This is a genomic window from Georgenia halophila (genome assembly GCF_039541595.1).
In genome coordinates this window covers 283549-341219 of record NZ_BAABGN010000012.1, presented here as the reverse complement: position 1 = coordinate 341219, position 57671 = coordinate 283549, and the positions used below count along the sequence as shown (strand labels likewise).

At 70.3% G+C, this 57671-nt stretch carries 40 protein-coding genes, 1 pseudogene and 1 riboswitch (1 of these 42 running past the window's edge); of the genes and pseudogenes, 30 read left to right on the top strand and 11 right to left on the bottom strand.

The window, feature by feature from the left end:
* Window positions 1–1162: the 3' portion of a metal-dependent hydrolase family protein gene (locus ABD907_RS15460; RefSeq protein ID WP_345217163.1), read on the top strand. Its footprint begins 32 nt before the window's first position; only the last 1162 of its 1194 coding nucleotides appear in the window; its start codon lies beyond the left edge, outside the window; it ends in the stop codon at window positions 1160–1162.
* A gap of 16 nt (window positions 1163–1178) precedes the next feature.
* Here ABD907_RS15460 and ABD907_RS15455 read toward each other — a convergent pair whose 3' ends face one another.
* A complete protein-coding gene (locus ABD907_RS15455; RefSeq protein ID WP_345217162.1) occupies window positions 1179–1841 on the bottom strand; it encodes a catalase family protein in 663 nt (220 codons plus the stop codon).
* Window positions 1842–1990: 149 nt separating this feature from the next.
* Here ABD907_RS15455 and ABD907_RS15450 point away from each other — a divergent pair, with 149 nt between their 5' ends.
* Together ABD907_RS15450 and ABD907_RS15445 are read left to right on the top strand one after the other, a co-directional pair.
* Window positions 1991–3313 (top strand): ATP-grasp domain-containing protein, encoded by a 1323-nt coding sequence (locus ABD907_RS15450; RefSeq protein ID WP_345217161.1) that lies wholly within the window; start codon window positions 1991–1993, stop codon window positions 3311–3313.
* Window positions 3313–5337 (top strand): CocE/NonD family hydrolase, encoded by a 2025-nt coding sequence (locus ABD907_RS15445; RefSeq protein ID WP_345217160.1) that lies wholly within the window; start codon window positions 3313–3315, stop codon window positions 5335–5337. Before ABD907_RS15450 ends, ABD907_RS15445 begins: the two co-directional genes overlap by 1 nt.
* Before the next feature lies 1 nt (window position 5338).
* Here the strand turns inward: ABD907_RS15445 and ABD907_RS15440 are convergent, their stop codons facing one another.
* The gene (locus ABD907_RS15440; RefSeq protein WP_345217159.1) at window positions 5339–6343 is read right to left on the bottom strand and encodes a LacI family DNA-binding transcriptional regulator; all 1005 of its coding nucleotides are present in this window, start codon (window positions 6341–6343) and stop codon (window positions 5339–5341) included.
* Window positions 6344–6576: 233 nt separating this feature from the next.
* On the opposite strand from ABD907_RS15440, the gene ABD907_RS15435 reads away from it, so the two are divergent.
* The 7 genes from ABD907_RS15435 (at window position 6577) to ABD907_RS15405 (ending at window position 17155) form a co-directional block, all read left to right on the top strand.
* Window positions 6577–8907, top strand: a complete 2331-nt coding sequence (locus tag ABD907_RS15435) for a beta-xylosidase/alpha-l-arabinosidase (protein ID WP_345217158.1) — start codon at window positions 6577–6579, stop codon at window positions 8905–8907.
* 294 nt (window positions 8908–9201) lie between these two features.
* Window positions 9202–10236: an ABC transporter permease gene (locus ABD907_RS15430; RefSeq protein WP_345217157.1), complete on the top strand. Its 1035-nt coding sequence runs from the start codon at window positions 9202–9204 to the stop codon at window positions 10234–10236.
* A 59-nt stretch (window positions 10237–10295) separates the two neighbouring features.
* Window positions 10296–11180, top strand: a complete 885-nt coding sequence (locus ABD907_RS15425) for a carbohydrate ABC transporter permease (RefSeq protein WP_425555782.1) — start codon at window positions 10296–10298, stop codon at window positions 11178–11180.
* Window positions 11181–11228: 48 nt separating this feature from the next.
* Complete coding sequence (locus ABD907_RS15420) at window positions 11229–12890, top strand: ABC transporter substrate-binding protein (RefSeq protein ID WP_345217156.1); 1662 nt, start codon at window positions 11229–11231, stop codon at window positions 12888–12890.
* Window positions 12891–12988: 98 nt separating this feature from the next.
* The gene (locus tag ABD907_RS15415) at window positions 12989–14545 is read left to right on the top strand and encodes a GH39 family glycosyl hydrolase (RefSeq protein WP_345217155.1); all 1557 of its coding nucleotides are present in this window, start codon (window positions 12989–12991) and stop codon (window positions 14543–14545) included.
* Between the two features lie 25 nt (window positions 14546–14570).
* A complete protein-coding gene (locus ABD907_RS15410) occupies window positions 14571–15254 on the top strand; it encodes a glycosyltransferase (protein ID WP_345217154.1) in 684 nt (227 codons plus the stop codon).
* A 212-nt stretch (window positions 15255–15466) separates the two neighbouring features.
* Entirely contained in the window at window positions 15467–17155 is a 1689-nt protein-coding gene (locus ABD907_RS15405) for a metallophosphoesterase family protein (protein ID WP_345217153.1), read from the top strand.
* A gap of 91 nt (window positions 17156–17246) precedes the next feature.
* Here ABD907_RS15405 and ABD907_RS15400 read toward each other — a convergent pair whose 3' ends face one another.
* Window positions 17247–19250, bottom strand: a complete 2004-nt coding sequence (locus ABD907_RS15400) for an alpha-glucuronidase (protein ID WP_345217152.1) — start codon at window positions 19248–19250, stop codon at window positions 17247–17249.
* Between the two features lie 34 nt (window positions 19251–19284).
* Window positions 19285–20340 carry a LacI family DNA-binding transcriptional regulator gene (locus ABD907_RS15395; RefSeq protein ID WP_345217296.1) on the bottom strand — a complete coding sequence of 352 codons (1056 nt, stop codon included), beginning with the start codon at window positions 20338–20340 and terminating at the stop codon, window positions 19285–19287.
* A 404-nt stretch (window positions 20341–20744) separates the two neighbouring features.
* Between ABD907_RS15395 and ABD907_RS15390 the strand changes: the two genes are divergently transcribed.
* The 5 genes and pseudogenes from ABD907_RS15390 (at window position 20745) to ABD907_RS15370 (ending at window position 26157) form a co-directional block, all read left to right on the top strand.
* Window positions 20745–22934: an alpha/beta hydrolase-fold protein gene (locus ABD907_RS15390; RefSeq protein WP_345217151.1), complete on the top strand. Its 2190-nt coding sequence runs from the start codon at window positions 20745–20747 to the stop codon at window positions 22932–22934.
* Between the two features lie 73 nt (window positions 22935–23007).
* Window positions 23008–23901, top strand: a complete 894-nt coding sequence (locus ABD907_RS15385; RefSeq protein ID WP_345217150.1) for a carbohydrate ABC transporter permease — start codon at window positions 23008–23010, stop codon at window positions 23899–23901.
* Window positions 23898–24788, top strand: coding sequence for a carbohydrate ABC transporter permease (locus ABD907_RS15380; RefSeq protein ID WP_345217149.1), 891 nt, complete (start codon window positions 23898–23900; stop codon window positions 24786–24788). Before ABD907_RS15385 ends, ABD907_RS15380 begins: the two co-directional genes overlap by 4 nt.
* Before the next feature lie 49 nt (window positions 24789–24837).
* Window positions 24838–24972, top strand: coding sequence for a hypothetical protein (locus ABD907_RS15375; protein WP_345217148.1), 135 nt, complete (start codon window positions 24838–24840; stop codon window positions 24970–24972).
* Window positions 24973–24996: 24 nt separating this feature from the next.
* A pseudogene (locus ABD907_RS15370) lies at window positions 24997–26157 on the top strand (extracellular solute-binding protein).
* Window positions 26158–26295: 138 nt separating this feature from the next.
* On the opposite strand, the gene ABD907_RS15365 reads toward ABD907_RS15370, so the two are convergent.
* Both ABD907_RS15365 and ABD907_RS15360 read right to left on the bottom strand, forming a co-directional pair.
* Complete coding sequence (locus ABD907_RS15365) at window positions 26296–26652, bottom strand: DUF1330 domain-containing protein (protein WP_345217147.1); 357 nt, start codon at window positions 26650–26652, stop codon at window positions 26296–26298.
* The gene (locus ABD907_RS15360) at window positions 26649–27002 is read right to left on the bottom strand and encodes a nuclear transport factor 2 family protein (RefSeq protein ID WP_345217146.1); all 354 of its coding nucleotides are present in this window, start codon (window positions 27000–27002) and stop codon (window positions 26649–26651) included. Before ABD907_RS15360 ends, ABD907_RS15365 begins: the two co-directional genes overlap by 4 nt.
* 143 nt (window positions 27003–27145) lie before the next feature.
* Here ABD907_RS15360 and ABD907_RS15355 point away from each other — a divergent pair, with 143 nt between their 5' ends.
* The 8 genes from ABD907_RS15355 to ABD907_RS15320 all read left to right on the top strand — a co-directional run bounded on the left by ABD907_RS15355 (window position 27146) and on the right by ABD907_RS15320 (window position 42866).
* On the top strand, window positions 27146–27898 hold the full coding sequence (locus ABD907_RS15355) for a helix-turn-helix domain-containing protein (protein ID WP_486334113.1): 753 nt from the start codon (window positions 27146–27148) through the stop codon (window positions 27896–27898).
* An 81-nt stretch (window positions 27899–27979) separates the two neighbouring features.
* On the top strand, window positions 27980–31414 hold the full coding sequence (gene recC / locus ABD907_RS15350) for an exodeoxyribonuclease V subunit gamma (protein ID WP_345217144.1): 3435 nt from the start codon (window positions 27980–27982) through the stop codon (window positions 31412–31414).
* Window positions 31411–34809 (top strand): UvrD-helicase domain-containing protein, encoded by a 3399-nt coding sequence (locus ABD907_RS15345; protein ID WP_345217143.1) that lies wholly within the window; start codon window positions 31411–31413, stop codon window positions 34807–34809. The genes recC and ABD907_RS15345 overlap by 4 nt, the downstream gene beginning before the upstream one ends.
* Window positions 34810–34862: 53 nt before the next feature.
* Window positions 34863–36839 (top strand): exodeoxyribonuclease V subunit alpha, encoded by a 1977-nt coding sequence (gene recD, locus ABD907_RS15340; RefSeq protein WP_486334112.1) that lies wholly within the window; start codon window positions 34863–34865, stop codon window positions 36837–36839.
* A 199-nt stretch (window positions 36840–37038) separates the two neighbouring features.
* On the top strand, window positions 37039–38949 hold the full coding sequence (locus ABD907_RS15335; protein ID WP_345217141.1) for a metallophosphoesterase family protein: 1911 nt from the start codon (window positions 37039–37041) through the stop codon (window positions 38947–38949).
* 117 nt (window positions 38950–39066) lie between these two features.
* A complete protein-coding gene (locus tag ABD907_RS15330) occupies window positions 39067–39711 on the top strand; it encodes a DUF6226 family protein (RefSeq protein ID WP_345217140.1) in 645 nt (214 codons plus the stop codon).
* A gap of 503 nt (window positions 39712–40214) precedes the next feature.
* Window positions 40215–41078: an aldo/keto reductase gene (locus ABD907_RS15325; RefSeq protein WP_345217139.1), complete on the top strand. Its 864-nt coding sequence runs from the start codon at window positions 40215–40217 to the stop codon at window positions 41076–41078.
* 108 nt (window positions 41079–41186) lie between these two features.
* Window positions 41187–42866 (top strand): HNH endonuclease, encoded by a 1680-nt coding sequence (locus tag ABD907_RS15320; protein ID WP_345217138.1) that lies wholly within the window; start codon window positions 41187–41189, stop codon window positions 42864–42866.
* A 275-nt stretch (window positions 42867–43141) separates the two neighbouring features.
* Here the strand turns inward: ABD907_RS15320 and ABD907_RS15315 are convergent, their stop codons facing one another.
* A complete protein-coding gene (locus tag ABD907_RS15315) occupies window positions 43142–44296 on the bottom strand; it encodes an MFS transporter (protein ID WP_345217137.1) in 1155 nt (384 codons plus the stop codon).
* Between the two features lie 193 nt (window positions 44297–44489).
* Window positions 44490–44600, top strand: a riboswitch (TPP riboswitch).
* A gap of 50 nt (window positions 44601–44650) precedes the next feature.
* On the opposite strand from ABD907_RS15315, the gene ABD907_RS15310 reads away from it, so the two are divergent.
* Genes ABD907_RS15310 through ABD907_RS15290 form a run of 5 tightly spaced genes read left to right on the top strand, consistent with a single transcriptional unit; the run spans window position 44651 to window position 49985 of the window.
* Complete coding sequence (locus tag ABD907_RS15310; RefSeq protein WP_345217136.1) at window positions 44651–45367, top strand: YkoF family thiamine/hydroxymethylpyrimidine-binding protein; 717 nt, start codon at window positions 44651–44653, stop codon at window positions 45365–45367.
* A 5-nt stretch (window positions 45368–45372) separates the two neighbouring features.
* On the top strand, window positions 45373–45981 hold the full coding sequence (locus tag ABD907_RS15305; protein ID WP_345217135.1) for an ECF transporter S component: 609 nt from the start codon (window positions 45373–45375) through the stop codon (window positions 45979–45981).
* Window positions 45978–47867 (top strand): ABC transporter ATP-binding protein, encoded by a 1890-nt coding sequence (locus tag ABD907_RS15300; RefSeq protein ID WP_345217134.1) that lies wholly within the window; start codon window positions 45978–45980, stop codon window positions 47865–47867. Before ABD907_RS15305 ends, ABD907_RS15300 begins: the two co-directional genes overlap by 4 nt.
* Window positions 47864–48667 (top strand): energy-coupling factor transporter transmembrane component T family protein, encoded by an 804-nt coding sequence (locus tag ABD907_RS15295; RefSeq protein WP_345217133.1) that lies wholly within the window; start codon window positions 47864–47866, stop codon window positions 48665–48667. The genes ABD907_RS15300 and ABD907_RS15295 overlap by 4 nt, the downstream gene beginning before the upstream one ends.
* Window positions 48651–49985 (top strand): NtaA/DmoA family FMN-dependent monooxygenase, encoded by a 1335-nt coding sequence (locus ABD907_RS15290; protein ID WP_345217132.1) that lies wholly within the window; start codon window positions 48651–48653, stop codon window positions 49983–49985. The genes ABD907_RS15295 and ABD907_RS15290 overlap by 17 nt, the downstream gene beginning before the upstream one ends.
* A 52-nt stretch (window positions 49986–50037) precedes the next feature.
* Here the strand turns inward: ABD907_RS15290 and ABD907_RS15285 are convergent, their stop codons facing one another.
* From ABD907_RS15285 to ABD907_RS15275, 3 genes are all read right to left on the bottom strand, one after another.
* A complete protein-coding gene (locus ABD907_RS15285; RefSeq protein ID WP_345217131.1) occupies window positions 50038–52788 on the bottom strand; it encodes an RCC1 domain-containing protein in 2751 nt (916 codons plus the stop codon).
* A gap of 41 nt (window positions 52789–52829) precedes the next feature.
* Window positions 52830–53444 carry a TetR/AcrR family transcriptional regulator gene (locus tag ABD907_RS15280; RefSeq protein ID WP_345217130.1) on the bottom strand — a complete coding sequence of 205 codons (615 nt, stop codon included), beginning with the start codon at window positions 53442–53444 and terminating at the stop codon, window positions 52830–52832.
* A gap of 195 nt (window positions 53445–53639) precedes the next feature.
* Complete coding sequence (locus ABD907_RS15275) at window positions 53640–55028, bottom strand: hypothetical protein (RefSeq protein ID WP_345217129.1); 1389 nt, start codon at window positions 55026–55028, stop codon at window positions 53640–53642.
* 138 nt (window positions 55029–55166) lie between these two features.
* On the opposite strand from ABD907_RS15275, the gene ABD907_RS15270 reads away from it, so the two are divergent.
* Both ABD907_RS15270 and ABD907_RS15265 read left to right on the top strand, forming a co-directional pair.
* Entirely contained in the window at window positions 55167–56255 is a 1089-nt protein-coding gene (locus tag ABD907_RS15270) for a DNA polymerase IV (RefSeq protein ID WP_345217128.1), read from the top strand.
* A 67-nt stretch (window positions 56256–56322) separates the two neighbouring features.
* Window positions 56323–56763 carry a YdeI/OmpD-associated family protein gene (locus tag ABD907_RS15265; protein WP_345217127.1) on the top strand — a complete coding sequence of 147 codons (441 nt, stop codon included), beginning with the start codon at window positions 56323–56325 and terminating at the stop codon, window positions 56761–56763.
* A 175-nt stretch (window positions 56764–56938) separates the two neighbouring features.
* Here the strand turns inward: ABD907_RS15265 and ABD907_RS15260 are convergent, their stop codons facing one another.
* On the bottom strand, window positions 56939–57469 hold the full coding sequence (locus ABD907_RS15260) for a potassium channel family protein (protein ID WP_345217126.1): 531 nt from the start codon (window positions 57467–57469) through the stop codon (window positions 56939–56941).
* Window positions 57470–57671: the final 202 nt, after the last annotated feature.

Genomic DNA, 57671 nt, shown 5'->3' with positions numbered 1-57671 from the left:
GATCTTCGACGGCTGGTCCGCGGACCTCACCGAGGGGTCGGTCCTCGTCCGCGACGGCGAGATCGCCGCCGTCGGAGACGTCACCACCGAGGGCGAGGTGCTCGACGCCCGCGGCGGCGTGGTCACGCCCGGGCTCGTCGACGCCCACTTCCACGCGTACGCGCACAGCATCGATGGGCTCGAGGACGAGCGCGCACCGCTGAGCTACGCCGCCCTGGTCGGCGCCCGACGCGTCCGGGACGCGTTGCGCCGGGGATTCACCACCGTGCGTGACGTCGCGGGCGGCGACATCGGCTTCGCCAACGCCGCCGCGGAGGGGGTCATCACGGCGCCGCACTACCTCTACAGCGGACCGGCACTGAGCCAGACCGGCGGGCACGGGGACCCGCGCCGCGCCGAGGTCGACATCTGCTTCAGTCACGGCCACCTGAACGAGCTCGTCGACGGCGTCGACGAGGTCCGCCGGGCCGTGCGCGAACGGCTCCGCACCGGTGCGCACTGCATCAAGATCATGGCTTCCGGCGGCGTCTTCTCCCTCACGGACCCGCTCGCCGCGCCGCAGTACTCGCCCGAGGAGGTGCGGGCCGCCGTCGACGAGGCGACCCGCCGCGGCTCCTACGTGGCCGCGCACGCCTACTCCGCCGAGGCGGTCACCCACGCCGTGACCAACGGCGTGCGCTCCGTCGAGCACGGCAACCTCATCGACGCCGCCACGGCTCACCTGATGGCCGATCGGGACGCCTACCTCGTGCCGACCCTCGCCGCCTACGACGCCATGGACCGCCGCGGAGCTGGGCTCGGGCTCAACGCCGTGTCCCTGGCGAAGAATCTCGAGGTCCTCGACCACGGCAAGCACGCGATCGAGGTCGCCTACGAGGCCGGCGTCCCCGTCGGCTTCGGCAGCGACCTCATGGGCCACCTGGACGACGACCAGCTCGTCGGAGTACGCCTGCAGGTCGAGGCCTCGAGCGTGCTCGCGACCCTGCGCGCCATGACCCGCACCAACGCCGAGATCATCCAGGACCCGCGCCGCGGCCGCGTCGAGGAGGGCGCCGTCGGCGACGTCGTGATCTACCCGGGCAACCCGTTCGAGCATCCCGAGCTTCTCTGGGACGACCGGCCCGTGCGGACCGTCGTCCGGGGCGGGCGCCCGGTCGACTGAGCGGTCGCGACCTAGATCACCCGGGGGGCGCGGCGACGGCACGTACGTGCCGCCGCGACCAGGCGTAGCCGAACCGGCGAAGCTGCGCCGCCCACCGGTACGGCGGCAGGCCCACCGGGCCGTTGAGGACCGGATCGAACCGCAGCGGCCGGTCCGCTGCGGTCTCCGGGTCGGCGGCGCACCGCAGTACGCCGAACGGTCGCCACGGGCCGGCGCCGCGTGCCCACGCGAGCTCCCAGGTACGCCGGTCCCCCGTCGGGCGGGCGGCCAGGACCACCGGCCCGACGTCGGACCGGAACGGCACGAGGCTCGTCATGACGACCCATCGGCGGACCCGTGGGAGGGGCACGAAGCGGGTGACGCGGCCCGGTCCGCCGGAAGACAGGAGCAGGTCCACCGGCCCGGGCAGCCGCACCGCCAGCCCTCGGACGTCGAGCCATGTGCGGGGCAGGCCGGCGCCGTCCGAGAACCGTGCCACGGCGTCGTGGCGGCCCGGCCGCCCCAGCGTGCTGAGGGCGGGTACCTCGGCAGGTACGTCGAGGACGGCGTCGACGACCCGTCCGCGCGGGTGAAAACCCTTGGCGCCGCGTGCCAGCCCCATGCCGACGGCGAGAGCCCCGAGGGTCACGCCGGCAACCGCGGCGGGTATCGCGAGCGTTCGGTCGAGGGGTTGCCCCATCGCGGCCCCCTTCGGTATGCCCGCGCAACGGCTCGGCACCGATGTCGCAGGCGACGGTCACCAGGCTCCGTGCCCCTGGCAGGCCAGCGTGCGCCGCCGGGCGCCGGAGCGCAACCGCCCCGGGCTCGCGTGGCGAGGGGAGCGGGCCGATGCGACGATCGTGGCCACCCGACGAGAGGTCACGCATGGTGCTGAACATCTTTGTGGTCGGGCTGGACGAGCTCAACCACTCGACGTTGCGCAGCCTGCCCAACGCCGACCAGTACGAGTTCCATCAGCTCCTCACGCCGGAGGAGCTCCAGGAAGGCACGGTCGCCGTGCCGGAGCTGCTGGACAAGGCCCAGCGGCAGCTGGATGCCTTCGACGGCTCGATCGACGCCATCGTGGGCTACTGGGACTTCCCGGTGAGTTCCATGGTCCCGATTCTCTGCGACCGGTACGGGCTGCGTTCGGCGGACCTGGAGGCCGTGGTCAAGTGCGAGCACAAGTACTGGAGCCGGCTGGAGCAGCAGAAGGTGATTCAGGAGTACCCCGCCTTCGGCCTCATCGATCTCGGCGACGAGCACGCCACGCGGCCGGAGCACGTGTCCTACCCGGCGTGGATCAAGCCGATCAAAGGCACCGAGTCCGAGGGCGCACACCATCTGGAGGACGATCAGCAGCTGCAGGACGCCCTGGCGCTGGAGCGCGAGGAGGTCGACCGGCTCGGTGGGCCGTTCAACGACGTCCTGGCGATGCTCGATCTTCCCACCGAGATCGCCGAGGTCGGTGGCAGCGCCGCCATGATCGAGGAGGCGGCCGCCGGGGACCAGCTCACCGTCGAGGGGTTCAGCCGCGGCGACCGCGTGGAGATCTACGGGGTCGTGGACTCCTACAACTACCCCGACGTTCCCAGCTTTCTGCGCTATCAGTACCCGTCCCGGCTGCCGGCGCAGACCCAGGACTACATAGCCGACGTCACCCGCCGCGTGATCACCGGGCTCGGGTTGACCAACAGCACCTTCAACGTGGAGTACTTCTGGGACCCGCAGGCCGAGCGGCTCGTTCTGCTGGAGGTCAACCCACGTCATTCCCAGTCGCACGCCATGCTGTTCGAGGAGGTCGACGGCGTGTCCAACCACGCCGTCATGCTCGACCTCGCCCTTGATCGCGACCCGCATCTGCCTCGTCGCGAGGGCCAGTTCGCCGTGGCGGCCAAGTGGTACCTGCGGCGTTTCTCCGACGGCCTCGTGCGCCGGGTCCCGTCGGCGGCGCGGATCACCGAGATCGAGCAGCGGTATCCCGGCACGACGGTCGAGGTGAGTGTCGAGGAGGGCGATCGCCTGTCGGAGGGCTACGGCGGGGACAGCTACAGCTACGTCCTCGCGGAGATCTTCATGGGCGCGCGCGACGAGGAGGAGCTGGTCCGCAACTACGACCGGTGCGTCGAGGCGCTCGAGTTCGATATCGAGGACCGTCAGGAAGGAGACTGATGCGGACCGTCACCTCGCTGCCCAATGAGATTCGCGAGGTCGAGCACCTCTGGATCCCCATGTCCGACGGCGTCCGGCTTGCCGCGCGGCTGTGGCTCCCGGTGTGGGCCGAGGACGAGCCGGTGCCCGGCGTGCTGGAGATGATCCCGTACCGCAAACGCGATCTGACCGCGCAGCGCGACTCCATCCACCATCCCTACATGGCGGGCTACGGCTACGCCTGCCTGCGCGTGGATCTGCGCGGCAGTGGGGACTCCGAGGGGCTGCTCACCGACGAATACCTCGAGCAGGAGCTGTCCGACGCCGAGGAGGTGCTCGCCTGGATCGCTGAGCAGCCGTGGTGCAACGGGCGGACCGGGATGATGGGCATCTCCTGGGGTGGCTTCAACGCCTTGCAGGTGGCCGCACGCCGCCCGGCGAGCCTGAGCGCGATCGTCACGGTCTGCTCCAGCGATGACCGCTATGCGGATGATGTTCACTACATGGGCGGGTGCCTGCTCAGCGACAACTTGTCCTGGGCCTCGACGATGTTCGCCTACAACTCCTGCCCGCCGGACCCGGCGATCGTGGGCGAGCGGTGGCGGGATCTGTGGCTGGAGCGCCTCGAGCACAGCGGTCTGTGGCTCGAGGAGTGGCTACGGCACCAGCGTCGGGACGAGTACTGGCGGCACGGCTCGGTGATCGAGGACTACTCCGCCATCCAGTGCCCGGTCTTCGCGGTCAGTGGTTGGGCCGACGGGTACTCCAACTCGGTGTTCCGCCTGTTGCGCGGGCTCGACGCGCCCACGAGAGGACTCATCGGCCCGTGGAGCCACAAGTATCCGCACCTGGGACAGCCGGGCCCGGCGATCGGGTTCCTGCAGGAGATGGTGCGTTGGTGGGACCACTGGCTGAAGGACCAGCGGGACAACGGCGCCATGGACGGGCCGAATCTGAGCATCTGGATGCAGGACGCCGCCGATCCCGCCACCACCTACGAGGAGCGCCCGGGGCGCTGGGTCGGCGAGCGGAGCTGGCCCAGCCCACGTGTCGTCGAGACCCGTTACCCACTGGGCCGCAACCACATCGCCTGGCCGGACGACGGTGAGGAAAGCCCCGAGCTGACGGTGCAGTCACCTCTCTCCGTCGGTCAGTTCGCGGGAAAGTGGTGCTCCTACAACGCCCCGCCGGATATGCCCTACGACCAGCGCGAGGAGGATGGCGGCTCGATGACCTTCGACAGCTACCACCTGCCCGAACGCCTCGAAGTCCTGGGCGCACCGACGGTCGAGCTGACCTTCTCCGCCGACAGACCGGTGGCCATGGTCGCCGTCCGGCTGTCCGACGTCGCCCCCGGCGGTCAAGCGACCCGGGTCAGCTACGGGCTGTACAACCTCAACCACTACGCCGGATCCGACAACCCCCAACCGCTGGAACCAGGGGAGCGCCACACGGTCACCGTCCAGCTCAACGCCATGGCACAGTCCTTCCCGGCGGGTCACCGGCTGCGCCTGTCGATCTCGACCTCCTACTGGCCCGTGGTCTGGCCCTCACCGGAACCGGTCCGCCTCACCGTGCACCCCAACGAGAGCTGCTTGACGCTACCGGTGCGCCCGGACGTGGACGGCGACGAACGGGCACCCTCGTTCGAGGAACCGGAGGGCGCCCCACCCATCCAGGTGACCCAGGTGGAGCCCGGTGAGCAGGACTGGCGCGTCAGCCGGAACATGGTGAACCTGTCCGGAGCACTGGAAGTGGTCAAGGACCTCGGCGTGGTCCGGTTCGAGGACATCGACCTCGCGGTCACCCGCCGGGCCTACGAGCGGTACACCTTCGAGGGTGACGACCTCAACTCGGTGCGCGGGGAGACCGACTGGGCGATGAGCTTCGCCCGCGGCGATTGGGACGTGCACACGACGACGAAGACCGTCCTGACCTCGACGCCAACGGACTTCCATCTCCACGCGCAGCTCGACGCGTTCGAGGGCGAGGAACGCGTGGCCGCGAAGACCTGGACAAGAACCATTCCCCGCGACTTCGTCTAGCTCAGGCGGCGGGCGGCGCCGTCGACTCGCGGACGACCAACTCGGTCGCCAGATCGATCCGCGGCATGGTGAGTGGCTTCCCGGCGGCCAGACGCACCAGCATCGTCGTGGCGGTGTGCGCCATGTCGACCAGCGGCTGGCGCACCGTGGTCAGGCGCGGTGTCGTCCAGGCCGCCACCTGGAGGTCGTCGTAGCCGACGATCGAGAGGTCCTCCGGCACGCGGAGGCCCCGGTCTCGGGCCGCCCGCAGCAGCCCCATGGCCTCGAGGTCGTTCCCGGCGAAGATCGCCGTCGGCCGGTCGGGCCGGTCCAGCAGCCGAAGACCCTGCTCGTACCCGCTCCCCGCGGTGAACTTTCCGCTCAGGATCAGCGCCGGGTCGTAGGGAATGCCCGCCTCGTCCAGCGCGGCGCGATGGCCGTCCGTGCGTTGCCGGCTGCACATGACGTCGGCCGGCCCGGTGACGACCCCGATGCGGCGGTGCCCCAGCTCGAGCAGGTGCCGGGTGGCGACCAGGCCGCCGTTCCAGTTCGCGGACCCCACCGCGGGCACGCCGGCCGGCAGCTCGCCGGCGGTGTCGACGACGACGAAGGGGATGTTCCGGGTCACCAGCTGCCGTCGCTGACCGGGGTCGAGGTCGGACAGAACGAGGATCACGCCCATCGGCCGGCGGGCGATGACGCCGTCCAGCCACGCCTGCCGCGGCCGGTGCTCCCCGGCCAGGTCGGAGAGCACGACGTTGAGACCGTTCTCGTGCGCCGCCCGCTCGACCCCGCAGATGATCTCCACCGACCATGCGGACCCGAGCTCGTGGAAGACGAGGTCCACGAGGCGCGAGCCCGCGGACCGCGAGGTGTTGCGGCGACGGTACTGGTGCTTCTCGAGCACCTGCTCGACGTGCTGCCGGGTGGTCTGCGCGACGTCGGGGCGCCCGTTGAGCACTTTGGAGACGGTGGGCACGGAGACCCCCGCCTCCTTCGCGATCATCGCGATGGTGGTCGTGCTCATCCGGGGATCTACCTCACGTCGTCGGGTCGCCTCAAGCCGACAGTCTAGGCCGAAACACTTTCGGAATGTAAGGCCGTCAGAGTCCGGCCCGCGGGGCCGCCTTCGGGGCGGCACGCTGGGCCGCGTCGTAGTTGACGCGGCCTGTCGCCGTCTCTACTGTCCTGTGAGCAGGAGCGGTTTCGAGCCGCATACCGATAGTTTCGATCCACGGCACCGTGGCCGAAGGGAAGATCATGACGGAGGAGCACGCGTCCACCCTTGCCGTGGAGCCGTGGCAGGACCCCGAGAGAACCGTCGCCGAGCGGGTGGATCACCTCCTGAGCCACATGACGTTGCGCGAGAAGACGTCGCAGCTCGTCGGGCTGTGGGTCGGGGCGGACGCCACCAACGGGGGCGTCGCGCCCTACCAGGCGGACCTCACGCGTGCACCCCTCGGGTGGGACGCGGTCATCGCCGACGGCCTGGGCCAGCTCACCCGCCCCTTCGGGACCACCCCGGTCGAGCCGGCCACCGGCGCCCGCGGCCTGGCCAACTCACAGCAGGAGATCGTCCGCGCCAACCGGTGGCGCATCCCCGCACTGGTGCACGAGGAGTGCCTCGCCGGCTTCGCCGCCTGGAAGGCCACCGCCTACCCCGTCCCCCTGTCCTGGGGTGCTTCCTTCGACCCCGATCTCGTCGCCGAGATGGCCCGCCGCATCGGCGGCTCGATGCGTTCGGTGGGTATCCACCAGGGTCTCGCGCCGGTCCTCGACGTCACCCGCGACTACCGATGGGGACGCACCGAGGAGACCATCGGTGAGGACCCGTACCTCGTCGGCACTGTCGGCACCGCCTACGTCAGCGGTCTCCAGGACAGCGGCGTGATCGCCACCCTCAAGCACTTCGCCGGCTACTCCGCGTCCCGGGCGGGACGTAACCTCGCGCCCGTCTCGATGGGCCGCAACGAACTGGCCGACGTCGTCCTCCCGCCGTTCGAGATGGCGGTCATCGAGGGTGGGCCCGGCTCGGTGATGCACTCGTACACCGAGATCGACGGCGTCCCCTCCGCCGCCGACCGCGACCTCCTCACCGGCCTGCTGCGCGAGACCTGGGGCTTCGACGGCACCGTCGTCGCCGACTACTTCGGCGTGAAGTTCCTGATCATGCTGCACGGGGTGGCCGGCACCGAGGCCGCGGCCGCTCGTCTCGCGCTCAACGCCGGCGTCGACGTCGAGCTGCCGACCATCCACTGCTACGGCGAGCCCTTGGTCGAGGCGGTCGAACGCGGCGAGATCGACGAGGCGCTCGTCGACGTCGCCGTGCGTCGCGTCCTGATCCAGAAGGCCGAGATCGGCCTCCTCGACGCCGAGTTCGACCCCGAGGTCCCCGACGCGGAGGCCGTCGACCTGGACGACGACCTCAGCAAGGACGTCGCGCTGCGGCTCGCCCGCGAGGGCGTGGTGCTCGTCGCCAACGACGGCACGCTGCCCCTGGCCCGCCCGGGGAGGGTCGCCGTCGTCGGGCCCCGTGCCGACGACTCCCTCGCCATGCTCGGCTGCTACTCCTTCCCGGCCCACGTGGGCGTGCGGCATCCGGAGACGGACATCGGGATCGACATCCCCACGGTCCTGTCCGAGCTGCACCGGGAGCTCGGCGAGATCACCTTCGCCCCCGGCTGCACCGTCACCGGCGAGAGCACCGCCGGCTTCGCGGCGGCCGTGGAGGCGGCCCGCGAGGCCGACGTCGCCGTCGTCGCGGTCGGCGACCAGGCCGGCCTCTTCGGCCGCGGTACCTCGGGCGAGGGCTGCGACGTGACCGACCTCAAGCTGCCCGGCGTCCAGCACGAGCTCGTCGAGGCCATCCTCGACACCGGCACCCCGGTGGTGCTGCTGCTCGTGACCGGGCGGCCCTACGCCGTCGGCCCGCTCGCCGAGCGTGCCGCCGCGACCGTGCAGGCCTTCTTCCCGGGGCAGCTCGGCGGGCGGGCCATCGCCGAGATCCTCACCGGCCGGACGAACCCCTCCGGGCGGCTGCCGGTGAGCATCCCGCGGCACGCGGGCGGGCAGCCGGGCACCTACCTGACGCAGCGGCTCGGCACGAAGACGGACGTCTCCAACATCGACCCGACCCCGGTGTACTCGTTCGGGCACGGCCTGTCCTACACGACGTTCGAGTGGGACGCGGCGACGGCGGACGTCACCGACTGGGCCGTCGACGGCGAGGTGAGCGTCGAGGTCACCGTGCGCAACACGGGCGACCGCGCCGGCACCGAGGTCGTCCAGCTGTACCTGCACGACCCCGTCGCCTCCGTCACCCGACCCGCCGTGCGGCTCGTCGGCTACGCCCGCGTCCCGCTGGAGGCCGGTGAGGCCAAGCGGGTGCGGTTCACCGTGCCGGCCGACGCCACCTCCTTCACGCTCCGGGACGGCCGTCGCATCATCGAGCCCGGCGACGTCGAGCTGCGCCTGGGCCGCTCCGCCGCCGACATCGAGGCGGCCCTGCCGCTGCGGATCGTCGGCGGCGTGCGGGTCGTGGACCACACGCGCCGGTTGAGCGTGCCCGTGTCGGTCGGACCGGCGAGGTGACGGGGAACCGCACGCGGAAGTCGGTGGGCGCTACCGGGCGTGGAGGCGCGTGTCTACGCTCCAGGCGCGAAACTTTCTGCGGTCTTTCTGCTGTCCCAATGCGCGCGAATCGCGTACTTCCCCGGGTCGACTACAGGTCGATCACGACCGCGGAGGTGCGCTTGACGTCGCACATGTGCGCGCCTAGCCTTCGAAACGAAGCATCAGTAGGAACGATAGTTTCGAGCGACCGATCACAACGAGGTGAGACGAGGTGAAGCGTCGTATGGCCCCCGAGCACCCGACGTGCATCGCATGAGCCTCCCCGAGAGCAGCTCGGCCTTCACGGCCCCGGACGCCGCACCGAAGAACCTGGCCGACGGCGCGAAGACCGGCCGTGGGATCCCGCCGCGGCAGAAGGGCCCTGTCCCGTGGGCGAATCGCCACCGTACTGAGTGGCGCACCGGCCTCAAGAGGGACTGGCGGCTCTACACGCTCGTCGCCTTGCCGCTGCTGTACTTCTTGATCTTCCGTTACATCCCGATGGCAGGCAACGTCATCGCGTTCCGCCGGTACCGGCCGGGCGGCAGCATCTTCGGTGACGAGTGGGTCGGGTTCTACTACATCGAGCAGTTCATCAACGACGGCGCGTTCTGGAACGCCTTCGAGAACACGTTGATCCTCGGGGTGCTGAGCCTGGCCATCATCTTCCCGCTGCCGATCGTCCTGGCGCTCATGCTCAACGAGCTGCGCTCGCGACTGTTCAAGCGGGCGGTGCAGACGGTCTCCTACCTGCCCCACTTCATGTCGATCGTCATCGTCGCGGCGATGGTGCTGCAGATCGTGTCCATCCGCGGCACCGTGAACCAGGTCCTGGAGGCGTTCGGCGCCGAGGCGATCTCGTTCATGCAGCACGCCGAGTGGTTCCGGACCATCTACGTGACCTCGGAGATCTGGCAGACGGTCGGCTGGGGCACGATCCTGTACCTGGCGGCGCTGACCACCATCGACCCCCAGCTGTACGAGGCCGCTCGCGTGGACGGCGCCAACCGCTGGCGCCAGACCTGGCACGTGACGCTGCCGGGCATCCGGCCCACCATGATCGTCCTGCTGATCCTCAACATCGGCACGTTCATGTCCGTCGGGTTCGAGAAGGTCCTGCTGCTGTACAACCCGCTGCTGTACCCGACGGCCGACGTCATCGCGACGTATCTGTACCGGATCGGCCTCGAGCTCGGGAACTACTCGTACGCGGCGGCCATCGGATTCTTCGAGGCCATCATCGGCCTGATCCTGATCGTGTCCGCCAACCAGATCTCCCGTCGAGCAGTGGGGACGAGCCTGTGGTGAGCACCAAGACGACGACCGACGACCCGATCAGCCCTGGACCCTCGGAGGTCAGCAAGCGCATCGCGTCGGGGACGCCGACCCTGATCAAGGACAGCCGCAGCTACACGGTCTTCCGCTGGTTCAACGGCATCGCACTGATCATCATCTGCTGCGTCACGCTGTACCCGTTCGTCAATGTCGTCGCGCAGGCCTTCTCCGCGGAGGTCTACATCACCAGGGGTGAGGTCAACCTCGTCCCCCGCGGCTTCAACGTGACGACCTTCGAGGCCGTCATGGGTGACGACATGTTCTGGCGGAACTACCTCAACACCGTCATCTACACCGTCGTCGGGACCCTCATCTCGATGGCCCTGACGACGACGTTCGCCTACGCGATCAGCAAGCGGTACCTCAAGGGCCGGCAGTTCTTCATCGGTGTCGCCATCTTCACGATGATCTTCAACGGCGGCATCATCCCGAACTACCTGCTGGTCGACAGCCTCGGAATGCGGAACACGCTGTGGGCGATCGTCCTCCCGAACGCGATCAGCGCCTTCAACCTCCTCGTGATGAAGACGTTCTTCGAGAACTTCTCTCAGGACCTCGAGGAGGCCGCGCACATCGACGGGCTGACGACGTACGGGGTCTTCCTGCGCATCGTGCTGCCGCTCAGCAAGGCCGTGCTCGCCACGATGATCCTGTTCTACGCGGTCTTCTACTGGAACCAGTGGTTCCCGGCCTTCCTCTACATGGACCGGGCCGAGCTGTATCCGGTGACCATGTATCTGCGGAACCTCATGGCGGCCGCGACGTCGACCGAGGCATTGGGCAGCGACACCGCGCAGATCAACGCGAACGTGCAGGCCGTGACGATGGTGCTGACGATGCTGCCGATCGTCTGCCTCTACCCGTTCATCCAGAAGTACTTCGTCTCCGGCGTCATGCTCGGCGCCGTCAAGCAGTAGAACCCCTCGACCGTCAGAGAAGACGACGTTCACCACTGGAGGAGAACAATGAAGATCACCCACAGGAGGGCGCTCGGCGGGGTCACCGCGGCGAGTCTGGCTCTCACGATGGCCGCCTGCTCGACGAGCGGCGGCGACGACGGAGGCGGCGGTGGCGGCGAGCCGGCCGACCTCGAGGACAACCGGGTCGGAGCCATGGAGAACTTCGACGTCGGCACGACGTTCGAGGCGACGGAGCCGCTCGAGTTCTCGCTGCTGTACCGCAACCACCCGAACTACCCGCTCCAGGAGGACTGGCTCTTCTTCGAGGCGCTCGAGTCGAACCAGAACGTCACCTTCGACATCACGAGTGTGCCGCTGTCCGACTGGGCCCAGCGCCGGTCCGTCCTCATCGGTGCTGGTGACGCGCCGATGATCATGCCGATCACCTACCCCGGTGACGAGACGCAGTACGTCGCCTCCGGCACGATCCTGCCGATCTCCGACTACGTCCAGCACATGCCCAACTTCCAGGCCAAGGTCGAGGAGTGGGGCCTGCAGCCCGAGCTCGAGCAGAACCTGCAGGCCAACGGCAAGTACTACATGATCCCGGGTCTCCACGAGAACCCGAAGCCGCAGTACTCCATCGTCATCCGTAAGGACCTCTTCGAGGAGGCCGGCATCACGGAGGCCCCGGAGACGTTCGAGGACTTCCAGCAGCAGCTCGAGACCGTCATGGCAGAGCACCCGGAGCTCGACTACGGCCTCTCCGACCGCTGGAGCATCAACGGCCCGATGGAGGCCACGCTCCAGGCCGCCGCGCCGAACTTCGGCACGGAGGCCGGCTGGGGATACGGCGATGGCCTGACCTGGAAGCCGGAGAGCGAGGAGTTCGTCTACACCGGTGCCTCGGACGAGTATCGCTCGCTCCTGGAGTACTTCGCCGGCCTGGTCGAGTCCGGCGTCATGGACCCGGAGTCCGTCACGCAGGAGGACGACACCGCTATCGCCAAGTTCACCAACGGCCAGAGCGCCGCCATCGGCGGTAACGACCAGGAGATCCTGAACTACCGGCAGAGCTTCGAGGACGCCGGGGTCGACGCGGAGCTGAAGCTCATCACCGTGCCGGCAGGGCCGGCCGGCAGCATCAGCGGCACCACGCGCACGGAGTCGGGACTCATGTTCTCCGCGGAGGCCGTCGAGTCCCCGAACTTCGTCGCGATGCTGCAGTTCGTCGACTGGCTGTACTACTCGGACGAGGGCCTGGAGTTCGCCAAGTGGGGCGTCGAGGGCGAGACCTACAACGTCGAGAACGGCGACCGCGAGCTCATGGAGAACATCGACATCAACGGCCTGAACCCGGGCGCACCAAAGGCCCTCAACACCGACTTCGGCTTCCACAACGGTGTCTTCATGCCGGCGCACGGCTCCACCGCGGACCTCGTGCAGTCCATGCTGCGGCCCGAAGTCGTCGAGTTCATCAACTCGATGAACGAGAAAGAGCCGGCCGTCATCCCGCCGCCCGTCCCGATGGACGAGATGGACCGTGAGCAGGCGTCGCTGCACCGGCAGTCGCTGCAGGACCACGTCATGCAGAACACGGCCAAGTTCATCCTCGGCCAGCGCTCGTTCGACGAGTGGGACGCGTATGTCAGCGAGCTCGAAGGCATCAACATGCAGCAGTACGTCGACCTCGCCAACGAAGCCCAGGAGAGCTTCGAGCAGCAGTGACAGGTAGCTGAGCACCGGCCACGGGGCCGGCGACCGCTCTCTCCCCGAGCGGTCGCCGGCCCCGCGGTCATGCCGTCCGCCGACCGACAAGGAGCCCCGTGCCCACCCAGGTACCCGACCAGCCCATCGCGACCCTGTCCGACGCCTGGCGCAGCTGCGTCGGTACCGGCCGGTTCAACCTCGCCCTGCGCAAGGACTACCAGGACTCCCTGGCACTGACGCAGTCGGAGATCGGCTTCCGGTACATCCGCGGCCACGGGCTGCTCAGCGACGACGTCGGCGTCCACCGGCCGTACGAGGTAGGTGGCGAACGACGGGTGCTGCACTCCTTCACCTACGTCGACCAGGTGGTCGACGCCTACCTCGAGCTCGGCATCAAACCCCTCGTCGAGCTGGGGTTCATGCCCTCCGGGCTCGCCGCCGGCGGCCAGACGGTCTTCTGGTGGCAGGGCAACGTCACCCCGCCCCGTGACCACGGCGAGTGGGCGGACCTGGTGCGTGCCGTCGTCGGGCACCTGGTGGACCGGTACGGCCTCGAGGAGGTGCGGACCTGGCCGATCGAGGTGTGGAACGAACCCAACCTCACCAACTTCTGGGAGGGCGCCGACCAGTTCGCCTACCACCGTCTGTACGAGGCCAGTGCGTACGCGGTGAAGGACGTCGACGCCGAGCTCCAGGTGGGCGGGCCGTCCCTGTCACCCGGCGCGGACGACTGGTGGGCGCCGTTCGCCGAGTTCGTCACCTCCAGAGACGTGCCGGTCGACTTTGTGTCCCGGCACGCCTACACCTCCGGCCCGGCCGGGCACGTGCCGTTCGGGACGTACCAGACCCTGCGTGCGCCGTCGTCCCTGCTTGAGCAGTTCGACGCGCCGCGGCGTCATCTCGAGGGCACGGCGCTGGCCGGCCTGCCGGTGCACATCACGGAGTTCAACTCCTCCTACCGCCCCGACAACCCGGTCCACGACACGGCGTACAACGCGGCGTACCTGGCGCCGGTGCTCGCGGCCGGCGGGGACCTGGTGGACTCCTTCTCGTACTGGACGTTCTCCGACACCTTCGAGGAGGAGGGCGTGCCGACGGCGTTGTTCCACGGCGGCTTCGGGATGCTCGCCCACGGGCAGATCAAGAAGCCGACCTACCACCTGTACGCGTTCATGGCGCGGATGGGGTCGCAGGTGCTCGCCCGCGGAGAGGACCACCTCGTCACGCGCGACGACGCAGGTCGCGTCACCGTGCTGGCGTGGCAACCGGTCGGCGGCACCGACGACCCGGTCGAGCCGGAGAGTCACCGGATCCGGCTCAGCGTCCCGGTCGGTACGGGCGGCGGGAGCGACGGCGCCGCGTTCGTGCTCCGCTCGAGCGTCAACGAGACCGAGGGCAACTCCTGGGCCGCGTGGCGCGAGATGGGCCGGCCGCGGTTCCCCGGCCGGCGGCAGCTCGACGCGCTGAGTGAGGCCGCCGAGCCCGTGCGCCGACACTTCTCGATCCCGGTGGCCGGTGGTCGCGCGGATCTCGAGCTCACCCTCGGCCGCCACGAGGTCACCCTGCTGGAGATCGACGCGGTCCAGGACCAGACCCCCGAGTGGCTCGACGACGCCCGCATCCTCGGCCGCGGCCCGTACGGCTCTCGAGACGCCCGTACGGTTGTTCCGTGACGACGTGCCAGCACGGGCGGACGCGATGACGCAGCCGAAGCCGCACCACGAGCCGGGCCAAGGCGTGCTGAGCCGGTTCACCGGCACGGTGTACTGGCTGGCGATCGTCGGCGTGATGCTCGTGGTGACCACGCTGCCCGGGACCGTGCCGTTGATGCTGCTCGACCGCTCGGCCAGCAACATCCCACTCGTCGCCCTGTGCCTCGTACCGATGGGACCGGCTGTCTCGGCGGGCCTCTTCGCCCTCCGCGACAAGGATCGCGCGGAGGACATGACGCCGGGGCAGTCCTTCTGGCGTGGCTACCGGCTGAACGCCGTGGACGTGCTCAAGCTGTGGATCCCGGCGCTCGCCGTCGAGGTGATGGTCGGCATCAGCCTCGCCAACCTCGACATCGCGGGCGTCCCGAGCGGTTACGGGCTGGTGCTCGTCATCCTCGGTGTCCTGTTCGCGGTGTGGGCGGGGCAGGCGCTCGTGATCACCTCGTTCTTCGCGCTGCGGACGCGTGACGTGGCGCGGCTCGCCCTGTACTACCTGGCCCGCACACCGCTGGTCGGCCTCGGGGTGCTCGGCATGCTCGTGGTCACGGCCGGCATCGTCTACCTGACGTTCGACGCCGTCCTTGCGCTGGTCGGCCCCGTCCTCGTCTGGATGCTCATGCGTACCTGCGATCGCATGGTGCGTCACGTCGAGGAGAACTTCACGGCCTGAGCCCGGAGCTTTGCCGAGAGCAGCCTCCTGCACCAAGAGCGGTTGTTCGAACGGCTGCTTTCGGTGCAGGAGGCTGCTCTCGGCGAGCTGCGCCGCGGTGAAACGCTGACCGGACGGGACTGTTCACCTGCAGGTCCTGCCGGAGGTCGCCGGGACTTCACCTGTCCTCCCTAGCGTCAGCGCCGCACCCGCGAACCGACGAGAGGCCCACCGTGTCCGTCCTGCCCCGACGAGCCCGCCGCGCGATGGTCGCCGGCGCCGCCGGCTCCCTGCTCGCCACCTGCCTGCTCGCCACCACCGCGACCGCTGAGCCGAGCCACGCCGGCGGCAATGGCCGCCCCACCGACGGCGTGCTCTATCGCCAGAGCTTCGACGACCTCGCCGATCGCCTGCAGCCGCGTGCCGAGGAGCCCGGCATCGAGGCCGGCACCACCGGCTTCACCCACGAGGCGCCGGAGGACTGGTCGGTCGAGAACGGCACGCAGATGGCCGAGGGCGGCATCCAGGAGTGGGAGGGCTGGAGCTTCACCACCCGCGACTTCTGGACCGATGCCGAGGATCAGATGCGCGGCCGGTTCGCCCGGGCGCACGACGTCATCGCCGTCGCCGACTCGGACGAGTTCGCCGACGCGCCGGACGCGCCCGAGCGCTTCGACAGCACGCTGGTCTCCGCGCCGGTGGACGTGCGCGGCCGTCACGAGGTCGCCCTGACCTTCGACAGCCACTACCGCGGCTGGGAGGGCCAGAGCGCGACCGTCACCGTAGAGCTCGACGGCAGCGGCCAGGAGACCGAGCTGCTCCGCTACGACAGCGGCACCGTCACCGACAACTACGACGGCGCACACATCAACGCCTCCGAGAACCTCGCCGTCGAGATCCCGAACGGCACGCGCAGCGCGACGTTCCGCTGGCACTTCGAGTCCACCGCCAACAGCTGGTACTGGGCGATCGACTCCGTCGCCGTCCACGAGGCGCTCGACGAGCCGCGCGGCGGAGCCACCTCCGCCTGGGTCGTCAGCGACATCCAGGGCGACCCCGACGACCTCGGCCACGCGCTGCGGGACCTCGCCGCCGTGCGCCCGGACGCAGCCGGTCTGCTCACCGTCGGTGACCAGGTCGCCTCCGGCACACCGGCGCAGTGGCAGGAGATCGACGACGTCATGACGGCTGCGGCCGGGGTCCTGCCCGAGCAGCTCGTCACGGCGATCGGCAACCACGAGAGCTACACCGGCGAGCCCTGGCCGGTCCTGCGCGACCGCTTCCTCGACTTCGCCGGTCGCGACAAGGTCTGGGGCGAGTACGTCCTCGAGGGTGACGGCGTCGACGTGCCCGTCCTCGTGCTCGGCCAGGAGGAGGCCCGCCCGCCCGAGGTGCCCATGAGCCGCGAGCAGATCGAGTGGTTCGGCGACCGGTTGGACCATTGGACGCAGCAGCGCAAGCAGGTCCTCGTGATCTCGCACTTCCCGCTCGGCGACACGGTCTCGGCGTCCTGGATCCCCTGGTACAGCGACCACTACCAGTACAACGACGAGCTCACCCAGATCCTCGGCGACCACCCGAACGCCGTGATCCTCACCGGGCACACCCACTACCCGTTCGAGCTCGGCGACTGGGCCGTCCAGCGCCGCACCGACGGCGGGCACCCGGACGGCTTCTGGGCCGTGAACACCGGCGCCGTCCAGGTCGAGTGGGACGCCCGGGGCGAGCACACCGACGGCATCAGCGAGATCGTCACCCGCGACATCAACCGGGGCCTGACGGTTGACGTCTACCGCGACCGCATGGTGGTCACGGGCCGCGACTTCGGAGTCGTCACCGGCGACCAGCCCACCAACACGGTGAACGACGTCGTCCGCGAGGTGACGATCCCGAACCCGTACGTGCACAGCCCCCGCGGTTGACCGTCCCCGCCGAGAGCAGCCGAACGCACCAAGAGCAGCTGTTCGAACGGCTGTCTTCGGTGCAGAAGGCTGCTCTCGGCGGGCGGGTGGCTCAGTGGATCGTGCGGCCCTGCTCGTCCGGGATGCCGGACTTGCGGTAGAAGTACGTGTTGATCTGATCGCGCCACTCGACGGCGGACCGCAGCTGCTCCTCGAGCCGCCGCTGCACGCGCTCGACCACCGCCTGCGGCGCCCGGTCGCGGACCGACTCCCAGGTCGCCACCATCCGTTCCACCTGCTCGACGCCCTCGAAGTGGGTGTCGTAGATGTGCTGGATGACCGTCGTGCCGCTGTGCAGCCGGTGCGTGTACGGCACGTGGTGGAAGAACAGCAGCAGCTCGTCGGGGGTGGTCTCCGGACGCTCGAAACGGCACGCCCACGGCTCGGGGTACATGCCCGCATAACCGGTTCCGGTCGCGACGGTCCGATCCACGCCGATGCCGTCGCGGTCGGCGAAGTGGTACGTGCCCCACGGCGTGTACTCGTAGCCGTCGACGTCCGGGCCGTAGTGGCGCCCGGGCCGGACCATCCACCCCACGCCGAGCGGCGCGGTGTACCGCTCGTAGGTCTGCCAGGAACCGGTCATGATCGACCGCACCGCCTCGCGGACCGCCTCGTCGTCGTACGTCTCGGCCAGCCACTCATCGAGGATGGTGGCGGCGTCGAGCGTCGGGTCCCACGCGAGTCGGCCCAGGGCGTAGAGGTTCGCCTGGGCGAACGGGTGCCCGGTCCAGTGCTCGTCGCCGCCCACGTTCGAGACGGCCACCACACCGCCGGACGGCGCGTCGTCGGAACCGGAGACGATGTCGCCGACGGTGGGTGCGCCGTCGTCCCCGAAGGGGAAGTCCAGGACCTGCGACCACAGCGGCGCGAGGTAGCAGACGTGCTGCTGCTGGCCCGTGTACTCCTGGGTGACCTGCAGCTCGAGGGCGAGCCGGGTGGTCGGCATGGCGCCGATCACGGGAGAAACGGGCTCGCGCACTTGGAAGTCCATCGGGCCGTGCTTGACCTGCAGGACCACGTTGTCGTCGAAGGTGCCGTCCAGCGGGGCGAAATGGTCGTAGGCGGCGCGGGCGCGGTCGGTCGAGCGGTCGCGCCAATCCTGGCGGTGGTTGTAGACGAACGCCCGCCAGAACACGTCGCCGCCGTGCCGGGCGAGCGGCTTGGCGAGCATGTTGGCGCCGTCGGCATGCGAGCGGCCGTACCCGAAGGGGCCGGGCTGGCCCTCGGAGTCGGCCTTGACGACGAAGCCGCCGAAGTCCGGGATGGCGTCGTAGACGCGGTCGACGGCGCCGGCCCACCAGGCCCGCACCGACTCGTCGAGCGGGTCCGCCGTCGGCAGGCCGCCGAGCACCACGGGGGAGTTGAAGGACACGGACAGGTAGACGGCGATGCCCTGGGGCCGGAAGACCTCCGCGAGCCGGACGACGTCGCCGATCCCGTCCGTCAGCAGCCTCGCCTCGAGGGCGTGGACGTTGACGTTGTTCAGCGCGACCCGGTTGATGCCGACCGACGCGAGCAGGCGGGCGTAGTGCTCGACGCGGGACAGGTTCGGGCGCAGCCGCCCGTTGTCGTAGAAGAGGGAACCGCCGGCGTAGCCGCGCTCCACCTGCCCCATGCCGGGGTGCACGGCGACGTTGTCCCAGTGGTCGAGCATCCGGATCGGCTGCGTGGGGGCGTGGGTCTCCGTTCCGTCGGCCGCGTCGAGGACGCCCGAACCGGCCCGGCGGACGTGGTGGTACCCGTAGAGCAACCCACGGTCGCTGCTGCCGACGACGGTGAGCCGACCGCCGCCGTGCACGAGGGCGAAGCCCTCGCCGGGCAGTGCGCCGAGGTCGGCGGAGACCTCGGCACGCTCCGCCGTCGTCAGGACGACGGCGGCATCCGCCGGTTCGACGATCGAGCCGCCGTGGCGGGCGGTCAGGGTCTCGAGCTCGGCGCGGACGGTCTCGGCGAGCCCTCCGGCAGCGTCCAGGGCGACCGCGCGCGACCCCAGCTCCGTTCCGGCATCAGGGCGCAGCCAGGCATGGTCGGCGTGCTGGGGCAGGGGCGACATCGCATCTCCACAGGGATTTGTTTGCCCGTGGAACTTATTTGGCGCCGGCCCCCAAGTCAATCGGCCGAGCCGGTGCTCCGCCGGTGGACTCGCGCTCGATGATGTCGAAGTGCGCCTTGTGCAACCGGGGCGGGCGTCGTACCCCGGAACCCCAATCGATGCGTTCCACGAGCATGGCGACAGCTGTCTCGGCGATCTCGTCCCGGCCCGCGTCGACGGTGGAGAGCGACGGCAACGTGAAGCGCCCGTCCGTGATGTTGTCGAAGCCGATGACGGCCACGTCGTCCGGAATATGGCGGCCAGATCTGCCGAGGGCTCTGAGGGCGCCGAGTGCCAGCGTGTCGTTCAGGGCGAAGATGGCATCGAACTCGACCCCGGACTCCAGCAGCTCGTTGGTGGCCCTGGCGCCGTCCTCCTGGTGCCACGGCGCCACCGCACGTTCGAGCTGGCGGTCATGCGGGAGCTCAGCCAGCGCTAGGCCCTCGCGGTATCCCCTGACGCGAAGGTCCGCGGCACGCAGCTGCCCCTCCCGGCGATCGGGATGTGCGCCCAGCACAGCGATCCTCGTCCGTCCCTTCTCGGCGAGATGCTGAACCGCCGCCCGTGCCGCGGTGATGTTGTCCATCGTCACGTGGTCGGTGGGGCCACCGAAGATGCGCTCGCCCAGCAGCACGAGCGGATAATCGATGTCGTCCAACATCGCGGAGTCTTCCGTGCCGAGCCTCTCGGGGCTGAAGAGGAGACCGTCCGTCTGCCGCAGCCCGTTGGCGAGGACGTTGATCTCGTGCTGCCGGTCACGGCCGGCCTGGCCGACGATCACGCTCAGGCTGCGCTTCTCGGCCGCTGCGATCACCGCATCCGCAAGTTCGGCGAAGTAGTTCTGGCGCAGCTCGGGGACCGCCAACCCGATGACCCCGGTGCGGCCCGATCGAAGTCCACGTGCCGAGAAGTTGGGCCGGTAACCCAGCTCGGTGATCGCCTTCTCCACCCGCGAGCGTGTTGTCGGGTGCACGTGCGGGTGGTTGTTGACGACGTTGGAGACCGTCTTGATCGACACGCGCGCCACCACGGCGACGTCCCGCATTGTCACACTCAACTGACCATCCCCGCGTTCCCGTTCGTGCCGCGTGACCGGCCTGGCCACCCCGCGTGAAGCGCGTGAAGGGCGGCGCCCGCCGGCCGCAGCAGCGGACTGCGTGACCGTTCTGATTCCCGGGGATTCCGAGACGAAAGTCTACATCGGCACATCGGAACGGTCCTTTCGCGGCGCGCGTAGTCGCCCGCCGAGCCGGCCTCCAGTGGCGCGTCGGCGCCCTTGACATCACTGCGCCGCACGAGCAAGATACTGACCGAAAGCATACGACGTTGTAAAGCCCCAGGTCACAAGCATACATCGTGGTATCGCCAGTAGGCCAAGCTCGTCAGCTGTCCCGGCGCACACGGGCGTGCGGTGAGGCAGCCGAGTGACGGGTCATCCCAACGAAGGGACTCAAGGTGGTTGAGGTTCAGCAGGAAGTGCCGACAGCGTCATGGCGCCGTGCGATCGCGTCCGTGGGGACGGGCGCGGTGGTGGCGGTCGCCGGTCTCGGTGTGGCGGCGCCGCCCGTCCAAGCCACGGAGCCGTGGCTGACGGTCGAGGACGGCTTCGCGACGTTCGAGATACCCGTCGATCACGTCGAGGAGGCCTTCGGGAGGGACGTCAACCAGGTCGTGGCGGAGGGAAACTTCGGCCCGTCGGCGAACTGGGCCGAGTTCGGTCTCTCGATCAGTGGCGACACGGCAACCGGCACGCTCGGGCCGCTGGAGCCGGGCCTGTACTACTACCAGGTCACCGCGGACGACCACTTCACGGTCAAGGACCCGACCAATCCGACGAGCGTCTCGTCCGAGCCCGAGTGGAGCACCTTCTTCATCGAGGGCGAAGGCGCGGAGCTGCTGGCCGACGCCCCCGAGAGCGACCGGGGTGACCTCCAGACGTTCACGTACCGGAGCTCCGTCGCGCACGAAGAACGAACGGCCCTGGCGTGGACACCGCCGGACTACGACGAGGACCGGCGCGAACCGTACCCGGTGCTGCACCTGCAGCACGGCGGCGCGCAGAGCTACCGGGACTGGGTCGAGGTCGGCCGCGCCGCGCAGATCTTCGACAACCTGTACGCCGCCGGCAAGATCCAGCCCATGGTCGTGGTGATGGGCAACGGCAACGTGGACAGCTTCCCCGACGAGCTGCGACGCCACATCGCCCGTGCGGCACAGCGAAACTTCAACATCAGTCGCGATCCGGAACAGCGCGCGCTGGCAGGACTGTCGATGGGTGGCGGGCACGCGTTCGAGGTGCTGGCGGACCGTCCCGGCGACTACGCGTACGTCGGCACCTTCGGAGCCGGTCGCTTCGGCCAGCTGGACGATCTGCCGGTCGAGGACATCAACGAGAGCACCAAGCTGTTCCGCATGTACGTCGGAAACCCCACCGACATCGCGTACAACGACGTGTTTCACGCGATGAGCGCCCTGGATGAGGCCGGGGTCGAGTACGAGTTCGACGGGGCGAACCCGGATGCCGGCCACAACTGGGACGCGTGGCAGGAGAACCTGATCGACTTCGCGCAGCGACTGTTCCAGGAGCCGCCGTTCGAGGGGATGAGCCCGGGACACCTGGCGATCGAGTCAGCCTTCGAGACCCCGCCCTCCGGGACGACCCCGACGCCGTGGGTGAGCGAGGACGGGTACGTCACGTTCGAGACCTCGACCCAGTTCGCCGACGCCGAGCACGTGACCGTGTGGGCGAACTGGGGAGCCAGCCACCTGTGGACCCGTGTGGAGCTCTCCAAGGCGGGCGATCGCTGGCGGGGCACCGTCGGTCCGCTCGAGCCGGGCTGGTACCACTACCGCCTCATCGTCGACATGGAGCCGACGAAGGACACCGGGAACCCGACCAGCGTGACGAGCGAGCCGACATGGAGCCAGTTCCTCGTTCCCGGCGAGAGCGCCCGACTGGTCTCGCCCGCCGCCGAGGGGCAGGGCGGCGAAGTGCAGGACATGTCGTACCAGAGCGACGTCGCGGGCGAGCAGCGGACCGCACTCGTCTGGACGCCACCCGGCTACGACGCCGACCGCGATGAGCCCTATCCGGTGTTCTACCTGCAGCACGGCGGTGGCCAAAGCTACACCGACTGGACCGAGATGGGGCAGGCCAAGAACATCCTCGACAACCACTTCCTCGACGGCAACCTTGAACCGATGGTCGTCGTGATGGGCAACGGCAATGTCGACGACTTCACCGCCGAACTCCTGAACAACATCGTCCCCGCCGCCGAGCGCCAGCTCAACGTCAGTTCCGAGCCGCAGGAACGCGCTCTTGCGGGCCTGTCGATGGGCGGATTCCAGACCATGCAGGTCCTCGCCGACGAGCCGGGCGAGTTTGCCTACATCGGCGCCTTCTCAGCGGGCTTCTTCGGGGACGCACCGTCGCTGGACGTCGAGGCGATCAACGAGGGCACCACCTTGCTGCGCGTCTACAACGGCAACCGCACGGACTTCACGTACGACCTCGTCAGAAGCACCTTGGCAACGTTCGACCGTCTCGGCGTCGACTACGAGTTCGACGGCTGGTTCGAGGGGCCGCACGGATGGGACACGTGGCAGCACGCGCTGATCGATTTCGCGCCACGGCTGTTCCGGTAGTCGATCCGGGCGGCGCCGTGCGTGGCGCCGCCCGGACGTGGCCCGTCACTCGCTCAGGAAGGTTTGACCCGAGTTGAAGAAACTGTTGTATTCGCAGCGGCTGGCGCCCTACTTCTTCATCGCCCCGTTCTTGATCACGCTCGTGGCCTTCTGGTCCGTGCCCCTCGTCAGGGCATTCATCATGAGCACGCAGGAGGTGCTGTACGGCGAGGCGACCTTCATCGGTGCAGCGAACTACGAGCGGCTGTGGAATGACCAAGTCTTCTGGCACGCCCTGTACAACAGCATCAGGTACATGGTCTTCACGCTGCTACTGCTGATCCCCATACCGATGATCCTTGCCGCCGTGATCAACTCGAAGATCGGCAGCGCGCGGATCAAGTCCTTCTTCAAGATGTTTGTCCCGGCGCTCACGTCGGTGGTCGTCGCCGGCATCATCTTCCGGCTCATGTTCTCGCAGACGGAATCGGGCCTCGTCAACCAGGTCCTCGGGATCTTCGGTCTGGATCCGGTCCGATGGCTCAGGGAGGACATCCCCGGCCTGGTGGCACTGCTCGCCCTTGCCATGTGGCGCTACACCGGCGTCAACATCCTGTACTTCCTCGCGGGCATGCAATCGATCCCGACCGAGTACTACGAAGCCGCCTCGATCGACGGCGCCAACAAGGTGCAGCAGTTCTTCCGGATCACCATCCCGAACCTCAAGCCCACTCTCGTGTACGTCCTGACGATCAGCATCTACGGCGGCCTCGCGATGTTCCTCGAGAGTTTCATGCTGTACGCGGGCAACAACTCGCCCAACAACCAGGGGCTCACGGTTTTCGGATATCTGTACCGCCAGGGGATCGAGCAGAACGACCTTGGATTCGCGTCCGCCGTCGGCGTCGTTCTCCTCATCGTCATCATGGCGATCAACCTCACGAACCTCACGCTTTCCGGAACGTTCAGGAAGGAAGCGGATCGATGAGCCGGCGCAGCGTACGGCTGGAGAAGCACGAAAAGGTGCCGAGGGAGAAGCACGAAATCCCGCGAGGCCTGTACGGGTTCATACAGGGTGCATTCCTGGTGGCACTCACCATCGTGGTCCTGATCCCGCTCGTCGCGATATTCGTCGGGACGTTCCAGGACGGCAACGAGGTGATTCGGCGCGGCATCAGCTTCGATATCGACATCAGTTCCCTCTCGCTCGACAACTACGTCATGCTCTTCACGGACTCAGGACCATACTTTCGCTGGTTCCTGAACTCGTTGTGGCTCACGGTGGTGCAGGTGGCGGGCACCCTTCTGGTGAGCTCCTTCGTGGCATACGGGTTCGCGATGTACGAGTTCAAAGGGAAGAACGCGGCGTTCGTCGCGGTACTCATCCTCATGACCGTGCCCTTCGAGATCATGATGCTGCCGCTATACGTCATGGTGAACGACTTCGGACTCGCCGACAACTATGCGGTGATCGTGGTGCCGTTCCTGGCGGCGGCCGTGACGATCTTTTTCTTCCGTCAATACTTCCTCGGGATACCGAAAGAGCTGCTGGAGGCGGGGCGCGTCGACGGCGTGACGGAGTTCGGCATCTTCTTCAAGCTGGTGCTGCCGATCTCGAAACCCGCCATCGCCGCCATGGCGATCCTCAACGGGATGATCATCTGGAACAACTTCTTGTGGCCGCTGCTCGTGCTGCGTTCGCCGGAGAAGTTCACTCTCCCGATCGGCCTGAACACGCTCTTGACGCCGTACGGCAACAACTACGAGCTGCTGATCATCGGCGCCTTCTTCTCTGTAATACCCATCTTGATCCTCTACCTGGCGTTCCAGCGATTCTTTATCTCGGGAATGACAGCGGGGGCGCTCAAGGGCTGATGGACGTGACGAAACCGATCGGAGAGAGATGATGAACAGACTGCGAAAGATGAGATCACTCACGGCTCTGGCCGCTGCGGGTGCGCTCCTGGCGGCGTGCAGCAGCGGAGGCGGCGGCGGCAACGACGAGGGCGGGCCCGGCGAGGACGGGCGGACGGCTCTCGACATGTGGGTGTTCGCCTAGCTGCACGCCACCTACTACGAACAGATGGCCGAACGGTGGAACGAGGAGAACCCCGACCGGCCCATCGATCTGGAGGTGACGGTCTACCCGTACGACGACATGCACAACAAGCTGCAGCTCGGCGTCAACTCGGGATCTGGGCTCCCCGACGTGGTCGACATCGAGGTGAACCAGTTCTCGAACTTCGTCCAGGGGTCGAATCCACCTCTCGCCGACCTGACCGGGGCCGCCTCGCCGTACATCGACGACATCGTTCAGGCGAGGCTCGACCTCTACAGCCGCAACGGCACGATCTACGGGTACCCGACCCACGTCGGTGCCTTCGTCGCGTTCTACAACAGCACGCTCCTCGACGAGGCTGGCATCGACTACACGACGATCGAGACCTGGCAGGACTTCCAGGAAGCCGGCGTGAAGTATCACGACGAGACCGGCAAGGCGTTCGGCGTCGCGAGCACCGGCGTGAACTTCATGGAACCGCTGATGGTCAGCCAGCTCGGCGGGAACATGTTCGACGAGGAGGGCAACGTCGCCGTGAACAGCCCGGGGGCCGTGGAGGCGCTCTAGCTGCAGCAGGAGATGCACGAGGCCGGGGCGACGTCGACGATCCCGGGCGGAAGCCCGGACGCGGAGGAGGCCTACGGCGCGATCAACAACGGCGACTACGCAGCGATCGTGTACCCGGCCTGGTACACCTCCCGTTTCGTGGACTACATGTCCGACCTGGAAGGTGACATCGCGATCGCTCCTGCCCCGACCATGGAGGGAGGCGAGGTCGCCACGATCGGAGGCGGCGGCACGGGTACGGCCGTCCTGGGCAACTCGCCCGACAGGGAGCTCGCCGCCGATTGGCTCGCCTTCGCAAAGCTCTCACCGGAGGCGAACGTCGCGGTGTGGGAGGTACTCGGCTTCGATCCCGTCAACATGTCCGTGTGGGAAGACCAGGAGGTCACCCACGCCGAGGACAACAAGTTCAACCAGTACTTCCAGACAAACCTCTTCGACGTACTGAACGAGGTCAAGGGTGACATCGGGCACTTCGAAGGGTTCACGAACCCGGCCTGGCCTGATGTGGACACCGTCTTCACGACGGTGACCCTGAACGAGGTCATCGAGAACGGGGTGCCCGCGAAGCAGGCACTGAACGATGCGCAGAGCCAGCTGGAGAACCAGCTCGGCCAGTAGCTGAACACGGAGACGGGCGACGGCGTACGCGCCGTCGCCCGTCTCATTTTGCCGGTCGCAGTCTGGCGCTCGAGCAGAACTAGGACTGCCCGGTGGCGGATCCTCCGGTCCTTCTCGCCACGCAGCCCACGTCCGCGCTCATCCGACCGGCAGACTCGCGATCGTCTCGGCAGCCTCGTATCCCGCGGGTACGCCTTCGAGCATCATGACGATCGAGCGGCAGTTCCTGGTACGCAGCTCGAGGATCGACTGGTAGGCCGACGACTCGTACCAGGCCCTGGCCTCGGCGAGACTCGGGAAGCCGATGATGACGACGTCACCGCGGAGCACGCCCTCGACCACCTGCGGCGTCGTCCCGTGCACCACCCATTCGCCGCCGAACGGTTCGAACGTGGACTCGATCCGCGCCATGTAGGCCACGATCTCCGGACCCATCGCGACGTCCTCCAGGTAACCGACCACATAGGCGCGCCGTTGGGTCGTTGCCGCCGTCACGCGGGCACCTTGTCCAGGAACCCGCGTACGTCTCGGATGCGACCGTCGTCGTCGAGGACGATCACGTCGAACCCGACAACGAGTGGCTCCCCGTCGGCCGGTCCGAGAGCCCAGCGAAACCGCGCCTGCTGGTGGTGAGCGTCGACCTCACCAAGTGGCGAGAAGGTGAATGTCGGGAACTGCTCCCGGACGCCGTCGATCAGTTCGCTGAGCTCCGCGTGGCCGCGGACATCGGCCAGGGGATCGACGTACGTGACGTCGGACGACCAGTGCTCGGCCAGCTGCCCGTCGCGTTCTTCTCGGCTCGTGGAGTTCCACGTCGCCACGTACCGGTCCACGATGTCGTTCATCGCTCGTCCTCTCACTCGTCTGCGGGTTGACGTGGTCAGCGTCCGGCCGCGGACGGACGAGTGTCCATGACCTCCGAGGTCATGGACGCCCGTCGAGCGCCACCTAGGCTCGCCTCGTGAGCCTGACCACGGGAGCCCCGGAGATCGGCAGCACGTTGCGGACGTGGCGGATGCACCGCCGGTTCAGCCAGCAGGAGCTGTCGAACCGTTCGCTGGTGAGCGCCCGCCACCTGAGCCGAGTGGAGACGGGCAAGGCACGTCCGACGGCGACGATGATCTTGCACCTGGCCGAGCATCTAGACGTGCCGCTACGGGACCGGAACCGCCTCCTGCTCGCGGGCGGGTACGCGCCGCGCTACCCCGATCACCACCTCGACGACAGCTCGATCGCCGTGGTGATGGAGGGCCTGCGAGGGCTCCTCGACGCACACCTGCCCTACCCGGCGCTCCTGCTCGACACCCATTGGGACATCGTCGATTCGAACGTCGCTGTCGATCGCCTTCTCGACGGCTGCGCCCCTGAACTGCTCGAGCCCCCGGTGAACGTCGTGCGGATCTGTCTCAGCCCTCGTGGACTTGCCCCCCGGATCCGGAACCTCGATCAGTGGGCGACCCACCTGCACCGTCAGGTGGTCCACCGGGCGGACCGGACCCAGGACCCTCGGCACCAGCGGCTGGCCGCCGAGGCGGCCCGCCACATCGGGACGACGCCGGACCGTGCCACGGACCCGGGACCGGTACTGACCCTCGAGCTCGACGTCGGTGGTGCGTCGTTGCGCTTCTTCAGCACCTCAGCGCAGCTCACCACGGCGACCGACGTCGCCCTCGAGGGGCTCCAGCTGGAGACATTCCTGCCGGCTGACGCGGCGACCCGGCGGCTGTTCTCCGCCGAGTGATCGCGTGGCTGTGGAGAGCTGCCGACGACGTCGGTGCGGGCCCGTAGTCTGGCCCCGGTCCACCCGGAGGGAGGCGAGCACGTGTTGCACCTGCACCGCTCCGAGCGCGCCGACGCGCTCGTCGCACCGCTCGCCGAGCTGCTGGCCGACCCGCCCGAGGACCCGTTCACCCCCGACGTCGTCGCCGTGCCTACCCGAGGCGTCGAGCGGTGGCTCGCCCAGCGCCTGTCCCACCACCTCGGCACCGGCCCCGACGACGAACCGGGCATCTGCGCCAACGTCACCTTCGGCTCCCCGCGACGCCTCGTCGGCGACGTCCTCACCGCGGCGTTCGAGCTGGGCGTCGAGGAGGACCCGTGGCGGACCGACCGGCTCACCTGGCCGATCCTCGAGGCCGTCGACACCGTCGTCGACGAGTCGTGGGCGGACCCCGTCGCCCGCTACCTCGGCGCCGACGACCCGGACGACGCCGTGCGCCACGGCCGCCGCCTCGGGCTGGCGCGCCACCTGGCCCGGCTGTTCAGCTCCTACGCCTACCAGCGACCCGACCTCACCGACGGCTGGGCGCGCGGCCTCGACGAGGACGGCGCCGGCGCACCCGTGCCTGAGGATCTCGCCTGGCAGGCCGAGCTGTGGCGCCGGGTCCGCGACCACGTCGGCGTGACGAGTCCCGGCGAGTACCTCCCCACCGCGCTGCAGACGCTGCGTGAGCGGCCAGACGTCGTCGACCTGCCGGCCCGCCTGTCGGTCTTCGGCCCGACCCGGCTGCCCGAGGACCAGCTGCGCGTGCTCGCCGCGCTCGCGGCCCACCGCGACGTCCACCTCTGGTTGCCGCACCCCTCGCCGGACCTGTGGGACCGGGTCGCCGCGTCCGGCGGCCCGTCGCGGCGGCGCCGCGACCAGCCCGCCGTCGCCCAGCATCCCCTGCTGGCCTCGATGGCGCGGGACGCCACCGAGCTGCAGCGCCGGCTCACCGGCGAGCAGGTCGGTCCGGGCGTGAAGCAGATCGCCGTCGAGCACCACCCCGCGCCCGCGCCGCCGGGCACGCTGCTCGGCGCGCTTCAGCAACGCCTGCGCGACGACGATCCCGACGCCGCGCCGGAGCGCCTCGTCCGCGACGACACCAGCGTCCAGGTCCACGCCTGCTACGGCCTGAGCCGTCAGGTCGAGGTCCTCCGCGAGATCCTCGTCGGCCTCTTCGCCGACGACCCCACGCTCGAGCCGCGCGACGTCATCGTCATGTGCCCGAACGTCGAGGCCGTGGCACCGCTGGTCACCGCGACGTTCGGACTGGCGGCCGACAGCGCGGTCGCCGACGACGTCGACGACGTACACCCCGGGCACACGCTGCGGGTCCGCCTCGCCGACCGGTCGCCGGGCATGACGAATCCGGCCCTCGGCCTGCTCGCCGACCTGCTGCGGCTCGCCGACGGCCGCGTCACCGCCTCCGACGTCCTGGACCTCGCCGCCTCCGAGCCGGTCCGCCGCCGTTTCCGCTTCACCGACGACGACCTTGACCGCATCCGGGAATGGTCCGTGGCCGCCGGGGTCCACTGGGGCGAAGACCTCGAGCGCCGGGCCCGCTTCGGTCTGCCCGCACTGCGGCAGGGCACCTGGGACGTCGCCCTCGACCGGATCCTGCTCGGTGCCGCCATGGCCGAGGAGGAGCACCGCTACGTCGGTTCCGCCCTGCCGATGGACGACGTCGACTCCACCGACATCGACCTCGCCGGCCGGCTCGCCGAGCTGCTCGACCGCCTGACCGATGTGCTCGACACCCTCGACGGCGTCAAGCCCCTGGCCGACTGGCTCACCGCCCTGGACCGCGCCCTCACGCTCCTCGCCGACGCCGCACCGACCGAGTCGTGGCAGCTGGTCCAGGCGCGACGGGTCGTGGCCGACGTCCGCACCTCAGCGGTGTCGTCGGCGGGGCACGAGCAGCTGCCGCTGCGGCTGCCGGACGTGCGCGAGCTGCTCGCCGGCCGCCTGGAGGGCCGCCCCACGCGGGCCGGTTTCCGCACCGGCGCGCTGACCATCTGCTCGATGGAACCGATGCGAGCCGTGCCCCACCGGGTGGTCTGCCTCCTCGGCGTCGACGACGGTGTCTTCCCGCGCACCAGCTCCACCGACGGCGACGACATCCTCCTGCGCGACCCGTGCCTGGGGGAGCGGGACCGTCGCAGCGAGGACCGCCAGCTCTTCCTCGACGCCGTCACCGCAGCCGAGGAGCACCTCGTGGTGCTCTACAGCGGCGCCGACGAGCGCACCGGCGCCGCGCGACCCCCCGCCGTCCCGGTCGGGGAGCTGCTCGACTCGCTCGACGTCGTCGCCACCAGCCCCGACGGTCGGCCGGTGCGTGAGCAGGTCCAGGTCCGCCACCCCCTGCAGGTCATCGACGAGCGCAACTTCACCTCCGGCGCGCTCGGCCGCCCCGGGGCGTTCTCCTTCGACGCCGTCGCCTGGAAGGCCGCGCTCGCGGGCCGCGGCGAGCGGAAAGGGCAGGCGGCGTTCCTATCCGAGCCGCTGCCGGCCGAGCCGGCCCCCGACTCGGGACCCGCCCAGGTGGACCTCGACGACCTGGTCACCATGCTCGAGCACCCGGTGCGGTGGTTCCTGCGGAAGCGTCTCCAGGTCTCCCTCGCCGGGGAGATCGCCGACGTCGAGGACCGGCTCCCGCTGAGCATCGACGGCCTCACCACCTGGGAGATCGGCGACCGGCTGCTCGCCGCACGGTTCGCCGGCGTCGAGCCCGACCGCGCCCTGACCGCCGAGTGGCGCCGCGGGCAGGTCCCGCCCAAGCAGCTCGGCTACGCCACGCTCGTCGGTGTGCGGGACCAGGTCATCCCGGTCGGCAACGCCGCGGTCCGCTACGCGGTCGGCCCGGCACGCACGGTGGACGTCGCCGTCGACCTACGCGCACGTGACCTCACGCGGGACGGCGGTCCCGGGGTGGAGCTGACGGGGACCGTGCCGGGCGTGCACGACCACACCGTCGTCCGGGCCGTCTTCTCCCGGCTCGGCCCGAAGCACCGGGTCCGCGCCTGGGTGCAGCTCCTCGCGCTCGCGGCCGCCCACCCGGCCCGGCCCTGGACCGCCGCCACCGTCGGGCGGCCGATGCACAAGCGGCCCGGCGCCGTCGTCTCGCGCCTGACCGCACCCAGCCAGGCCGAGGCCCGGCGTTACCTCGCCGAGCTCGTCCACCTGCGCGACCTCGCCGCCCGCGAGCCGCTGCCGATCCCGGTCGGCGCCGCGCACGTGTACGCCAAGAGCCGGTTCGGCGGCGACTCCGAGAGCATGGCCGTGCAGAGCGCCGAGTACGAGTGGAACGGCGGGTTCGAGAAGGAGGACGACTACCACGTCATGTGCTGGGGCGAGAGGGCGGTGCTCGGCGCCATCCTCGGCGTCCCGGGCCCCGACGAACAGCCCTGGTGGCCGGACGACCACACGCGACTGGGCGTGCTCGCCCGCCGGGTCTGGGAGCCGCTGCTCGCCCACGAGGAGACGGAGCTGGCATGACACTGACCGGGGACCGCTCCGAGATCGCCAGCACCTCCGCGGTCTTCGACGTGTGCGGCGAGCTGCCCGAGGGCACCACCGTCCTCGAAGCCAGCGCCGGCACCGGCAAGACCTTCACCATCGCCGCGCTCGCCACCCGCTACGTCGCCGAGGGCGTGGCGGAGCTTGCCGAGCTCATGCTCGTCACCTTCGGCCGGGCCGCCACCTCCGAGCTGCGCGACCGCGTCCGCGAACGCCTCGTGCTGACCGAACGCGCGTTGCGCTCGCCCACCCCGCAGGAAGCCGACGACGCGCTGGTCCGACATCTCGCGAACGTCGACGTGACCGAGCTCAGACGACGACGAGAGCGGCTCACCCGGGCGCTGTCCCAGTTCGACGCCGCCACCATCACCACCACCCACGGCTTCTGCCAGCAGATGCTGACCGCGCTCGGGATCGCCGCCGACACCGACCCCGCCGCCGTGTTCGTCCCCGACATCGCCGACCTGCTCGGTGAGATCGTCGACGACCTCTACCTCCAGCGCTACTCGGAGGCACCGCAACCAGCTCCGCTCACGCCCACCGACGCCCGCAAGGTCGCCAAGGAGGCCGTCAGCGACCACCAAGCTCTGCTCGAGCCCGTGGACGCGGACCCCGACTCGGTGGCCGGGCACCGGTTCGCCATGGCCCGCGACGCCCGCGCCGAGGTGCTCCGCCGCAAGCGCGAGCGCCACCTCATGGACTTCGACGACCTGCTCGTCCTGCTCCGTGACGCCCTCACCGACCCCGTCCACGGCCCAGCCGCGGCTGAACGGGTGCGGTCGAAGTACCGCGTCGTCCTGATCGACGAGTTCCAGGACACCGACCCCGTCCAGTGGGAGATCCTGCGCACCGCCTTCCACGGCCACCGCACCCTCGTCCTCATCGGCGACCCGAAGCAAGCCATCTACGCCTTCCGCGGCGGCGACGTCGTCACCTACCTCGACGCCGGTGGCGACGCGACGACGGCGGCCACGCTCGCCCGGAACTGGCGGTCCGACGCCCCGGTCCTCACCGGCCTCGAGGCCCTCCTGCGCGGTGCCGCGCTGGGAGACGAGGCGATCGTCGTGCGGCCCGTGGAGGCGCAGCACGCCGGCCGGCGACTCGACGGCGGACCACCCGTGCGGCTGCGGCAGGTCACCCGCGAGCCGTTCCGGCTCACCGGTGCCAAGAACCCCAAGGTCGGACCGGTCAGGGAGCTGATCGCCCAGGACGTCGCGACCGACATCGTCCACCAGCTGACCAGGACGCGGCTGCGCGACGGCGAGAGCTGGCGTGCCCTCGAACCGGGCGACATCGCGGTGCTGACCAGGAGGAACGCCGACGCCACCATGGTCCGGGAGGCGCTCGCGGACGCCGGCGTGCCCGCCGTCGTCTCCGGCCTGTTCTCGGTCTTCGCGACTCGGGCGGCCGACCACTGGCTGACGCTGCTGACGGCGCTCGAGCAGCCGGGCCACGCCGGCCGGACGGCGGCGCTCGCCCTGACCCCGTTCTACGGCTGGTCCGCCGAGCGGCTCGCCGGTGCCTCCGACGCCGAGCGGGATGAGCTCTCCGACCGGGTGCGCACGTGGGGACGGGTGCTTGCCGAACGCGGCGTCGCGGCGCTGCTCGAGGCGGTCACCGCGTTCGGCGTCGCCGAACGGCTGATGCGCACCACGACCGGCGAGCGGATGCTGACCGACCTGCGCCACGTCGGCCAGTCGTTGCACCTCGCCGCCGTGCAGGACCGGCTCGGTGTCTCCGCGCTGACCGACTGGCTGCGCCGCCGTATCGCCGAGGCCGGCGAGGACTACGCCGAGGAACGCAGCCGCCGCCTCGAGACCGACGCCGCCGCCGTCCAGGTGGTCACCGTGCACGCGAGCAAGGGGCTGGAGTTTCCGGTGGTGTACGTGCCCTTCGGCTGGGACCGGTACGAGTCCAAGACCCCGCCGATTCTGCACTTCCACGACCGAGAAGCCGAAGGCGTCCGTTCCCGCCGGATGTTGCACGTCGGCGGTCAGGAAGACGGCGGCTACGACGCGGCGCGCGAACGCCACCTCGCCGAGGAACGCGGCGAGGACCTGCGCCTGCTGTACGTCGCCCTCACCCGGGCGGCCAACCAGGTGATCGTGCACTGGGCACCGTCGTCGAACTCCGGCGGCGGGCCGCTCAGCCGGCTGCTGCTCGGCGACGTCGCACCGGGGCAGCTCCCGCCCGACCGCGTGCGCGCCGCCGCCGACGACAAGGTGGCGCAGGCGCTGTCCCAGCTGTGCGAGCGCTCCGGCGGGACGGTGACGCACGAGACCGTGACCGCACGACCCCGGCCGGCGCGGTGGACGCCACCCAGCCACGACCAGCCCGACCTCGCCGTCTCGCGCCTGAGACGCACCCTCGACCACACCTGGCGCCGCACCTCCTACAGCGGCCTCACGGCCGCGGCGCACGCCGAGGGCGTGGTCAGCGAGCCGGAGGCCACGGGCGTCGAGGACGAGGCCGAGGTGGCCGTCGCCACCGCCGGCGGCGCGGACGGTGCTGCGGAGCCCGGCCGGGAGCTGCCCTCGCCCATGGCGGACCTGCCGGCGGGTGCCGCGTTCGGCACACTCGTCCACGAGGTGCTCGAGCAGGTCGACACCGAGGCCGAGGACCTGGGTGCCGAGCTGCTCGCCCGGTGCCGCGAGGCGGGCGCCGTCCCGGGGGCCGACGCGACCGCGCTCGCCGCCTCGCTGGAGCCGGTCATGGCGACGCCGCTCGGCCCGTTCGCGGACGGTGCCACCCTGGCGGACTTCGCACCGGCGGACCGGCTCGCCGAGCTCGAGTTCGAGCTGCCGCTCGCCGGCGGTGACCTCTCGGCGGGGGCCCGCTCGTCCACGCTCGCGGACCTGGCCGCGTTGCTGCGCCGCCACCTGCCGCCCGATGACGTCTTCGCGTCGTACGCCGAGCAGCTCGACGACCTCGGCGAGGCCCGGCTGCGCGGCTACCTCACCGGGAGCATCGACGCCGTGCTCCGGGTTCGTGGCGCACAGACCGACGGCGGGACGGCCGGCGACGCGGCGAGGTATCTCGTCGTCGACTACAAGTCGAACTGGCTCGGCCCGATGGAGGAGCCGCTGACCGCCTGGAACTACCGGCCCGACGCCGTGGCCGAGGCGATGATGCGGGCGCACTACCCGCTGCAGCTACTGCTCTACCTGGCGGCCCTGCACCGCTACCTGCGCTGGCGCCAGCGCGGTTACGACCCGGAGCGGCACCTCGGCGGCGGGCTGTACCTGTTCGTGCGCGGCATGTGCGGCCCGGAGACACCGGCCATCGACGGGACACCGTACGGCGTGATGGCGTGGCGGCCCCCGTCGGCGCTCGTGGTCGAGCTGTCCGCGCTGCTCGAGGGGAGGCGCCCGTGAGCGCCCAGCCGACCATCCAGGGGAGGACCCCGCCCGTTGACGGCACGGACCTCGTGCCCGAGGACCCTCGCGTGGCCCTCAAGGCGCCGCCGCTGCTCGCGCGGTTCAACGCCGCCGGTCTGCTCGCCGCCGCGGACGTGCACGTGGCGACCCGGCTGGGCCGCCTCGCCCGGGAGCCGGACGAGTCGGTGCTGCTCGCCGTCGCCCTCGCGGTCCGCGCGGTACGGGCCGGCTCGGTGTGCGTCCGGCTCGACGACCTCGACGCGCTCGCCGTCCCGGAGGCCGAGGACCCGGCGGCCGATAACGACGCGCCCGACGTCGACTCGCTGCCCTGGCCGGAACCGGCCGCCTGGGCCTCGGCGGTGCAGGCCAGCCCGCTGGTGGCCGCGGGCCTCGACGGCCCGGTGGATCGGCCGGTCCGCTGGGTCGACGGACGGTTGTACCTCGACCGGTACTGGCGCGACGAGCTCCTCGTGCGCCGCGGCGTCGACACCCGGCTGGCGTCTCCGGTCCCCGGCATCGACGACGACCGTCTGGTCGCCGCGGTGCACCGCCTCTTCCCGTCCGAGAGCGACGAGCGTCAGCGGCTCGCCGCCGCCACCGCCGTGCACGGGCGCCTCACCGTGCTGACCGGTGGTCCCGGCACCGGCAAGACGACCACGGTCGCGCGCCTCCTCGCCGTCCTCCAGGATGTCGCGGGTCAAGGCACGTCAGGCAGCCTGCGGGTGGCGCTGGCCGCGCCGACCGGCAAGGCGGCGGCCCGGCTGCAGGAGGCGGTGCACGACGCCGTCGCTCAGCTGTCGTCGGAGGATCGGGCACTGGTGGGCGAGCCGGCCGCCAGCACCGTCCACCGCCTGCTCGGGTGGAAGCCCGGCACCTCGACGCGGTTCCGGCACGACGCCAGCCACCACCTCCCGCACGACGTGGTCGTCGTGGACGAGACCTCGATGGTCTCCCTGCCGCTGATGGCACGGCTGCTCGAGGCGCTGCGCCCCGACACACGCCTGGTGCTCGTCGGCGACCCGGACCAGCTCGCGTCCGTCGAGGCGGGCGCCGTGCTCGGTGACCTGGTCGCCCGCCCCGCGCCCTCGGTCTCCACAACCTCGCCCGCCCCCTCCGCTTCCGCGGAAGCGTCGGCCGCGCCGGTCCCGACCGCGCTCGTCCCGGCCGATCTCGAGCCGGCCGAGCGCGACCGGCTCCGCGGCGGCGTCGTCCGCCTCACCAAGGTGCACCGGCAGGACGAGCACAGCCGCATCCTGCCGCTGGCCGCAGCCATCCGCGCCGGCGACGCCGACCAGGTCCTCAGCATCCTGCGCGACGGCGGTGGCGGCGTCGAGTTCGTCGAGATCGCGGGGGAGCGGCCTACCGAGGAGGAGGTCCGGGCCGTCCATGACGACGCCGTCCGGGCCGGTTCGGCACTTGTCGCCGCTGCGCGGGCCGGGGACGTCACCGCGGCGCTGCAGGCGCTCGAGGACCACCGCCTCATGCTCGCCCACCGGCGTGGGCCGGCCGGCGTGGCCCACTGGGCCGCCGTCGTCGAGCAGTGGGTGACGGACGCCGCCGGCGGGCACTCCGGCGACGACACTCCCTGGGACCCGGGCAGACCCCTCCTCGTGACCAGCAACGACCGGGAGACCGGCCTGTACAACGGCGACACCGGCGTCGTCGTCGCCGGCGAGCGCGGCGGCCCGGCAGCGGGCGAGAGTCCGGCCGACGGCCGGCCGGACCGCCGCGTGATGGCCGTGTTCGGTGACCCCGACCGGCCGCTGCGCGTGCGGCCCCACCGGCTGCCGCCGGTCGAGACGGTGCACGCGATGACGGTCCACCGGGGGCAGGGCAGCCAGTTCCGGGCCGTCTCGCTGGTCCTGCCGCCCGCGAGCTCGCCGCTACTCACGCGCGAGCTCCTCTACACCGCGGTGACCCGCGCCCGCGAGGCGGTCCGCGTGGTCGGCACGGCCGAGGCGGTGCGCATCGCCGTCGAGCGGCCGGTACGGCGGGCATCGGGGCTGCGGGAGCCGCTGGGCGAGTAGACGTCTCGCGGCGACGAAGAGGCGTCGAACATCTGGGGAACACCCTGTTCAGCGAACCTGGCCGGCCATAGGGTCGACTCATCAACGTCCACCATTCCTCGCAACGACGCTCGGGAGCAGCGCGACGCCACCCGCATCCACCGGGAGCGGCGGCGAGCACGGTTCCTGTGTGGAGCCAGGGACAGAGACCGGAGCAGCTATGAAGAAGTGGATCCGCATCGTCGCCGTGGCGGGCCTGATCACTCTCCCGCTCGGCGCGACGACAGCGGTCGCGGCAACGCCGGAAGCCGCTGCCGAGGGAGCGGCCGGCTTCCGTGTGCTGCCCTACCTGCAGAATCCCGGTGCGGACGCGATGACGCTGAGCTGGGTGTCAGAGCGTGACGAGCCCGGAACCGTGACGGTGACCGGCCCAGGTCTGCGGGGACGGGCAGAACTGACGTCCGAGCCGAACTACCTCGACCTCATGGAGTACACCGACGCCGAGCTCGCCCAGGAGATCCCGGGCCTCGAGCAGGGCTCGTGGCTGCTGTCGGACAGCAGCTACCGGCACACAGCCACGCTCGACGGGCTCAAGGCGGACCACACCTACCGGTACACCGTCGAGCAGGGGGACGAGACGTTCGACGGGACCTTCACCACCGCCCCCACGGCCGAACGGTGGCGGGACCTTCGCGTCGTGGCCTTCTCGGACACCGAGACCGAGCCCGCGGGAGCGATCGAGCAGCGCGAGTGGGAGCTGCACCCCGAGACCGGGTACACCGCGGACTCCGTGCCCCGGCCGGGCCCCGGGTCGCTGTGGGAGGAGACGCATGGCTCGACCACTCGGTACGGCGAGTTCACGCTTCGGTACCCGATCGACCAGCAGCGTGCGCTCGTCGAGAACCTCGGCGTGATCGAGGAGGCGGATCCCGACCTCATGCTGTTGGCCGGCGACCTCGTTCAGGGCTCCGGCTACCAGCCCGCCTGGGACGAGTTCTGGCGCCACTTCGCCGGCGAGTACGGCACACTCGCCACGAACACCCCGCTCGTCACCGCCATCGGCAACTGGGAGACGTACGCCGGCATCAACGGCGGTTACGGGACGCCGGAGGACCGCAGCCCCGCCGTGATCGGCCGCAACCGGTACCACGACTACTTCGACACCGGCGGCGACCCGGAGAACCCGCATTACAAGGACTCCTACCACCGCGTGGACTACGGGCCGCTGACCGTCATCACGCTCGACTCCACCAACGGCATCCCCGACGAGAACGTGAACGAGGGGATCCTCTCCGGCGAGATGTTCTCCGGGGACGACACCAACCCCACCGAGGCCCGGCGCAGCACCGACACCCAGGGCAGCTTCACCGCCGAGGAGTACGACTTGGCCTTCGCCGACGTGTTCGGCGCGACGCCCGAGGACACGGACCTGCCCAACTTCAATCCCGGGACCGAGCAGTGGGACTGGGCGCAGGAGCAGCTCGCGGACGCGCGCGAGCAGGGCCAGATCGTCGTCGTCCAGTTCCACCACGCGCCCTACTCCTCGGGCGTGCACGGCACGCCACCGAACCACGAGTACGCCGACAACCAGTCGGGCGTGGCGATGCGGGTCTACACGCCGATGTTCGAGCAGTACGGGGTGGCGGCGGTGATCTCCGGGCACGACGAGATGTTCGAGCGGTCGTGGGTGGACGAGGACGGCGACGGCGCCGGGTTCCACGTCTACGACGTCGGCGTCGCAGCCGACGGGCTGCGCGGCGAGCAGCTGGCCCCGGACGAGAACGGTGACTACGCGCCGGTCGACTTCAACAGCCGCTCCGAATGGACAGCGTCCGGCGACGAGCCCGAGACCTGGGAGCTGGACGAGAACGGCAACCCGCGGTTGGTCGACGGCGGCCTGCACTACGGGCACCTGCAGATGGACCTCGAGAACACCCGGTGCGGCGCCGAGATGACGCTCAGCCCGGTGTACGTCTTCCCGGTCCTGGACGAGGACTACGAGCTCGTCCGCACTGAGCGGCGCGTCTACGACGACGTCGTCGACGTCCAGCTCGCCGACGACGGAACGCCGCTCGCCGGTGCGCCGGACTGCCACCCGGGCCGCGGGCACGGAACGGGGTCGAAGCAGTAGGGGCTCTTCGTACCCCGAGAGACCGCTCAAGGCGCGCGACGACCGTCGGCGCGTGCGCACCGGTTGGTGTCGCGAAACTGCTCGCGCTGCGGCGTCGTGGACCCTAACGTCGCGATGGTGTCCGCCTACGTCCGTCCACCGCTGCCCAGCCAGGTCTTCCACGAGGCCGACGGCACGCCGTTCGTGTACGGAGAGCGGTGGGGATGCGGCGACCCGCCGGAGGAGTCGTACAGCCGCGTGTCCCACCCGGAGCGGTTCGCGCCGCTGCACGACGTCGCCGACGCCCTGGTCGAGCACCTGGCCAACACGTATGACGTCCAGGTCCGCGAGGGCGACGGCCCGGGTGAGAACCGGGGAGCGGTGGTGCGGCGGGCGTGCGTCCTGACGCCGGCGTCGGCCGCGGCAGCACCGTTGACGCTGCTGTGGACCGACCATCCGAGCGTGGTGCTCCGCGCCGGCCTGCTGGCCGAGGACATTTCTCCCGCATGCGGCTGCGATGCGTGTGACGAGCCGCTGGAGGCTCAGGTCGAGGATCTCGAGGAGTATGTGCTCGGCGTCGCGGCCGGTCACCTGACCGAGTGGGTCCGCGGCCGCGTGACGTGGGTCGGCTTCCGGCTCGAAGCGGTCGACGGACACCGGTCGGGGGAGTCGCGCAGCGACATGTCATCCGCAGCGGTGCGCGACGCGCGTCATCGCCTCGCCGCCCTCCCCGCGGGTCGCTGGCAGCCCTGGCCGCTGAAGGACCGGCTCACTGAGCCCTGAGTCGCGCACCCAGCAGGTCGACGCCGGCGCCACGCAGATCGGCAAGTGCCGCCGTCCGGCCGGTCGCGGCCATGGCCAGCGCCTCGGACGGCCCGGTGAGGTCCGCGCCGGAGCCGGCGGACCAGTCCTGGTCGGTCTGGTGTCCGCCGCCCCTCCGGCAGCCATACAGACGAGCGCCAAGAGTCTGACCACCGGACGCACCGATCCCGGTTCTCCCTGCTACGTCAGGATGGAGGTGGTCGACGCCGGTACGACGATGGGAGCGGCCGGCGAATGAGCACGGACCGACCGACTGTGACTTCGGAAGGAAGCGAGGGTGTCCCTGTGACCGTGAAGCCGAGTGTTGCCGACGACGTCGACGCGGCTGCGCCAGGCGTGCGCTGCCACGAGCACTTCGTGGGAGTGGAGTCGTGATCCCGGGCGGTGAGGGTTGGCTCCGTCCGCTCGGCCGGACGGGACTGGAGGTCTCCGCCGTCTGCGTGGGCGGGGGTCCCCTCGGCTCGATGCCAGGACTGTTCGGCTACGACGTCTCCGCAGACCAGGGCGTCGCGCTGGTTCAAGAGGTCCTGCATAGCCCGATCCGGTTCCTCGACACGGCCAACGGCTACAGCGACGGCGAGTCAGAACGGCGCATCGGCGCCGGGATCGCGGCGAACGGTGGACTGCCCGAGGACTTCGTCATCGGCACGAAGGTCGACGCCAAGGGCTCGAACTACTCCGGCGCGCGGGTGCGCGAGTCGGTCGCGGAGAGCAAGGAACGCCTCGGTCTCGACAGGCTGCCGTTGGTGCACCTGCACGACCCCGAGAACCACGACTTCGACATGATGACCGCGCCCGGCGGAGCCGTGGAGACCCTGGTCGCCATGCGCGACGCCGGAGAGATCGGTTCGATCGGACTGGCTGGTGGGGACACGCGGATCAACGCGCGGTACTTCGACCTCGGCGTCTTCGATGTACTCCTCGTGCACAACCGTCTGACGCTGGTGGACCGCAGCGCCGACGCGCTCGTCGAGCGAGCTGCCGAGCGGGGCATGGGTGTGCTGAACGCTGCGGTGTACGGCAGCGGGGCACTGGCACGCCAGGAGGGCCCGGTCGGGAAGTACGGCTACCGGCCTCCGTCGCAGCCCGTGGAGGAGGCGATTCTCGGTCTGCGCCGGTTGTGCGCCGAGTACGGCACGGACATCGCGACTGCCGCCTTGCAGTTCTCGCTCCGCGACCCGCGCGTGTCCTCGTCGATCGTCGGCATCAGCAAGCCGGAGCGGCTCGAGGGCGTGCTCGCCGCCTCGGCCACCGAGTTGCCGCAGGAGTTCTGGGACCGGGTGGAGGAGCTGTGCCCGGCGCCTGAGTGCTGGCTAGACGCGGATTGAAAGCTACCGCTTCGGGTTCTTAGCCATCGCGGCCGAGCCCATTCGCATGTCCGAGGGTGAAGGGTTGCGTGCGGGGTCGGTGCGGACCATCGGCCTTGGCCGCGTGGGTTGCGCGCCGCCTGCCGTGCTGTTGTTGTCCACGTCCGGCCTTTGGTGACGGCGGATCCACAGGGGCGTCGTTGCCGGGGCAGCGTGTCAGTGCGTCGTACTAGTGTTCGATGCATGACGACGACGGCACCGGTGGCGGCGGAGCAGGTGCGGACCGTGCGCACCCGACTGGCCGAGGCCAGCCTGCCCACCATCAACGCTGATACCGGCGATGCTAGTGCGGGGTTGATCGATCTGATCGCCGAGCTGGAGGCGTTGAAGAACACGGCGACGGCGATCCAGGCCGACGCTGCGGTCGAGGTCGACAAGACTCGCCGCGGTGAGGAGGCGGAGCGGGGTGTGCCCGCCGCCCGTCGTGGTCGGGGCGTGGCCAGTGAGATCGCGCTGGCCCGACGGGAGTCCCCGCATCGGGGAAGGCAGTTGCTGTCCCTGGCCAAGACCTTGCGCTCGGACCTGCCGTGTACGGCGGCCCGGCTGCGCGATGGGTCGATCTCCCAGTGGCGGGCGAGCCTGGTGGCACGCGAGAGCGCATGCCTGGACCAGGCCGAGCGCGCACAGGTCGATCACGACCTGTGCGCGGACCCGAAGAACCTCGAGGGCCTGGGCACCCGAGCACTCGTCGCGCAAGTGAAGAAGGCCGTGGCCGAGAAGGACGCTGCGGCAGTGGTCGCGCGTGCCCGGCGTGCCGAGTCCGAACGCCATGTCAGTATCCGGCCGGCACCGGATGCCATGTGCTACCTGACGGCATTGCTGCCCGTAGCTCAGGGCGTGGGTGTCTACGCGGCGTTGACCCGGGACGCGGAACAGACCATCAACTTCGACGGCGAGGTCCGCGGCAAGGGCCAGGTCATGGCCGACCTGTTCACCGCGCGGTTGACCGGTGCCGAGATGACCCTCGTCACCACCGAGAACGTGGCCCAGCAGCAACGGCCCCACAGGTCAAGCGAATCCAGTGGGCACGGTGAGGCTGGACGATCCCAAGAGCCCGGCGAACCGGGTGAGATGGTCATCGATGTTGCTCCGCCCGCGGTGCCGGTCACGGTCAACGTGACCATCTCCGACCTCGCGCTCCTCGGCGGAGGTCAGGAGGCCGCCACGATCACCGGCAATGGCGTGCCCGCCCAGGTCGTCCCCGCCGAGATCGCCCGCCAGCTTCTGGCTGACACTCTCAACACCGCCACGGTGGACAACCAAGTCAAGGCCTGGATCCGGCGCCTCTACACCGACCCGGGCGGGAACTTGATCGCGATGAGCACCAAGAGCCGGCTCTTCCCCGCCGGACTGGGCACCTTCCTCACCCTGCGTGATCAGGGCACCTGCCGGACCCCGTACTGCGACGCCCCCATTCGTCACATCGACCACATCGTCCCCTCCGCCGACGACGGCGACACCGACGCCGAGAACGGTCAAGGCGCCTGCGAGGCCTGTAACCACTCCAAGCAAGCCCCCGGATGGACACAGACCGTCGAATCCGCCGACCCCACGGCGATGAGTCGAAACCGCACCGCCGAGGACAACGACCGGCGACATCGCGTCACCACCACCACACCGACCGGTCGCAGATACCGCTCCACCGCGCCACGAGCCCCTCGATCGAACCCCCGCGCCGGCACTGGCGACGAATGCACACCAGCACGCGGCGGCCCCGACCACCACAGACGCGCCGTCGACGCCGCCTGACCCGGCAAACGCGACGACTCGGCCAAGGCGAGCCAGCGGTCGATTCGCCGAGTCGCCGTTGCGTTCACGTCTCGATCGATTCGGATCTCTAGGTGCTTGCCGACTATTCACTGACGGCAGGACGGGGTCAATGATCGGCCCGCAAGCTGCATGACCCCTTCGGCCAGCTGCTCCGAGCCACGCCTGCGAAGCTTCCCAGGTGTCGGTACCCGTAAGAACAGTCTTCGGGTACGGAACCCTGACGGGTCGATCTGCCGACGCTTGAGCTGGGCAGGTCAGCTGCGCCGTCGAGCGCCCCACCCGATTGGCGAGAGTGCCGCGAACAGGCCACCGACCACCGCGAACGACGCCGCCAACGGCATCATGACCACTGCACCGGCCATGATCGCCGGTCCCGCGAACATGCCGACCGAACGGAAGGTCCCCAGGGTGGCGATGGCGTCACCCTTGTCGTTCTCGGCCACGCCGTCGACGGCGACGGCGCTACCGAGCACCTGGAGGACCCCGGCCGCGGCACCCGAGATCACGAGCACGGCGAACGCCCCAACCGTGCTGCCGGCGACGACACCGAGTGCCGCGACGGTCGCTCCGGCTGCCAGCGTCGCGGCGATCAGGGTGCGTTTGCTAGAGATGCGTCCGAGCGGCGCCGAGAGCCAGCTGCCGAAGAACAACGCTCCGTTCGCGGCCGCCGAGAGCATCCCGACGGTACTCGAGGACTTGCCCGCCTCTGTCAGCACCACAGGGACGTAGGAGGTGAGGATCCCGCGCCAGGTGCCGGCCGACGTCGTCGCGATTCCTCCGGCCACGAAGCCCGGCTGGGCGAACAGCCGCTCACGAAGGCGGGTGCCCGGCTCCCGCGGCGGGAACGGCGGCAGGTACACCAGTAGCGACGCGACGAATGCGGTCAGCGCGCCGGCCCCGGCCGCGCACAGCAGCGCGGGCACCACCGACTCCGCGGACAGCCAACCCGCCAGGGCGGGGCCGATGAGTGAGCCGACCACCGAGCCGCCGTTGATGATCGAGAGCCCGCGCACCGAGGACCGCGACTCGCGCACCATGTGCGTCTGGATGCCCGTCCAGAAACACGCCCGGGACAGCCCGAACACGATCTGTGCGAGGACGAGCACCGCCATGTGGGTCGAGGCCACCATGAGCAGGCACGTGACGATCATCAGCACGCCGGACGCCACCACGAACCACTTGTCCGAAATCCGCCGCAGCATCCGTCCCATGTAGAGCCTGATGAGGATCTGCGACACGGCCGCGACGGCGACGAAGGCGCCGACCGCGGCGGTGCCGTATCCGGCGGCCAGCGCCAGCAGGGGAAAGGCCACGCCCTGAATACCCATCGCGAGGGCGAAGACAGCCGCGGAAACGGCAGCCGCGACGTCATCGCCGCCGGCTGCCGTCAGCTTCTTGGTCACCCTCATACGCCGCGGACTGTACGCCCTGGGATCACCAGCGGTTCACGACCGTTCGCCGGGCATATAGGCCTTGTGGGCGGGGCCGGGGCGGGGGCGGCCGACCGGCTCCGCCAGATCGCTGGTGACCGATCGGCCGCGCGGATGCCCGCTCGGTCGGACCCTCGTGTGGACAGGCGCGCACCGGCTGACTAGGTTCGGAGGCTGACCCCCGGGGAGCGCTAGGAAAGAGCGCTGAGAGTGCGGAACGTCCGCAGACCCGTCCACCTGATCCGGTTCGTACCGGCGTAGGGAGCAGGGCACTGGCCGTCGTGGGTCGACGGCGAGTCTCGTCGTACCCGCGGGCCCGAGAGAGGGACCGTGATGAGCACATCCACCACCCGACCGAACCCATCGACCGATGCCGCCGGAGCCAGCCCGGCCGAGCTCGGCGTCGGCATGCGGTTCAGCATCCACCCGCACACCGACCGCTTCGTCGACGTTATCCTCGGCGCGCTCGCCGACGTCGAGGAGGCGGGCCTCACCGACGGCCTGACGACCGAGACCGACGAGGTCAGCACGTACGTCGGCGCCACGACCGCCCCCGCCGAGCAGCGCCTGGCCGCGTATCTGTCCGCCGTCATCGCCGCGGCCTCGCGCCGCTCCGGCGGCGGGCACGTCGTGGTCCACGTGCTGCTCTCGCGCGGCTGCCCCGGAGAAACCACGTGCGACCTGTCCGTCACCGGGCTGCCGGATGCCGAGCCGATCGAGCTCGAGCCCACCGGCATCACCGCTGCGGCGCAGTGGTCGCTGTACCCGCTGCTCGATGCCGGTGGCCCGGCTAGCGCCAGCAACAACGGCGACGACAATGGCAACGCCAGCAGCGGCGACCACATGGCCCACATCGAGTCCGCCATCGCCGCCGCCCACGGGCGCGGGACCGCGGCCACCCCGGCCCACTACGCCACCAAGCTCACCGGCGACATCGCCGAGGTGCTGGCCACCGCCGTCGACGCGTGGGCCCAGGTCGGCGCGCACGTCCCGCACGTCGTCACCCACCTGACCATCTCGGTCGGCTCGCCCACCCAGAGCGAGGGCTGACGGCGATGAGCACCACGGACAGGGCCACCCGCGGCACCCGCCAGGGCTGGGCCATGAAGGACCTCGTCCTCATGGTCGTCCTGGGCGCCGTCTTCGGCTTCGTCTACTGGGCCCTCGTCCAGGCCTGGAACGGCCTGAGCATTCTCATGGGCCCGGCCGGCGACCTCTCCCAGCACGTCCTGCTCGGCGGCTGGCTGATCGTCGCGCCGATCGCGATCGCCATCATCCGGCGGCCGTTCGCCGGGATCATCGCCGAGGTCCTCGCCTCCGTCATCGAGGTCGTCTTCCTCGGTTCCCCGGTGGGCCCGCTGCTGATCCTTGCCGCCGCCATCCAGGGCGCCGGTAGCGAGCTGCCGTTCGCGCTGACCCGCTACCGCAGGTTCGGCTGGGGCGTCTTCGCGCTCTCCGGGCTCCTCGGCGCCGGCCTGGTGTTCTTCTACTCCGCGTTCCGCTTCGGCTGGTACGGCCAGGACATCTTCGCCCTGCGGCTGGTCCTGCAGTGCGCCTCGGGGATCGTCCTCGGCGGGCTGCTCGCCAAGGTGATCGTCGACGCCCTGGCCCGCACCGGCGTCGTCGACAACTTCGCCATCGGCCGCGCGCTGGACCGTTCGTGAGCACGAGCCAGACGGCGGATGACGACCCGGTCGTCGAGCTCGACGACGTCACGGTCCGGTTCCCGCGCCGGGACGAACCGGTGCTCCGGCACGTCTCGCTGCGGCTTGTGCCGGGGGAGCACGTGGTCGTCCTCGGCGCGTCCGGATCCGGGAAGTCGACCGTGCTGCAGACCATCACCGGCGTCGTCCCGCACACCGTGACCGCGGACGTCAGCGGTGAGGCCACGGTTGCCGGGACGACGACGCCCGAGACCTCCGTCGTCGAACGGTCCCGGTACCTCGGGGTGCTCGCGCAGGATCCCTCCTCGGCGGTGTGCCTGCCGGGCGTGGAGCAGGAGCTGGCGCTGCCGCTGGAGAACCACGCGGCCGACCCGGCCACCATCGGCCCGCGGATCGACGAGGCCCTTGATGCCGTGGGCGCCAGCCACCTGCGCGACCGGCCGACGGCGGCACTCTCCGGCGGCGAGTCGCAACGCGTCGCCCTGGCGGCGGCCCTCGTCACTGAGCCGGAGGTGCTGCTGCTCGACGAGCCGACGTCGATGCTCGACCCGGCCGGTGTCGCCGCCGTCCGCGGTGCGCTGGGCGAGGCGGTCGAGCGGTACGGGCCCGCCGTCGTCCTGGTCGAGCACCGCCTCGACGAGTGGGCCGGGGCCGACGGTGCCGCCGGGCTGCCCGCACGCGCCCTCGTCCTGAACGAGACCGGCGAAGTGCTCGCCGACGGCCCCACCGACGTCGTCCTGAGCGACCACGCCCGGGACCTGCACGCGGCCGGCTGCTGGTTGCCGCTCGACACCGAGCTGCGCGCGCTGACCGGCGCGGCCGGCGGGTTGGCGAACCCCGCCAACACCGAGCTCCTGCACTCACTGGCCAACCGCCGAGAGCAGCCGTCTGGACCGAAGGCGGATGTTCGAACAGCTGCTTTTGGTGCGGACGGCCGCTCTCGGCGGGATGAGGTCGATCCGCGCGAGCCGCTGCTGTCCGCTCACGGCCTCGCCGTCGCCCGCGAACAGCCCTTCCGACGCCGGAACGAACCGGCACCGCCCCCGCTGCTCACCGGCATCGGCCTCGAGCTGCACCCGGATGAGGTGGTCGCTGTGCTGGGTGCGAACGGCGTCGGGAAGTCGACGCTGCTGCTCACGCTCGCCGGCTTGCTGGGCCCGTGTGCGGGCAGCGTGGAGGGTCCGAGGGCCGGCGTGGTGTTCCAGAACGCCGAGCACCAGTTCCTCGCCAACTCGGTCCGGGCGGAGATCGGCCACGGTCTACCGGCCGACGCCGCCGAGGAGATCGTGGCGCGCCAGCTCGAGCGGCACCGTCTGACCCACCTCGCCGACCAGAATCCGTTCCGGCTCTCCGGCGGGGAGAAGCGCCGCCTCAGCCTCGCCGCGATGCTCGCCCACGACCGCCCGGTGCTCCTCGCCGACGAGCCCACCCTCGGGCTCGACCGCCGCGACGCCATCGCGACCGCCGGCACGCTGCGCGACGTCGCCGAGAGCGGGGGAGCCGTCATGCTCGCGAGTCACGACCTGCGCACCGTCGCCGCGCTCGTCGACCGGATCGTCGTCCTCGGAAACGGCGGCGTGCTCGCGGACGGGCCGGCAGCCGACGTGCTGCGCGACGACGCCGTGCTGGCCCAGGCGGGCCTCACGCTGCCGCCGCTCGTTGCCTGGCTCCTCGAGCACGAGCCGCGGTCGATGCGCACCGTGCTCCGCCAGCTCGACGAGGCCGTCTCCGCCCCCCACCGAGAGCGGAAACCTGCACCAAGAGCGGACGTTCAAACATCCGCTAATGGAGCAAGTATCCGCTCTCGGCGCGAGGGCGGGCGCGAGGATGGGCGCGAGGACGGACGACCGGCGCCGAGTGGCACGGCCTACGGAGCCGTCCGATGAGCGCGCTGACCGCGGCACCCGTCGCCGAGTCCCCGCTGGCCCGGCGCAACCCCACCATGAAGCTGGCCCTGCTGGTGCTGGTCTCCGTCGTCGCGGTGTTCGTGCTCGACCCGCTCACCCCGAGCGTCCTCTACCTGCTCGGCCTCGCCGCGGTCGTGACGACGGTCCGCCCGCCGGCGCGCACCCTGGCGCTGGCCCACGTGCCATTCGCCGCGTTCGCGCTCGGCGTCTTCATCGTCAACGCCCTCGCCAGACCCGGCGAGATCCTGTGGCAGGCCGGTCCGCTGCGCATCACCGTCGAGGGCCTCGAGATCGGCGGGGCGCTCGCGGCCCGCACCCTGCTCATCGGCATCCTCGCCATCGGATTCCTGCTCTCCACCGACGGCGTGGCCCTGATGACGAGCCTGCACCAGAACGCCCGCCTCGGCGCCCGGGTCACCTACGCGATTCTCGCCGGGTACCGGATGCTGCAGGAGATGCCGCGGGAGTGGACCACCATCCGGCAGGCCCACACCGTCCGGGCAGACCCGCGCGACGGCGGAGGCCCGCCACGCGGCCCGCGTCACCTCGGCGGGGTGATCTTCACGCTGCTCGTCGTCTCCGTCCGCAAGGGCGAACGCATGGCCCAGGCCCTGGAGTCCCGCGGGCTCGGGCTCGAACCGCGCACCACCTGGCGGCCCGTGCGGGTCACCGGCGCCGACTGGGCGATGGCCGGCGCGGTGGCCGCCGTCGTCGCCCTGGTGATCGGCGCGAGCGCCTGGCTCGGCTACCTGGAGGGTCCGAGTGCGCTCTTCGGCTGACATCCCGCTCGTCGCGATGGTGAACCCGCCGACGAGCCAGTACTCCGAGAATTGGCGGCACCCGCTGGCGCGCACCGACTGGCTCGACGCCCGCTTCTACGCCGACCTCGCCCGCACCCTCGAGCGCGGCGGCTTCGCCATGATGTTCATGCCGGACGCGCTCGCGATCCCGGAGGACGGGGCCGGCAGCTACGCCACCACGGTCCGCACCGGAGGTAAGGGCACGATCTACCTCGACCCGGTCGTCGTCGCCTCCGTCGTCGCGGCGTCCACCACACACCTGGGCATCGGGGCGACGATGTCGACGACGTTCCTCCCGCCCTACGCGATCGCGCGCACCATGCTCACCCTCGACCACCTCTCCGGCGGCCGCATGGCCTGGAACGTCGTCACCTCTACCACCGACGCCGAGGCCCGAAACATGGGCATGGACGCCATCCCCGGCAAGGTGGAGCGTTACGACCACGCCGACCAGGTCGTGCGCACGGTCCTCGATCTGTGGGCCACCTGGGCGCCGGGCGCACTCACGCTCGACGGCGACGCCCGGGTCTTCGCCGACCCCAACCTCGTCTCCCGCATCCCGGACTCCGACGGCCAGGCGCTGAGCCGCGGACCCCTCACCCTGCCCCGCAGCCCGCAGGGCCGGCCGGTCCTCATGCAGGCGGGCGCCTCCGAGCGAGGCAGAGCCTTCGCCGCACAGTGGGCGGAGCTTGTCTTCGTCGTCGCCGACAGCCCGGACGCCATGCGCGCGATCCGCACGGACCTGCGCGAGCGGGCGGCCGCTGCGGGCCGCGACCCGGACGGCATGCTGGTGCTGCCCGCCGTCCAGCCGGTCGTCGGCGCCACCGACGAGGGCGCGCGGAACCGGCTCGCGGAGATGGAGTCGTTCCTCGACGAGGACGAGGTGCTCACGATCCTCGCCCGGCTCCTGCATGCCGACCCGGCCGAGCTCGATTCCGACGGGGACGCCGTCACGCTGATCGAGGCCCACCGAGGATCGACCGGCAGCGACGGGTTCGAGGAGATGCTGATCCGCGCCTCGCGGGCCGAGGGCCTGACCGTCCGCGACCTGGCCGTCCGGCAGGCCATGAGCCAGCTCAAGCCCCAGCCGACCGGCTCACCCGCCACCGTCGCCGACTACCTGTGCGATCTGATGGACTCGGGTGCCGCGGACGGGTTCGTCATTATGCCGTCGCTGTACCCGTCCTCGATCGAGGACTTCGTCGACGGCGTCAGCGCCGAGCTCCGCCGTCGTGACCGGCTGCCCAAGAATCCAGAGAATCGGACCCTGCGGGGTCGCCTCGGTCTGCCGGTGTGACGACGGACGGCCCGGTCCGGCTGGCTGGCGGTAGTTAGCGGTGTGTGCTGGGTCAGGGGCGGTGTTTCCGTGCGGTGTGTCTTGCTGCTGTGAGGGTGAGGGCGGTTCCCAGGAGTAGCGCGAGGGCGGCGGCGGTGAGTGTGGTGAGGGTGTCGGCGCCGGTCTCTGGCAGCTCGGTGACCGTGGGGGTGACCTCGACGGTGACGGTGTCGGTGAGTGTGTCGGTGGGCGTGTCGACGGTGGCGGTGATCCGGTGGGGGCTTGCCTCGGGGAAGGTGACGGTGAGGCCGTCGATGCTGTCGTCCGGGTGGTTGCTGGCGAGTTCGACGGCCTCGTCGCCGATTTCGACGGGGTTGCCGTAGGCGTCGGTCCCGTCCACGGTGAAGGTGAGCGATCCGCCCTGGTCCACGTTCAGGCCCTCGGGCGCACGCAGCTCGATCGCAGCCAGTGGTGCGGCGGTGACGTCCACGGTCGCGGTGGTGGTGACCGCCGGGTCGGTGTCCAGGGCGGCGGTGACGGTGTGGCTGCCGGTGGTGGTGAACGTGACCGTGTCGCCGTCGACCTCGGCTCCGGCGTCGGGAATGTCGAGCGTGGTGGTGTCGGTCAGATCGCCGAGGTCGTTGCCGAACCGGTCGGTCCCGGTGACCGTGTATGTCACCGACTCGCCCGCGACGACCTGCTCCGCCGACGGCGAGAGCTCGATGGTGGCTACTGGTGCGGGGGTGACGTCCACGGTCGCGGTGGTGGTGACCTCGGGGTCGGTGTCCAGGGCGGCGGTGACGGTGTGGCTGCCGGTGGTGGTGAACGTGACCGTGTCACCGTCGACCTCGGCTCCGGCGTCGGTGTTGATGGTGGTGGTGTCGGTCAGGTCACCGAGGTCGTTGCCGAACCGGTCGGTCCCGGTGACCGTGTAGGTCACCGACTCGCCCGCGACGACCTGCTCCGTCGATGGCGAGAGCTCGATGGTGGCTACTGGTGCGGGGGTGACGTCCACGGTCGCGGTGGTGGTGACCTCGGGGTCGGTGTCCACGGTGGCGGTGACGGTGTGGGTGCCCGCGGTGGTGAACGTGACCGTGTCACCGTCGACCTCGGCTCCGGCGTCGGTGTCGGGGGTGTTGATGGTGGTGGTGTCGGTCAGGTCGCCGAGGTCGTTGCCGAACCGGTCGGCGCCGGTGACCGTGTAGGTCACCGACTCGCCCGCGACGACCTGCTCCGTCGACGGCGAGAGCTCGATGGTGGCTGCTGGTGCGGGGGTGACGTCCACGGTCGCTGTGGTGGTGATCTCTGGGTCGGTGTCCAGGGCGGCGGTGACGGTGTGGGTGCCCGCGGTGGTGAACGTGACCGTGTCACCGTCGACGCCGGCGGTCTCGGGGGCTTCGATGGTCGCCTGGTCGGTTAGGTCGCCGATGTCGTTGCCGAAGCGGTCGGTGCCGGTGACCGTGTACGTCACCGACTCTCCCGCGACGACCTGTTCCACCGACGGCGAGAGCGCGATCGAGTCCAACGGTGCGGGGGTGATCTTGATGTCGTGGCGGGCCGGGTCGGGTGCGGCGAGGTAGGCGCCGTCGGTGGATCCGAGGTAGGTGGCGCTCACCTCGATGGTGGTGCCCGCGGTGGTGGGGAATCCGTCGATGGTGGTGGTGGCCACGCCGTCGTTGTCGACGGCGATGTCGATGGGGTCCTTACCGGCAACGCTGAAGCGCACCGTGCCGGTGAACGCGACGCCGGGCTGGGCCTCGCCGACGGCGCCGACATCCGCGCTGACCTCGACCTCGCCGTCGGTGGCGGTGATCGAGTCGGGAGCCTGCAGGCTCACCTCGGTCTCCACGGCCGAACGCAGCAGCACCGTATGCAGCCAGCCGGCCGCCACGTCGGTGTATACCATCCCCTCCGGCAACTCCGGCACCTCCGTGCGCCCGTCCCCGGCGTCCTCGCCGAAGGCCACTGCCTTGCCGTCCGAGCGCAGCAGCACCGTATGCGCGTCGCCGGCGGCCACGTCGGTGTATACCATCCCCTCCGGCAACTCCGGCACCTCCGTGCGCCCGTCCCCGGCGTCCTCGCCGAAGGCCACTGCCTTGCCGTCCGAGCGCAGCAGCACCGTATGCCGGTACCCGGCGGCAACGTCGGTGTAGACCACGCCCGGGTCGAGGTCCGGCACCTCCGTCTGCCCGCCCCCGTAGTCGTTGCCGAAGGCCTTGACTGTCCCGTCCGAGCGCAGCAGCACCGTATGCTGGACGCCGGCGGCCACGCCCGTGTAGGTCACCCCGGCAGGAAGGTCCGGCACCTCCGTCTGCCCGCCCCCGTAGTCGTTGCCGAAGGCCTTGACCGTCCCGTCCGAGCGCAGCAGCACCGTATGCCGCAAGCCGGCGGCGACGTCGGTGTAGACCACGCCCGGCTCGAGGTCCGGCACGGTCGTCCGCCCGTGCCCGGCGCCGAAGGCCACTGCCTCCCCGTCCGAGCGCAGCAACACGGTGTGGAAGCCACCGGCGGCGACGTCGGTGTAGGCCACGCCCGGCTCGAGGCCCGGCACCTCCGTCCGCCCGTCCCCGTCGTTGCCGAAGGCCTCGACGTTGCCGTCCGAGCGCAGCAGCACCGTATGCGCCCGACCGGCGGCGACGTCGGTGTAGGTCACCCCGGCCGGGAGGTCCGGCGCCTCCGTCTCCCCGAACCAGTCGTCGCCGAAGGCGATCGCCGACCCGCCGGGGACCACCGGCTCGTCGGCAGACGCGCGCGGGCCACCACCTAGGCCGGTCAGCACACCCGCGAGCACGGCCACCACGACAAGCTTGCGGATCCACAGCATGAGCGGACATTAGCGGACGAACAGTCCGCAAGACAACGGTGTCAGGGACCCATCCGGTTGCGGTGCGCGAGCTGGGTCAGCTCCTCCACCGAGACCGGCACCGCCGGCAGAACCGGCCGCGGCGCGCCCTGCGGCCGCAGGGCATCAAGGACCAGCGCCCGCACCCGAGGGATCAGCACGGACCGTTCCGGGTCGCGGACCCACACCAGATCCGCGAGCATCCCGGCCAGTGCCGCGACATCGGTGACATCGACGTCCTCGCGGATCTGGCCCGCCGCCTTGGCCGCCTCCACCGCGCCGGTGATCACCGGCGCCGACGCGCTGACCCGCACCTGTTCGGGAAAGACACGCTGGACCCGGACCCCGACCGCCCGAGCGATCGGGACATCGAGAGAGAACTGGACCACCTGGTCGATGAACGCAACCACCCGCTCATACGGATCCGCAACGTCTGCGAGGGCTTCGCCCGCCTCGTCGACGCGTTCCTGGAACCGGTGATACAGACCCAGCAGCAGGTCATCCCGCGTGGGGAAATGCCGGTAGACCGTGCCGATCCCCATCGACAGATCCTCGGCAAGACGATGCAGACTCACCTCGAGCCCCTCAACAGCGAACACCCGCTCCGCATACTCGAGAATCCGCTCACGATTCGCCAACGCATCCCGACGAGGACGACGCCGCCGAGCAGGGCTAGTCATCTCGGCAGTATGCCCCCACGCACCCGCCTTCCACAGCCACCCACGTCATGAGCGTCCACGTCTCGAGGCAGCGTGGCTGGTATCGATGGTCCTGGAAGGCGACGAGGCCCAGCCCCGCCGGACGCCCGGAGCATCCCGGGCGCCCGGTCGGGGTCAGTGGCTGTGCCCCTCGTGCTCGCCGCTGCTCTCCTCGCCCTCGGAGTGCTCGTCGTCCTCCGCGGCATGGTCCTCGTGCTCGTCCCCGCCGTGCTCCGGCGCGAAGCCGGTGCCCGCGGTGACCTCGTCCGGCACGTGCGGCAGGTCGTAGGACCGCAGCACCTCGCCCGAGGAGATGTCGACGGCGTGGACCTGCCTGTTGGCCGGCTCGGTGACGTAGGCGATCGCACCGGAGACGTGCAGGGCCGGACGGGCCTCCTGCCACTCGGTCGGCTCCTCCCACGGCTCCACGACCTCGGTGCGGCGGATCTCCTCGCCGGTCTCCTCGTCGATGACGCGCAGGGCGCCGTCGGTGGTCAGGACGAGTGCCTCGCCGTCGGGCCCGCGCCCGAGCGATCGGAACGAGTAGCTCGCGCCGAGCTCGACCAGCTGGAGACCGGCGTCGCGCGTGTCGATCAGCGCGACGCGCTCCGGACGCTCGAGCTCGGCGTCCGGGTCGACCTTGTAGTCACCGAGGACGATGGGGGAGTCGTGGCTTCCGGCGAGGTTGCCGCTGCGGGCGTACTCGTCGTCGACCTCGACCTTGGTGAAGGCGCCGCCCGCGAGCACGACCGGCCCGTTCTCGCACCCGAAGACAAGCGCGTCATCCTGAGCGGCGGCCTCCCCGTGCACGCCGGGGCAGTCGTCCGTCGCGGCGATCTGCTCTCGGTCGGCGTCGAGCAGTGCGACGCCGGAACGTTCCTCCTCTGTCCCGACCGTCACGGCGAGCTGGTCGCCCGGCAGCGGCACCGCGACGCCGTGGTGCGCCTCCGGCGCGGTCCACGACCCGGTGATGACGTCACCGACGTTCTCGACACCGTCCGCCGTGACGCGAGACGGGTCGAGCAGGGTGACCTCACCGGTGCCGTCGGCGAACAGCGCCGTGACGCCGTCGTGGACCACTGCGTGACCGGCGTGCTCGGCCGGGAAGGTCAGGTCGCTCAGGTGTGGGTCCGAGGCGTAGTAGTGGTCGTGACTCCCGTGCGGCACCGCGGAGAGCCCGGTGTCGTAGGCCTGGAAGCCGTCGGGCGTCGTCACCAGGACGTGCCGACCGTCGCCGGCCTGGTTGACGCGCAGGTAGCCGTCGAGCGGGACGTCGTCGAGGATCTCGCCGCTCCCGGTGTCGAGCGTCATGACACCACCGTCGTAGGTCAGGACGAGGCGCGGGTCGAGCGTGCTGACCTCGACCTCCCCGGACGGTCCGGAGTCTGCGGTCGAGGATTCGGCGCTCGGCGCGGCCGGGTCGGCGGACCCGGTACCAGTACCGGTTCCGCCGCATGCGGCGAGAGTCAGGGCGAGGGCGAGGGAACCCGCGGCAAGGGCGGGACGCCTGATGGGCAGGGACATGTCGGGTGAACTCCTCAAGCAGTGGTGATGGATGGCCGCGCGGTGCTTGAACAGTAGAGACTGATAATCGTTATCGTCAATTGCTACGCGGCCGCCCGAAGCCGTGACAGGGGACCGACGACCCGCAAGACTCATGCCATGAGCTCCGGCCCCCGGCCCTGGGTGCTGCACGTCGACCTCGACCAGTTCATCGCCGCGGTCGAGGTGCTGCGCCGGCCCGAGCTGGCCGGGAAGCCGGTGATCGTCGGCGGCCGCGGGGACCCGACCGAGCGGGCCGTCGTCTCCACCGCCTCCTACGAGGCGCGCGCGTTCGGCGTCGGGTCCGGGATGCCGCTCAAGATCGCGGCGCGGAAGGCGCCGCCGGAGGCGATCTTCCTGCCGGTCGACGCACCTGCCTACGAGGCCGCCTCGCAGACGGTCATGGACACCCTCAGGGCCCTCGACGGCGTGGTAGTCGAGGTTCTCGGGTGGGACGAGGCGTTCCTCGGTGCGACGACGGACGATCCGGAGGCCCTCGCCCGGCGGGCCCAGCAGGACGTCCTGGAGGCGACCCGGCTGCACTGCTCCGTGGGCATCGGTGACAACAAGGTGCGCGCGAAGATCGCCACCGAGTTCGGCAAACCGCGGGGAGCCTTCCGGCTCACGGGGGACAACTGGTTCGAGGTCATGGGGGAGCGGCCCACGCGGGCGCTGTGGGGCGTGGGCTCGAAGATCTCCAAGCGGCTCGCAGCCCGCGAGATCGAGACGGTCGCCCAGCTCGCGGCCGCACCGCGGGAGGACCTGGTGGCCGAGTTCGGCCCGCGCATGGGGGCCTGGTACGGCGAGCTCGGCCACGGCCTCGGGCCGGCCGTCGTCGACGACTCCCCGTGGATCGCCCGGGGCCACAGCCGGGAGACCACGTACCAGCAGAACCTCAGCACGCAGGACCAGATCGAGGAGGCCGTCCGGGAGCTCGCCGCCCAGGTCTTCGCCGACACCGCCGCCGAGGGGCGGCCGGTCTTCCGGGTGCACCTGAAGGTCCGGTACGCGCCCTTCGTCACCAAGACGATCGGCAAGAAGCTGCCCGCGCCCACCGCCGCGCGCGACGACGTCGTCGCGGCCGCCGTCGCCCTCACGGAGCGCCTCGAACCCGGGCGGGAGATCCGCCTGCTCGGAGTCCGCGCCGAGATGGTCATGCCGGACGGCGGCGATCCCGCTGAGCGCACACCGGTGCGGGGGCGGCTGTGAGGCAGTGGTGAGTCATCGACCCGAAAAGACCCGGCAGACGACGTCGGAGACCGACAGGAGACAAGAGATGGTCACGTTCACAACAACCCTGGCGGCGGGCGGCGGCAACAACGTCGGCATCGTCGTGCCGGAGGAGGTCGTGCTCGGCTTCGGGCGTGGCAAGCGCGTGCCGGTCGTCGTCACGATCGACGGCGGCTACAGCTATCGCAACACCATCACCTCGATGGGTGGGCGCTACATGATCTCGTTCAGCTCCTCTACCCGGGCGGCGACCGGCCGGGGCGCCGGTGACGAGGTCGAGGTCAACCTCGAGGTCGACGATGCCCCGCGCGTCGTCGAGGTGCCCGAGCCGCTGGCTGTGGCCTTCGCCGACAACCCGTCCGCCGCCGCGGCTTGGAAGGCCCTGAGCTACAGCAAGCAGCGCCAGCACGCCGAGTCGATCACTGGCGCCAAGACTGAGGAGACGCGCACGCGTCGCGTGGAGAAGGTGCTGGCCGCGCTCGCCTGAGACTCAGCGGGAGGTAAGGACCCGGTCGGTGTTGGCGGGATGAGAGGGCTGCCTGGCCGAGTCGGCTGGAAGCCCGCGGCCGAGCAGGTATGCGGTCAGCCGCTGTCGGTGCGCTGGATGTCCGCCCGCAGCTCCCGGACCTCGCGAGCGAGCGCGTCGACCTGAGCGCGGCTGGCTACCCGCTCCTCCTCGTTGGCTCGGCCACCTTCTCCACCAGCCACGACGCGAAGGTTGCCGTCACGACACCGAGCAGGGCGATGCCGCCCTGCATGAGCGCGACGGCGACGAGCCGGCCTGTCCCGGTGACGGGGAAGGTGTCGCCGTAGCCCACCGTCGTCATCGTGACCACGGCCCACCACAGGCCGTCGCTGACGCTCGTGATCGACGCGTCGGGATGCCCGCGCTCGGCGCCGGTGACCGCCAGGCCTCCCGCGAGATAGGTGACGACCCGGCCGCGCAGCTGGCGGGAGCCGGTGCGGTTGAGGATCGACAGCAGGGTCACCAGGCGGAGCAGCTGGAGCGGACGCAGCAGGGGCAGCACGATGATCGCCAGGTCGAACCAATGCTCACGCACGTATCGGCGACGCTCCTCGGCGAGATAGACGCGCGCGGCGTAGTCGACGCCGAACAGCACCCAGACGAGTGCGGCCACCGCGGTGCAGACCTTGCCGAGCCAGGCTGGGATGCCGGGGTCGATGATCGGCACGGCGTACGCGGCGAGGAACAGCAGTGCGGCGCCGGCGAGCGGTCACTGGCTGTGAGCCTCCCACCGCTCCAGCCGCGTCACGGCGCGCTCCCGGCGCTGCGGACTCTCCGGTCCCTCCGGGCACGATCGGCTCGGCTGCGGAGTCGGTACATGCTGCCGATGATGTCAGCCCGACCAGCCGGGCAGCCCTATCCCGCCAACG

What these genes read in the sequence shown, in the direction of transcription:
- ABD907_RS15430 (WP_345217157.1), top strand. Translation starts at nt 9,202, where the DNA reads ATGAGCCTCCCCGAGAGCAGCTCGGCCTTCACGGCCCCGGACGCCGCA.
- ABD907_RS15420 (WP_345217156.1), top strand. Translation starts at nt 11,229, where the DNA reads ATGAAGATCACCCACAGGAGGGCGCTCGGCGGGGTCACCGCGGCGAGT.
- ABD907_RS15295 (WP_345217133.1), top strand. Translation starts at nt 47,864, where the DNA reads ATGAGCGCGCTGACCGCGGCACCCGTCGCCGAGTCCCCGCTGGCCCGG.
- ABD907_RS15265 (WP_345217127.1), top strand. Translation starts at nt 56,323, where the DNA reads ATGGTCACGTTCACAACAACCCTGGCGGCGGGCGGCGGCAACAACGTC.
- ABD907_RS15440 (WP_345217159.1), bottom strand. Translation starts at nt 6,343, where the DNA reads ATGAGCACGACCACCATCGCGATGATCGCGAAGGAGGCGGGGGTCTCC.
- ABD907_RS15400 (WP_345217152.1), bottom strand. Translation starts at nt 19,250, where the DNA reads ATGTCGCCCCTGCCCCAGCACGCCGACCATGCCTGGCTGCGCCCTGAT.
- ABD907_RS15455 (WP_345217162.1), bottom strand. Translation starts at nt 1,841, where the DNA reads ATGGGGCAACCCCTCGACCGAACGCTCGCGATACCCGCCGCGGTTGCC.
- ABD907_RS15450 (WP_345217161.1), top strand. Translation starts at nt 1,991, where the DNA reads ATGCGACGATCGTGGCCACCCGACGAGAGGTCACGCATGGTGCTGAAC.
- ABD907_RS15435 (WP_345217158.1), top strand. Translation starts at nt 6,577, where the DNA reads ATGACGGAGGAGCACGCGTCCACCCTTGCCGTGGAGCCGTGGCAGGAC.
- ABD907_RS15380 (WP_345217149.1), top strand. Translation starts at nt 23,898, where the DNA reads ATGAGCCGGCGCAGCGTACGGCTGGAGAAGCACGAAAAGGTGCCGAGG.
- ABD907_RS15445 (WP_345217160.1), top strand. Translation starts at nt 3,313, where the DNA reads ATGCGGACCGTCACCTCGCTGCCCAATGAGATTCGCGAGGTCGAGCAC.
- ABD907_RS15335 (WP_345217141.1), top strand. Translation starts at nt 37,039, where the DNA reads ATGAAGAAGTGGATCCGCATCGTCGCCGTGGCGGGCCTGATCACTCTC.
- ABD907_RS15325 (WP_345217139.1), top strand. Translation starts at nt 40,215, where the DNA reads ATGCCAGGACTGTTCGGCTACGACGTCTCCGCAGACCAGGGCGTCGCG.
- ABD907_RS15305 (WP_345217135.1), top strand. Translation starts at nt 45,373, where the DNA reads ATGAGCACCACGGACAGGGCCACCCGCGGCACCCGCCAGGGCTGGGCC.
- ABD907_RS15270 (WP_345217128.1), top strand. Translation starts at nt 55,167, where the DNA reads ATGAGCTCCGGCCCCCGGCCCTGGGTGCTGCACGTCGACCTCGACCAG.
- ABD907_RS15310 (WP_345217136.1), top strand. Translation starts at nt 44,651, where the DNA reads ATGAGCACATCCACCACCCGACCGAACCCATCGACCGATGCCGCCGGA.
- ABD907_RS15315 (WP_345217137.1), bottom strand. Translation starts at nt 44,296, where the DNA reads ATGAGGGTGACCAAGAAGCTGACGGCAGCCGGCGGCGATGACGTCGCG.
- ABD907_RS15275 (WP_345217129.1), bottom strand. Translation starts at nt 55,028, where the DNA reads ATGTCCCTGCCCATCAGGCGTCCCGCCCTTGCCGCGGGTTCCCTCGCC.
- ABD907_RS15285 (WP_345217131.1), bottom strand. Translation starts at nt 52,788, where the DNA reads ATGCTGTGGATCCGCAAGCTTGTCGTGGTGGCCGTGCTCGCGGGTGTG.
- ABD907_RS15410 (WP_345217154.1), top strand. Translation starts at nt 14,571, where the DNA reads ATGACGCAGCCGAAGCCGCACCACGAGCCGGGCCAAGGCGTGCTGAGC.
- ABD907_RS15375 (WP_345217148.1), top strand. Translation starts at nt 24,838, where the DNA reads ATGAGATCACTCACGGCTCTGGCCGCTGCGGGTGCGCTCCTGGCGGCG.
- ABD907_RS15360 (WP_345217146.1), bottom strand. Translation starts at nt 27,002, where the DNA reads ATGAACGACATCGTGGACCGGTACGTGGCGACGTGGAACTCCACGAGC.
- ABD907_RS15345 (WP_345217143.1), top strand. Translation starts at nt 31,411, where the DNA reads ATGACACTGACCGGGGACCGCTCCGAGATCGCCAGCACCTCCGCGGTC.